The sequence below is a fragment of the Leifsonia sp. 22587 genome, from assembly GCF_052044215.1.
GTDB classification, from domain to species: domain Bacteria; phylum Actinomycetota; class Actinomycetes; order Actinomycetales; family Microbacteriaceae; genus Leifsonia; species Leifsonia shinshuensis_C.
In genome coordinates, this window is the sequence record NZ_JBQENB010000003.1 from 514,886 (window position 1) to 571,664 (window position 56,779).

Here is a 56,779-nt window from a genome sequence, read left to right on the forward strand (position 1 = left end):
CATCAGCGGCGGGGGCCCGGGTGCGGATTCGTTACTTGTTGACGACCAGCTGGTCGAGCAGCTTCATGGCGTTGTCCCACGCCTGGTCGCCGTCCGCCTTGCCGGAGTCGAGCTGCTGAACGGACGGGCCGAACACCTGCGACTGGATGACCGAGTCGTCCGGTCCCTTGTACTGGGCGACGACTCCCTTCGCGCGCTCGCCGAGGATCTGGCCGACGGGGGCGTTGTTGAAGAACTTCGTCAGGTCGCTCTCACCGGTCACACCGGCGTCGGTCTGCGCTGCGGTCACCGACGGGAACGTGCCCGCGGCCTGGAAGGTCTGGACCTGCGACTTGGCGGTGGTCAGCCAGGCGGCGAGGGCCGCGGCCTCCTTCGGGTGCTTCGACTGGGTCGGGACCGTCAGGAACGATCCGCCCCAGTTGGCCGCGCCGCCAGGGAAGACGTTGGCGAAGTCCCAGCCGGTGGCGGCGTCGCCGCCGCCTGCCTTGACCTGCCCCTGCACGACGCCGAGCATCCAGCCGGGGCAGACGAACGTTGCGAAGGATCCGTCGGTGAACGCCTTGCCCTTGCCCCAGTCCCACTGGGTCTGGTTGGAGGAGAGGCCGGCGGCCGCCCCGTCGGCGAGCTTGGACCACAGGGCCTTGAGGTCGCTATTGTCCTTGATGTTGAGCTTGCCGTCCTTGGTGTAGTAGCCCTCGTCCTGCTGGTTCACCATGGCGTTCCAGATGAAGCCGGACTGGTCGTACCAGGGCTTGCCGGTGGCGGCGTGGTACTGCTCGCCGACCTTGAAGAAGTCGTCCCAGCTGGCGTTCTCGCCGCCGAACAGCTTGGCGACGGACTCGCGGTCGCTCGGCAGGCCGGCCGCGGCGAAGAGCTTGCCGTTGTAGCAGAGGCCCTCCGGTCCGATGTCGGTGCCGTAGCCGATGATGCGGCCGTTCTTGTCGGTGGCCTGCTTGAGCTTCCAGTCGACCCAGCGGTCCTTGATGTCGTTCGCGCCGTAGGACTTCAGGTCGGTGAACTGGTCGGAGACCTGCATGACCTTGCTGAGCCAGCCCTCCTCGACCGCCTGGACGTCGGGGAGGCCGCTTCCGGCCGCCTGCTTCGTCTGCCAGTCGGTGAGCGCGTTGTCGCCCGTGTCGATGTTGGTGGCCTTGATGGTGATGTTCGGGTGCTCTTTCTCGTACTGCGAGTAGAGCTTGTCGAAGCCCATCGTGCCGAACGTCGTGACGGTCAGCGTGATCGGGTCCGAGCTGGATCCGCCGCCGCTGCCGCTCGACGAGCATCCGGCTGCGATGAGGGCGAAGGATGCTGCGCCGGCGACGGCCGCAGCGATCCTGGTGCGTCGTGAAAGCTTCACGGGTCACTCCTTTGTGCGTGGTGTCTTGTGTGCGCCTGAGCGGTGAGAGCGCTCTCAGTGCGAACCGTGAGAGCGCTCTCACGCGTTTGAGGAGAATGTAGAACGCGGCAGCGGGTGTTGTCAAGACATTTGTGGTCGCGCTCTCATCGGCGCGTTCTCGCGACTTGGCGATCGCGGCGTCACGTTTACGGACCGTCTGTCGTCTTCGTGTGTAGACAGCCCGGCGACCGCGGAAAGGAGCCGGCGATGAGACAACCCGAGCCCGTGCTGCTGCAACTGCTCCGCTTCGGCGCCGTCGGAGCAGTCGGCGTCGTGGTGAACCTGCTCGTCTTCAACGGTCTGATGCTGATCCCGGGCGTCGAGCTGCCCGGCAAGTCGCTCTACGCGGTGGCGGCGGCGACCCTTGTCGCGATCGGCGTCAACTGGGTCGGCAACCGGTACTGGGCGTTCTCGGCGAGCCGCAGCGAGGATGCAGCGCGGGAGGGCATCCAGTTCCTCGTCGTCAGCCTGGCGGGGATGCTCATCCCGGTCGGCTGCGTGTGGTTCTCCCAGACGGTTCTTGGGCTCCACGGGCTGGTCGCCGACAACGTCGCGGGCAACGCGGTCGGGCTGGCGCTCGGGACGCTGTTCCGCTTCGTCCTCTACCGAGTCTGGGTGTTCGCCCCGCGCGCGCGGAGCGGCGAGGAAACGCGAAGGGCCGCCACCCTCGTCGGGTGACGGCCCTCGCGGTTCGCGTCAGTCGGTCGCGGGCCGCGGGCGCTGGGCCCGCGTGGACGCGGTGTCCGCGCCCGGCTCGACCAGCGCGCCGAACTCGCTCGCAGCACGGTTGGCGAGCACGCCCACGTCGTACTCCTCGTCGTCGTCCTCCGACAGCGAGACGTACGCGCCGGCGGGCTCGCGCTCGGCCGTGGCCTTCGCCTCCGCGTCGGCCTTGTCGTCCGCGGCCTCCTGCAGTGCCGACTTCGCCCGCAGCGGCGGGGTCTTGAAGAACAGCGACAGGATGAACGCGATCAGCACCACGATCATGGCCACCCAGTAGACCGTCACCGCCGAGGCGTTGAAGGCCACCAGGAACGGCTTCGACAGGCGCTTGTCGGCGTCGTTCAGGAACGACGTGTCGTTGACGTCCGCACTGCTGGAGCCGCTGTCCGCAGACTTGAGCTTGTCGGACACCGTCGGCACGACGGCGTCGACGACCTGCTTGCGCTGGTCGGCGTTCGAGAAGTCGATCGGCTCGGCCGGCACCTTCTGCTCGGCGACGGCCTGCGGGACGCCCTGAGCGACAGCCTGCTGCACGCCCGCCTCGTGCGCCTGCGCCTGCGCCTGCTTCTCGATGGGGTCGACGATCTTGTTGTAGATCTGGTCCATGATCTGCTTGTTCTCGGGCGCGCTGGCGACCGAGGGGGTGAGCGCGGCATCCAGAGCGCTGGTCAGCGTCGGGGTGTCCGTCAGCGCCGTCTTGATGTTCGTCGGGAACACCGTGAACAGCAGCGACAGCAGCACGGCCGTGCCGAGCGTTCCACCGATCTGGCGGAAGAACGTGGACGCGCTGGTCGCGACGCCCATGTCCCGCAGGCCCACCGAGTTCTGGCTGGCGATGGTCAGCGTCTGCATCAGCTGGCCGAGGCCGAGACCGATCAGCAGCATGGCGCCGGCGATGAACCAGTAGGAGTCGTCGTACTTGATGAACGTCAGGTAGAAGAATCCACCCGCCAGCATCGCGGTTCCGATGATCGGGAACTGCCGGTAGCGGCCGGTGCGGGCGATGATCTGGCCCGAGACGATCGACGAGACCATGAGGCCGAGGATCATCGGCAGCAGCTGCAGCCCCGACTCGGTCGGGGTCGAACCGAGCACCAGCTGAAGGTACAGCGGGAGGGTCAGCATGGCGCCGAACATCCCGAAACCGACGAAGACGCCGATGATGGTCGCCATCGAGAACGTGCTCGAGCGGAACAGCTTGATCGGGATGAGCGCGTCGTCCTTCATCGCGATCTCGATGAGGATGAAGGCGATGATGCCCAGACCGCCGATGACGTAGCAGGCGATGGCCGCGGGGCTGTCCCAGCCCCACGTGCGGCCCTGCTCCGCGACGAGCAGCAGCGGGACGAGCCCGACGATGACGCCCGCGGCGCCCCACCAGTCGATGCGGGCGGAGCCGCGCTCGCGCTTGGGCAGGTGCAGGAAGCGGAGCACCATGGCGAGCGCGATCAAGCCGATCGGCACGTTGATGAGGAACACCCAGCGCCAGCCGGTGATCCAGAGGATCTGGTCCGCACCGGCGAACAGGCCGCCGATCAGCGGGCCGATGAGGCTGGAGATGCCGAAGACGGCGAGGAAGTAGCCCTGGTACTTGGCGCGCTCGCGCGGAGCCAGCATGTCGCCCATGATCGCCAGCGGCATCGACATCAGACCGCCGGCGCCGAGGCCCTGGATGGCACGGAACGCGGCGAGCTCGACCATCGACGTCGAGAACGACGCCAGGACCGAACCGACGATGAAGATGAGGATGGCGATGACGAACAGCGGGCGCCGGCCGAAGATGTCGGAGAGCTTGCCGTAGATCGGCGTCGAGATCGTCGAGACGATCAGGTAGCCGGTGGTGACCCACGCCTGCTCGCTCAGACCGTGGAGGTCGTCACCGATGGTGCGGATGGCCGTGCCGACGATGGTCTGGTCGAGGGCGGAGAGGAACATGCCGGCCATGAGGCCGAAGATCACGAGAAGGATCTCGCGATGCGACATGATCGGTTTGGGAGCGGCTGTCGCCGCGCTGGTCTGACTGGACATCTGTCTCCGTGTCGAGAGTTCGGGTGTGGGGACGCCCGGCACGCGGAGCGTCACGACGATGTGGGGCAAAGAGAATTTTGCGGAGACTGCAAAGTTACACCCCCTGCCACCCTCGCCACAACGCAGGAGGGAACGGCGCTGCGGCCGCGTTCGCCAGCGGCGAACGGCCTCGTGACAGACCGCGCTCGTCGGGCCATTGTGTGGGCTGCGAAGCGCGGAAAACGAACGACACTGGCCCCTCTTCAGGTGACGCAAAACTTGTGCGCGTACCGTGGAACCGCAGCCCCCCGACCATCCTCCGAATCCGCCCGTAAGGTCGTATGAGTTCTCTCAGCCCCCGCCGCATCCTCGCCCTCACCGCCGTGGTCGCGACCGCGGCGCTCGCGTTCACCGCGTGCGCCGGAGAGCCGTCGCCGGTCACGAAGGCCGTCGCCCAGGCCGCCGCACCGTCGCCGTCGCCGACCTCGTCGGTCGTGTCGTCCATCCAGCCGGCCGCGGGCAGCGTCTCCGGAGGCACGGTCACTCTGACCGGCACGAACCTCGAGAAGGTCGCCGCCGTGCAGATCGGTGGTCAGCCTGCCGCAGTGACCCAGGCCACGGACGACAAGGTCGTCGTGAGCGTCCCCGCCGCCGCCAACTTCCAGGCGGGCAGCGTCCCGGTGACCGTGACCGACAAGAGCGGCAAGCCGGTGACGACGTCGGCGTCGACGTACGACTACCAGGTGCAGACACCGGTGGACAAGCAGCTCGCCTACGCGCTCACGTACTGGAAGAACTACAACACGGCCCAGTACGGCGACCTGAACCCGGTCGGCGGCGACTGCGCCAACTTCGTCAGCCAGACGCTGATCGCGCGCGGCTGGCAGATGAACAGCGAGTGGTACAACCACGACGCGGCCGCCCAGTGGAGCCCGGCGTGGGGCTACGTGCCGGCCATGGACAACTACTTCCGCGAGAACGCGGCGCAGCTCGGGCTCACCGAGTACTCATTCGACCAGCGCGACAAGATCAAGGTCGGCGACATCGTCATGTTCGACTGGAACGACAACAACTCGCTCGACCACGTGCAGATCGTCTCGGCCGTGCAGAACGTCAACGGCCAGATCAAGATCAAGATGGTGGGCCACAACGAGGACAGCGACTACCGCGACCTCGACGAGGCGATCACGGTCGACCACCCGGGCGGAATCGGGCACTTCTGGAGCCTCTCCAAGTAAAAGCCGACCGCTTTCCCCGGGGCGGCATCCCCGTGGGCTAGGCTCATCGCGTGGATCTGGGGGGCGCCCGCGCACAGCGGGCTCGGTCGACGCGCGCCGTCGTCGTGGGAGCGGCGCTGCTCGCCGCCCTGGTGCTGACGGGATGCGCGAGCGGTCCGGTCGCCGCGGCGCCCGCGAGCCATCGCCCGACGCCGCACCGCTCGGCCACCCCGCGGCCCCCGCGCCCGACGCCGACCGTCACGCCGACGCTCACTCCGGTGCCTACGGTCCCTCCGGCGCCGCCGTTCGTGGCCTTCGACAAGAACGCCCGGTCGGTCGACGACCCGGCCAGCCCGTGGGTCGTCGTGAACAAGCCGCGCGCGCTGAACCCCATCAGCTTCGTGCCGCAGGACCTGACGTACCCGGACGTCGCCTACGTCAACCGCCAGCCGATGCGCCAGGAGACCGCAGCGGCCCTGGTCGCGATGTTCCAGGCGGGGAAGGCCGAGGCCGGGCTGGAGTTCTCGGTCCAGAGCGCTTATCGCTCGTTCGAGTCGCAGACGCGCGTCTACGACGACGACGTCGCGCACAACGGCCAGGCCTACGCCGACACGGACACCGCGCGCCCGGGCCACAGCGAGCACCAGACCGGGCTCGCCGTCGACATCAGCGCCCTGCCGGCGAAGTGCTCGCTCGACGCCTGCTTCGGGGAGACGCCGCACGGCCGCTGGCTGGCGGCCAACGCCTGGCGCTTCGGCTTCATCCTGCGCTACCCGGCCGACAAGGTGGCCGTCACCGGCTTCACCTACGAGCCGTGGCATTTCCGCTACGTCGGGACGCCGCTCGCGACCCAGCTCCACGCGACGGGCGTGACCACGCTCGAGGAGTTCTTCAACGTGCCCGGAGGCACGAGTTACCTGGGCTGAGCGCGGGCCGATCGTCGGAGATTCGTCGCCGTATGTCGGAGATCCGGGCCCGTGCGTCGGAGATTCGGCGCGATCCCGGCCGTAACTCCTGCTACAGCGCTCTGCGTCGGAGATTTGGGACCCGTTCTCCGACGATAGAACCGCGCGCGGCTAGCCGAACCGACCGCTCATCCCCGACCGCTCAACTCCCGAGCGCGTCGCCCACGATCCGCTTGGCCTCGTCCTGCACCTCGCGGAGGTCGTCCTCGCCGACGAACGACTCGGCGTAGATCTTGTAGACGTTCTCCGTGCCCGAGGGCCGCGCCGCGAACCACGCCTTCTCCGTCTGCACCTTCACGCCGCCGAGCGGAGCGTCGTTGCCCGGCGCGCGGCTCAGCTTCGCCGTGATCGGCTCGCCCGCCAGCTCGGTCGCCGCGATCGCGTCGCCGTCGAGCTTCGAGAGCGCCGCCTTCTGCTCGGGCGAGGCCGGCGCATCCACCCGCTGGTAGACCGGGTCGCCGAAGCGCTCGGTCAGCTCCCGGTAAAGCTCCGACGGCGACTTGCCCGTCACCGCACGGATCTCGCTGGCGAGCAGGGCGAGCAGGATGCCGTCCTTGTCCGTCGTCCACGCCGTCCCGTCGAACCGCAGGAACGACGCACCGGCGCTCTCCTCGCCGCCGAACCCGACGGTGCCGTCGATCAGACCGGGGACGAACCACTTGAAGCCGACCGGGACCTCCCAGAGGCGTCGGCCCAGCGAGTCGGCCACCCGGTCGATGATCGATGACGAGACCAGCGTCTTGCCGACCGCCGCATCCTTCCGCCACTCCGTGCGGGTGCGGAACAGGTAGTCGATCGCGACCGCGAGGTAGTGGTTCGGGTTCATCAGACCGGCGTCGGGCGTGACGATGCCGTGGCGGTCGGCGTCCGCGTCGTTGCCGGTGAGGATGTCGAAGTCCGCCCGGCGCGCCACCACCGACGCCATCGCCGAGGGGCTGGACGGGTCCATGCGGATCTTGCCGTCCCAGTCGAGCGTCATGAAGCTCCAGGTCGGGTCGACGTCCGGATTCACGACGGTCAGGTCGAGACCGTAGCGCTCGGCGATGGCCTCCCAGTAGTGCACGCTGGCGCCGCCCAGAGGGTCCGCGCCGATCCGGATGCCGCTGTCCTTGATCGCCTTCACGTCGATGATGTTCTCGAGGTCGTCGACGTAGTGCCCGCGGAAGTCGTACGTCTCGACGCCGGACGGCTCCGCCATCCGCACCTCGGTCATCCCGTTCGCGATGATCTCGTTGGCGCGCTTCGCGATCCAGCTGGTCGCATCCGTATCGGCCGGTCCGCCGTGCGGCGGGTTGTACTTGAAGCCGCCGTCGGACGGCGGGTTGTGGCTCGGGGTGACGACGATGCCGTCCGCCTGGTCGTCGTGGCCGGCACGGTTGTAGCGGATGATCGCGTGCGAGACCGCGGGCGTGGGCACCCAGTCGTCGAACTCGTCGACGAGCACGCGCACCTCGTTGCCGACCAGCACCGCGAGGGCGGTGGTGGTGGCGAACTCGCTGAGCAGGTGCGTGTCCGCGCCGATGAAGAGCGGACCGGTGATGCCCTGGCTGTTGCGGTACTCGACGATCGCCTGGGTGGTCGCGGCGATGTGGTCCTCGTTGAACGCCGTGTTCAGCGACGACCCCCGGTGGCCGGAGGTGCCGAACACCACGCGCTGGTCCGGGATGCTGACATCCGGCTTCAGCTCGTAGTACGCGCGGCGCAAGGCGTCGACGTCGATCAGGTCGGAAGGCTGGGCGGGGGTGCCGGCTCGTTCGTCCATGTCCCTACTCTTCCACGGCGGAGGGGCTGGGCCAACGGCTCGGTAAGCTGAGCGGCATGTCCACCGCCCCCGACGGAAGCGCCGCAGCCAGCACAAACGGCGGCGCTGACGGAAGCACCGACGGCGCCACGGCCGAGCTGCCCGCCTCCCTCGACGACGTCTACAGCTTCCTCGGGCCGTCGGGCACCTTCACGGAGGCCGCGCTCAAGCAGGTCCCGGAGGCCCGTGGCAAGCACTGGCGGGCGGTGAACAACCTCGGCGAGGCGCTCGCCGACGTGGTGGAGGGCCGCAGCGTGGCCGCCATGATCGCGATCGAGAACTCGATCGATGGCGGGGTGTCGGTCGCTCAGGATGCGCTGGCCACCATCCCGGGTCTGCGCATCATCGGCGAGTACCTCGTTCCGGTCAACTTCGTGCTCGTGGCCCGGCCCGGCACGACGCTCGCCGACGTGCGCACCGTGAACGCGCATCCCGTCGCCTACGCCCAGTGCCACCAGTGGCTGGACCGCCACCTTCCCGACCACGGGCACCTCCCGGCGTCGAGCAACGTGGCCGCCGCGGCGTCGCTGTTCGAGGGCAGCGCGGCGGACGCGGCCGTGGCGCCGCCCGGGATCGTCGACCACCACGACGTGGTCGTGCTCGCCGAGAACATCGGTGACAACGCGAACGCGGTGACCCGGTTCGTGCTGGTCAGCACCACCCGCAGCGTCCCCGAACCGACCGGCGCCGACAAGACCAGCCTGATCGCCGAGCTGCCGGACGACCGGCCGGGAAGCCTCCTCGACCTGCTCGAGCAGTTCTCGACGCGTGGCGTCAACCTCAGTCTCATCGAGTCGCGGCCGGTCGGGGATGCGCTCGGCCGGTACCGCTTCGTCATCGACGCCGACGGGCACATCCGGGACGAGCGGGTGGCCGACGCGCTCCTCGGTCTCCGCCGGTTCAGCCCGTCGGTGATGTTCCTCGGTTCGTACCCGCGGGCGGACGGCGCGCCGGTCGAGTACGACCAGCGCTACCGCGACGAGGTGTTCACGGAGGCGCGCGAGTGGCTGGCGTCGCTGACCGACGAGACGGCCGCCGCGACGACCGACGAGACCACCGCCGAGCGGACGGGCCAGAACGCCGGCGGCGCGGCGTAGGCTGCGGAAGCAGGACGTCGGGAGGTCATCATGGTCGCCGAGGAGCGTGACGGCAGCGGTCGCGACAGCGGATTCGATCCGCGCTACGACCCCTCTTTCCAGCGCGGCTACCAGCCCCAGCCGGGCGAGCGGCCGCGGGTGCGGGTGCGGGCGGACGCCCCGCAGTCCGCCTACCGCCGGCCGACGTCAGTGCTCGGCTCCGAGAGCGCGCCGGCCGAGACGGCGTGGCCGGAACGCGAGGCCGAGCCGGCGTATCTGCCGGACAGCATCCCCGGCTCGCTCACTCCAGCTCCTCTCACCGTCGCCTCACAGTCGGGCGCCGTGGAGCCGTCAATCGTGGTCGCGTCTCCGGGCGTGCTCGCGGGGCTCGAACTGAATCCGCGCCGCAACCCGTACATGCTGGCGCTGTGGATCGTCGGCGCCGGGTTCGTCGTGCTCGGGATCGTGCTCTACGCGATCTCGGTGACATCGTCGTACAACGGGCCGACTCCGACCAGCGACGTCGGCTCGCTCGTCTTCGCGCAGATCGGGTGGATGCTCGCCGGCCCGCTCATCACGGTGGGCCTGCTGACCCTGGTGGCGCTCCTGTTCCTGACCGCGCTCGGCGCGCGGCGCACCCGCACCCGCGAGCGCGAGCTGCTGGAGGACGACGAACTGTAGGCGTGCGCGGGCCGCCTGAGGTACGTTTGCCCTCTTTGCGAAGTGGGCGTCACGATGCCGGGCGCAGACCCATCTGTCTAGGTAGAAGCATCACCGAGACAGTAGGGAGTCGTCGATGCGCGAACAGAAGAGGTCCAGACGACCAGGCAGGCGCCGGGTGGACCGGATCGGCACGGGGATGGGCCTGGCGATGGCCGTAGCCGCGGCGGCAGCCGTTTTTGCGCCGGTGCCGGCATCCGCCGTCGCCGGTCAGCAGCAATATGTGGCTCTGGGCGATTCGTACGCCGCGGGCCAGGAGATCGGCGGTTCCGGCGGCGGAGCGGCGGGCTGCCTGCAATCCGCGCAGAACTACCCGCGGTCCGCTGCGGCGCGCGCCGGCCTGCAGCTCACCGACGTGAGCTGCAGTGGAGCGACGATCGCCGACCTGTTCACCCCCGCCAATGGGCGTCCGGCCCAGGTGGATGCCGTGAGCGCCTCGACGGACCTCGTCACGCTCACGATCGGCGGTAACGACCTCGGCTTCAGGTCAGTGCTTTCGGCGTGCATCGCCAGTGGCCCGCAGGGCCCGCTGCTCTTCCGTTTCAAGACATCATGTCGCGACGACTTCGTGACCGGAGGCGTGGACACCCTCGCGAAGAAGGCGGCGGAGCAGGTGGCGCCCTCGCTGGGCACGGCCGTGTCCAAGATCCGAGCGAAAGCGCCCAACGCCCGTGTGGTCGTCGTCGGCTATCCGGCCCTGATGCCGGACTCCGCCCACATCCCGCCGACCGGGTGCTTCTCGCCCTTCGATGCCGACGGCGGACCGAGCGTGCCCTTCACCGCCATCGACCTGAACTACATCAACAGCGTCCAGGCGGTGCTCGACGCCCAGTCGCAGAAGGCCGTCGAGGCCGTCGGCGGCGAGTACGTGTCTCTTCTGGCCAACACCTTCGACCATGCGGTGTGCGGTTCCGACTCGTACATCAACCCGCTGCAGTTCACCGAAAGCGGTCTGAGCCCGAGCGCGATGCACCCGAATCAGAAGGGGCTCGCTTTCGAGGGCGCCGCGGTCGGGAACGTCCTGGCTGCTCCGCGAGCTTTCCAGGGCGTGACCGGCGCGCTCGCCCCGCTCGGCGGCGACCAGTACGAGCTGCGGATCACCGTGCCGACCGCGACGCTGTTCAGCACGCCTGAAATCACCGCAGAACGCAATGGGTCGTATCTCGCCCACGTCGCGGGAGAGCACGGCTGGTACGTCGGCGTCCGCGGCACTGCCGACAGCCGCGTGTACTACCAGGCCGTGACCGTCAAGCCAGGGGATGTCGTGCGGTTGCGCACTGCGTCCGGGGCGGTCCAGGTGCTGACCGGATCGACCTTCAAGGGTGTCACCGGTGCCCTGGTCGCCCGAGGCGGCGGCCAGTACGAGCTGCAGATCCGCGTGCCGATCGCCACGCTGTACAGCACCCCCGAGGTCACGGCGCGGCTCAACGGCTCCTACCTCGGGCATGTCGCCGGCGAGTTCGCCTGGTATCTGTCTGTACGCGTCGAGGGGGATCAGCGCGTGTACTCGCGGATCATCGCCGTCAATCCGGGCGACACGGTCGACCTCCGCACCGCGGCGGGCGAGACGTCGATGCTCCGCGTTCCGGCGAGCTGATCGCGGCGAGTCCGGCGGCGGCGGACGACAACGACTCGGCCGCCGCCGGCAGGCTCCGCAGCACACTCCCCGCGCGGCATCGGTCGATAAGCTGGTCGGGTGATCGATCCCGTGCTCCTCCGCGAGAACCCAGACGTCGTACGCCGCTCGCAGGAGGCGCGCGGCGACTCCGTGCAGCTGGTCGACGAGGCCATCCAGGCGGACATCGAGCGCCGCGCCGCCATCACGGCGTTCGAGGAGCTGCGGGCGGAGCAGAACGCGTTCGGCAAGACCGTCGCGAAGGCTCCGAAGGAGCAGAAGAAGGAGCTGGTCGCGCAGGCCCAGCAGCTGGCCGGCCGCGTCAAGGAGGCCCAGCAGGCCGCCAATGACGCGGACGCACGCTTCACCCAGCTCATCCGCAGCATCGGCAACCCGATCGTGGACGGCGTCCCGGCCGGTGGCGAGGACGACTTCGTCGTGCTCAAGACGGTGGGCGACATCCCCGAGTTCGACTTCGAGGCGCGCGACCACCTGGAGCTCGGCGAGCTCCTCGGTGCGATCGACATGGCCCGTGGCGCGAAGGTCGCCGGAGCCCGCTTCTCGTACCTGCGCGGCATCGGCGCCCGTCTCGAGCTCGCCCTGATGAACATGGCGCTCGACAAGGCGATCCAGAACGACTTCATCCCGATGATCACGCCGACGCTCGTGAAGCCCGAGATCATGCAGGGCACGGGCTTCCTCGGCGCGCACGCCGACGAGGTCTACCACCTCGAGAACGACGACCTCTACCTGACCGGTACGAGTGAAGTCGCCCTGGCCGGGTACCACGCCGACGAGATCATCGAGGTGGATGCGCCGCTCCGCTACGCCGGATGGTCGACCTGCTACCGGCGCGAGGCCGGGTCCGCAGGCAAGGACACGCGCGGCATCATCCGCGTGCACCAGTTCGACAAGCTCGAGATGTTCGTCTACACCCGGCCCGAAGAGGCCGAGGCCGAGCACGAGCGGCTGCTCGGCTGGCAGGAGGAGATGATGCAGTCGCTGGGACTCAGCTACCGCGTCATCGACACCGCCGCGGGCGACCTCGGGTCGAGCGCCGCGCGCAAGTACGACGTCGAGGCGTGGATCCCCACCCAGGGCCGCTACCGCGAGCTCACCTCGACCTCCAACTGCACCACGTTCCAGGCCCGCCGGCTCGACATCCGCTACCGCACCGAGAGCGGCAAGACCGCGCCGGTGGCGACGCTGAACGGCACGCTCGCGACCACCCGCTGGCTGGTCGCGATCCTGGAGACGCACCAGCAGGAGGACGGGTCGGTGCGCGTGCCCGAGGCGCTGCGTCCCTACCTCGGCGGCCTGGAACTGCTGGAGCCGATCGCCCGGTGAGCGACGCATCCCGGCTGCTGATCGCGCTCGACGTCGACGGCACCCTGATCCACGAGGACGAGACCGTCGGCGACGCCGTGCGGGATGCGGTCTCGCGCGTGCGCGACGCCGGTCACGAGGTCATGCTCGCCACCGGGCGCAGCTGGGAGACTGCGCGCCCGATCCACGAGGAGTTCGGCCTGACCAGCCAGTTCGTGGTCTGCGCCAACGGCGCGCTGACGATGAAGCGCGATGGCACCTTGCCGGGCGGATACCGCCGGGAGTTCATCGAGATGTTCGACCCGACCGACGTCCTCGAGACGATCCGCCCGCACCTGCCGGGCGGCAGCTTCATGGTCGAAGACCCGAGCGGCTTCCGGCGGTACACCGAGGGCATGACCGACTGGGAGCTCGTCAACGCCGAGCAGGTGCCGTTCGAGGAGCTGCTGCAGCATCCCGCAACGCGTGTGGTCGTCGTCTCGCCCGAGCACGACACCGAGGAGTTCCTGGCGATCGTCGATCGGATGGGACTCCAGCGCGTCAGCTACTCGATCGGCTGGACGGCGTGGCTCGACATCTCCCCGGACGGCGTCAGCAAGGCCACCGCGATGGAGCGGGTGCGGCACGCCCTCGACATCCCGCGATCCAACGTCGTCGCCGTCGGCGACGGGCGCAACGACCTCGAACTGCTCCAGTGGGCGGGCGCGGAAGGCCTCAGCGTGGCGATGGGACAGGCGCCGGACGAGGTGAAGGCGGCGGCCACACGCACCACCGGTCCGGTCGTCGAGGACGGCCTCGCCGAGGTGCTCGCCGCGCTCTGAACACCCCCCTTTGAGAGCATTGCCAGCCTCCCGTGGCATGCTCTACGGTGGCGTGCGCCCGTTTTCTGTGCGCGCCTGTGAACGTGAACACGTCCCAGCCGGAAGGAAGTGAATGAGCGAGATGCACACCCGCGCGCAAGCGCGAGCGCAGGAGAAGGCGGCAGGACCAGCGGTCCGCCACGGTCGACTGAAGCAGCACCATCCGCTCAAGGCACTCCTCAAGATCGTCGTCGCGGTCATCGCCGTCGTCGGCGTCACCGGCGTCTCGCTCGCGGCGTACGCGGCGGTGGATGTGGTGTCCAGCGTCAAGAAGTCGGTCAAGCTGGTCGACGCCAAGGGCAACGAGGTGACGCCCAGCGTCGGCGCCATGAACGGCGCGTTCAACGTGCTGCTCGCCGGAAGCGACTCGGGCGGCGGCAACACCGCCTACGGCGACCGCGACGAGAACCTCAACGACGTCACGATGCTGCTGCACGTGTCCGCGGACCACAAGAACGCGACCGTCGTCAGCTTCCCCCGCGACATGTACGTGTCCATCCCGTCGTGCCCCGACCCCAAGGGCGGCAGCTTCGACGCGATGAGCCGGCAGAAGATCAACAACTCGCTGAGCTACGGCGGTCTCGCGTGCACCGTCCTGACGGTCGAGAAGCTGACCGGCCTCGACATCCCGTACGCCGGTGTGATCCAGTTCGACGGCGTGATCGAGATGTCGAACGCGGTCGGCGGCGTGCCCGTCTGCGTCGCGGGCGACATCGAGGACCCGTACACGGGCCTGAACGTGAAGGCGGGCCAGAACACTCTGCAGGGTTCGCAGGCGCTCGCGTTCCTCCGCACGCGTCACGGTGTCGGCGACGGCTCCGACCTCGGCCGCATCAGCAACCAGCAGGTGTTCCTGTCCTCCCTGGTCCGCACGATCAAGAGCGCCGACGTGCTGAGCAATCCGGTCAAGCTGTACGGCATCGCTAAGGCGGCCACCAGCAACATCACGCTCTCCGACAGCCTCAACAACCCGACCACCATCGTGTCGATGGCCATGGCGCTGAAGAACATCGACATCAGCAAGGTCGTCTTCGTGCAGTACCCGAACCACTACGACGGCGATGGGGTCTCCCCGACGAAGGATGCCGCCGACCAGCTGATGGGCGCCCTGCAGAACGATCAGCCCGTCTCCCTCACCGGCGACACGGGCGTCGGCTCCGAGGCGGACCCGAATGCCCCGGCCCCGCAGGCTCCCGCGGCGCAGCCGCCGGCGACGCAGGCTCCGGCCACGCAGGCGCCGGCGACGCAGGCCCCGGCCACGCAGGCTCCCGCGACCGGCGACGGCGCGTCCACACCGGCCGCGGATGGCTCGGTACAGCTGCCGTCGGACGTCCACGGTCAGACCGCCGCCCAGTACACCTGCTCGAAGCCCTTCCAGGACTGACGTTAGAATCGGGCGACGCCGGGTTCGCCCGGCGCCGGGAGGGCTGTCCGAGCGGCCGATGGAGCCAGTCTTGAAAACTGGTGGGCAGAAATGTCTCGTGGGTTCGAATCCCACGCCCTCCGCAGTTCGACGTCAGACCGTGGGGACGGTGCCGCCGCTACGGGTTCAGCTGGTCGTCGATCGCGTCCTTGAAGGCGCGGAGTTCGAGGGTGTCGCCCTCGTAGACCTTGCCCTGGTCGCTCCAGCTGAGCGCCAACGTGCCGATCTCGTCGTCACCGGTCACTTCGGCGCCCTGGAAGCGGATGTGATCGATGATGTCGTCGTGGCTCCCGCCGCCCTGCTCGTCGTCGAAGAAGTAGATCCTGTCTGCCGTGAGAACGAGACGGCCCTCGTGCCGGCCGTCCTCATCCAATCGGTCCACAGTCACTTGCGCGATCGCCTGCTCGCCCGCGGGGAGCCTGTCCGGGTGGCCTTTTCCGTGTTCAACCATGACGGCACCTTAGACCCGAGAGAGCGCTAGAGGTGAGGGGCCCTGCGGTAACGAGATTGCGCCTCGCCGCGCGTCGAACACTCGAACGCGTCCTGCCCTGCGCGCGAGGGTGCCGAGGTGTTCAGCCGGTGACGGCAATGGTCACCGCATGCGCCTGACCGGCGACCAGCGGCTGAAGGGGAGCGATCGGGGTGGCGAATTCGGTGTTCACGGTGATCCAGCGCTGCAGTCGCGGCCCGACCCAGAACAGGTAGATGCCGAACGTGATCACGGAAAGCAGGAACCACTTGATCCAGTGCCCGAACAAGCCGACCGCCGATCCGGTGAAGACCAACTGCTGGCCGTCGATGAAGGTGTGCTTCGCCTTCCACCGCTGCATCAGGACCAGCGCGAACGGGTAGCAGATCCCGAGCGTCAGGGCGGTCACGAAGAACCCAAGGATCGCGGTTCCCAGGTAGGTGCCGGCGCCGCCGTCGAAGCTGAATCGGGTCTCTCTTGCCATTGCGAGGGGTCTTCCTGTTGGACTGGTCCCGTCGGTCGAGCGGGCACCCCACTGACGCTAGGGGAGCACCGCGATTCAACTCGGCTCCCAATTCGGGGCACAGATCTCCCAGTAGTCTCCGTAGGCGGCGGGAACATTCGGCTCGCCGCCGACATTCAGCGCTGGATGCGACGCCAGAACACGTAGAGCGGCTCGCTTGGAGCGCTCTGACTGGTACTGACGAGCACCCACTCTCGACTCATTCGCCGAATCTCGGACCTTAGCGAGGACTCCGTTGGGTTTCTCACCGCTGTGACGGTCTGCTCCATGCGCGAACTGTACTTCCGGGCGAAACCATGTGCCATCCCCGCCTACAGCTGCTAGAGGGCGTCACGACGAGCGAGCCGGAGGACCCGCATGCGGGTTTACTGGACGCATGCGAAGCGTCCTCGTTCTCGGTGGAACCGGCTGGCTCGGGCGCGCGATCGTCCGCGAACTGCTCGCGGAGGGCGCCGAGGTGACGTGCCTGGCCCGCGGCGAGTCCGGGTCGGTGCCGGACGGGGCGCGGCTGGTGCGCGCCGACCGGCGGTCGCCCGGCGCCTACGGCCAGGTGCTGCGCGACTGGGACGAGGTGATCGAGCTGGCCTGGGATCCCGGGCTCGTCACGTCGGCCCTCGACGCGCTCGCCGACCGAGCCGACCACTGGACCCTGGTCTCCACCGTGTCCGTCTACGCCCGCAACGACCAGCCCGGAGCCGACGAGTCCGCGGCGCTCGTCGAACCCGCCGACCTGTCGCAGTATCCCGACGCGAAGGTCGCCGCGGAACGCGCGACGGCCGCTCGCCTCGACTCGCGCCTCCTGATCGCACGGCCGGGACTGATCGTCGGGCCGGGCGACCCGAGCGATCGGTTCGGGTACTGGCCGGCGCGCTTCAGCCGTACTGGACCGGCCCTCTTTCCGACGACTGAAGGCCGCTTCGTGCAGGTGATCGACGTGGCCGACCTGGCGGGCTGGATCCAACGGGCGGGAAAGGCGAGGCACGTCGGCGTCGTGAACGCCGTCGGTGCAGCCATCCCGATGCAGGAGTTCTTCGAGGCGGCGGTCGATGTCAGCGGGTACGACGGAGACTCGGTGACCGTCGACGACGATGCGCTCCTCGCCGCCGACGTGCACTATTGGGCCGGCCCGCGGTCGCTTCCGCTGTGGCTGCCGCTGTCCGACTCGGGGTTCGCGCAGCGCTCTGGCCGCGCGTACCTGGATGCGGGCGGGACGCTGCGACCGTTGCGGGACACACTGGCGGATGTACTCGCCGACGAACAGGCGCGCGGCGCGGATCGTCCGCGGCGATCCGGGCTCACCGCAGCCGAGGAGGCCGCGATCGTGTCCGGCGTGACGTAGAAGCGCGTGACCGCTCGGCGAAGGGTCGTAAGAATAGGGACATGACCGCCGCCGATGCCCTCCTGACCCGTTTCGTCCGAACCGTCGACCGGGAGGGGCTGGGCGTCTACGGCGCCCACGCGCTCGTCGGGGATGAGGAGGCTCAGCACCGCTGGCGCAGCGACGACCGGGTCAACCTGTACTCGGTATCCAAGGGCGTGAGCGCCCTGGCCGCCGGGATCGCCGTGGACGAAGGCATCCTGTCCCTCGACACGACCGTCGCCGAGGCCCTCCCGCAGCTGGAGCTCGGCGAGGGTGTCGAGCGGGTGACGCTCCGCCACCTGCTGACCATGACGAGCGGCATCCCATTCCAGTGGTTCGGCGACCAGCCGGTCCCCGGAGCGGATCTCGCGCAGGAGATGCTGCGGCACCCCACCCGCGGCCCCGGCGAGCACTTCCTCTACACCGACTCCAGCACCTACGTCGCGATGCGGATGCTCGGCGCCGCCGTCGGCGACGTGCGCGACTGGCTGCTCCCGCGGCTCTTCGAACCCCTCGGCATCGACAACCCGCAGTGGATGCGCTGCCCGCTCGGCTGGATCGTGGCCGGCACCGGGCTCGAGCTGCGCACCGAGGAGCTGGCCCGCATCGGCCGGGTGCTGCGCGACCGCGGCGAGTGGAACGGCACCCGGATCGTCAGCGCCGCGTGGATCGACGGGATGCACACCGACTGGACGGAGACCGGCGAGACCGGATCGTCCGAGCACTACGGGATCGGAACGTGGGAAGGACCCTCGGACCTGTGGCGCTTCGACGGACGCTACGGCCAGTACGTCGTCGTGGACGACTCCCACGGCGCCGTCCTCACGGTCACCGCGCACGAGGAGTTCCGGACGGGCCGCCTGCTGCAGGTCGCGCACGAGGCGCTGCTCGGCTGAGGCGGCTACCGCAGGGCGCGCCCGGCGAGTTCCTCCAGCANTGCCGAGGAGCTCGCCGGGCGCCGGGCCGAAACGGGCGAGCGCCTCCCGGTGGAGGTCCGCGGATGCGTCGAGCACCGGCGACGGGGTCGCGCTCGCACGCGCCAGCGCGGCGACCGCATCCAGCTCCTCCACGACCCGATCGACGCCGAACGTCTCCAGGTAGTCGCCGCGGAACACCTCCGGCACATGACGGCTGAGGGCTATGCTGCTGCCCGCGCTCTGTGCCAGGAGCGCCTGGAGGTGCTGCGGCTCGAGGCCGTGGGCCTCGCCGATGAGCAGGGCTTCGCCGGCCGCGACCGCGTTCGCGAACCACAGCGCGTTCGCCAGCAGTTTCACGATGTGCCCGTCACGTGGATGCGGCCCGCAGACGCGCATTCCGTCTCCCGTTGCCAGACGGCTCAGGACGGGCCGCGCCCGCTCGACGGCGTCCGGTGCGCCGCCGATGTAGAACGTGAGCGTACCGGCGGCGGCGTCGGCCGGACCGCCGCCCATCGGCGCTGCGACGGCATCCATGCCTCGCTCTGCCGCGTCGTCGGCCAGGGCGGAGGCTCGGGCCGGGTCGCCGGAGGTGAGGTCCAGCCAGAGCGCTCCCTCGGGCAGAGCGGGGAGCGCCTGGCGCACGGCCGCATCCAGTTCGTCCGGTCCCGGCAGCACGGTCACGAGCACGTCGCTCGACGCGGCGAGGGCCGTCACCGAGTCCATCCAGGTCGCACCGCTGGCCTCCACGGCCTCGCGGCGGGAGGCGTCGAGGTCGAAGGCGGCGGCGCCGAGGGGTGCGAGCCGGGCGAGCACTCCCGAGCCCATCCGGCCGACACCGACGACACCGATACGGACGCGGGGCGACGACGACGAGGGATGCACCGTTTCACACTGGCACAGCGGATCGTCGCGATCCAGGCGGCCAGATGTGCCGAACGGGCGGTCAGTTCAACCGCGCCAGGAACGGGTCGATGACCGCCCACGTCGCCGCGGGGTTCTCGAGATGCGGCAGGTGGCCGGCCTCCGGAATCTCGGCGAACTCCGACGTCGGGATCGCGCCCGCGACCGCACGGCCGTAGGCGGGCGTCACGATGCCGTCGCTCTGCCCGTACACGACCAGGGTGGGCACGTCGACGCTCACCAGCCGGGCGAGCAGCGTCGGGTCGCTCATCGAGCGCCCGGCGAGGACGGCCATGGTCCGGCCGTTCGACTGCTGGATCGCGCGCTGCTCGCCGGTGAGACCGGCGGGGTCGACGAAGCCGCGCTCGGGGTCGTGCCACGCGGCCTCCGCGAGGCCGCGGGCGTCGAGGGCGAAGAAGTCAGCGATCGGTTCGCCGTCCACAACGGCTCCGACGCCGTCGATGTCGACGACGGCGCGAAGGATGCCGGCGTACCTCGTGCCGGCAGCGGCTCGGATCGCCAGCTCGAGCGCGATCCAGCCGCCGATAGACGACCCGACCACCGTCACGTCGCGCGTCCCGTCGGCGAGCAGGCGTTCCAGGTAGGCGTCGGCGAGGTCCGCCACTGACCGGAGGTCGTCGGGGAGCGGCGTCCCGTTCCAGCCGGGGTGGGTGGGGGCGAGAACGCGGTGCGTTGCGGCCAGATGCGACACCAGCGGCGCGACGGTCTGGGGACCGCCACCGCCGTGCAGCACGAGGGCGGCAGGTGCGTCGGGTTCGCCGGTGGGGAGCAGCTCGAAGTCGGGAGGAAGCGAAGGGCTCATGGGTTCATCCTAAATCAACATGTTTATATACGCGTGTTGATAAGGTAGCACTGTGAGCACCGATCTGAAAGCACTGGGGCAGGCGATCAAGCGGGCGCAGTATCGCGACCACCGCACCATGGACGCCGCCCTGCAGGAGATCGGCGTCTCCCTGGTGCAGTGGCATGCGCTGCGGGCGATCGACCGGACGCCCAACGCCTCCGGGCACGACCTCGCGGTGACGACCTTCCAGAGCGATCAGGCGTTCAGCACGCTGGCGAATCGCCTCGTCGACCGCGGCCTGATCGTGCGGGCCGCCGGCCGCGGGCGTCGCATCGAGCACGCTCTGACCGAGGAGGGGCGACGGATGCTCGCCGCCGGGCACGCGATCGCCGACGACATCCTCGCTCAGCTCTTCAGCCCGCTCGACGAGGGCGAGCGGGCGACGCTCTCCGGCCTGCTGCAGAAGTTGCTCGCCGACGCCTGATTCAGCGGCGGCCCGGGTCGACGTCCATCCCGAGCGCGGCTCGATTCTGGCGCGCGAACGCCGGGTTCACGGGACGCGCCGTCACGGCCAGAGCGCGGAGGACGGGGCGTGGCACATGGCGGAGCGAGCCGGACCAGTGCCGTTCCTGCTGCACCGACCGGGCGAGCTCGTTCATCGTGATCGGCTCGCCGGCGATCTCGATCGTCTGACCGCGGGATGCGGGGTCCCGCGTCGCGCTCACCACCGTGTCGGCGACCTCGGCGGCCGAGACGAACCGGATCGGCCGGTCGCCCCGGCCGAAGACGAGAGGGCGACCGGTGGTTCCGGCGGTCTCGGCGAGGATGGCGCGCCAGGTCTCGAGGTAGGCGGGCGCTCGCACGATCGTCCCGGGGACGGTGCTCGCGAGCAGGTACTGCTCGGCGGCGTACTTGGCGCGGAAGAGGTCGAGGGGATGGTCCGGAGCGGCGCCGCTCACCGACATCAGGACGAACTGCGCTCCGGTCGCTGCTGCCGCGTCGATCAGGTTCGCGTTCCCGCGCTCGTCGATCTCTGCCGGACCGGCCCCGCGGCCGCCCAGGAATCCGTGCACGGCCGAGACGACCACGTCGGCTCCCGCCACGGCCGCATCCAACCCCTCCGGTCGGCGCACATCGGCGCCGGTCACTTCCACGGCCGGGTCGAGCAGCGCCCGGGCGCGGTCCGCATCCCGCACGAGGACAGCGACACGCTCGCCGAGGTCGAGGAGGCGGGTGACGATCAGGCGCCCCAGCAGTCCGCTTCCTCCGGCCACGACGATCATGACGCGCTCTCGTGCACCTGCGTCGCGACCGCCTGATCGACGGTGGACGGCGTCTCGTCGACGGGTTCCAGGTAGAAGCGCGCGGAGACCGCGCGATCTCCGTCCAGCGTGAAGACGATCACGCCCCGCATGAGGTGCGTCGTGCCGTCGAGACGCGTGCCCGACATCTCCCACTCGGACCACACGTCGTCCCCGTCGGCCGCCTGCCGGAGGATCGTGGCCCGGATATCGGGCACGAAGGCGAAGATCCGGCCCCAATTGCTGCGCACCTGTGCGGTGCCGTCGAAGCCGCGGCCGGGATGCGCGGGCGTCTCGTTCCGGTAGCCCGGCGCGAAGCAGCCGACGAGCGCGTCGAGGTCGTGGCGGTTCGTCGCATCCCGAAGGCGGTCGAGGAACCCGGTGGTGTCTCTGGACATTGCTGCCTCGATTTCGTTACAGTCATCTGTAACTATTTCGAGTATGGGGCGTGGCATGGCGGGCGTCAAGCGGCAATACGACAGCGGGGCCCGGCGCGCGCGAGCGGAGCAGGTGCGAGCGCGCATCCTGGACCACGCTCGCGACATCCTCCTCGCGGACGGGTACGCCGGGCTCTCGATCCCGGCGGTCGCTCGCGCCTGCGAGATCTCGGCCGAGTCGGTCTACAAGCGGTTCCCCGGGCGGGCGGCCCTCACCCGCGCGGTCGTCGAGGAGGCGCTGCGCGGGCTGGGGCCGGTGGATGCGGAGAGCCGATCGGACACCCTCCCTGCGGACGACCTGCCCGCCCTGCTCGACGGGTGGGGACGCCTCACCGCCGAAGTCTCTCCCCGGGTGGCGCCCGTCCTGCTCCTGGTCGACGCGGCCGCGGCCCACGACCCCGAGCTGGCGGAGCTCGCCCGGGCGCTCGCCGATGACCGGCGCACGCGGATGGCGCACAACGCAGGCCGCCTGCTGGAGGCGGGGCACCTGCCCGCGGAACTCTCCCTCGAGCGTGCGACGGACATCCTGCTGGTCTACAGCTCGCCGCAGCTGTACGACATGCTCGTCGTGCGGGGCGGCTGGGGGCTCGACGAGTACGCGCGATTCGTGAGCGCGGGGATCGCAGCGCAGTTGTCGGCGGCTGCCTGATCGCATTTCGCGGCCCACCCGCGCGTCATCAAGCGGCGTCGACCGGAGTCTTAGTACATGAAGGGTTGATCGGGAACCTTTCGCTCACGGCGTCCCGCCTGGTGCACCCCCCTGCGCCGGGCGGGACTAGCCGAGGGTAGACGCGTCAGTACGATAGGCGCATGGCAGTCGATACCGAGTCGAGGCAGCAGACGGAGGTTCGGCGCCAGCGGGCGCTGACCGGCCTGGGGATCCTCGACACCGCACCGGAGGCCCGGTTCGACCGGGTGACGCGTCTCGCCCAGCAGTTGTTCGGCGTGCCGATGGTGAGCATCACCCTGCTCGACGGCGACCGGCAGTGGCGCAAGTCGCAACTCGGCCTCACACAGGAGGCTCCCCGCGAGGGGGCGTTCTGCGACGCCACGGTGCAGCAGGATGCGGCCCTGATCGTGCAGGACGCGTCGGAGGATGCGCGGTTCAGCGACAACCCGTTCGTGCTCGGCGACCCGCACCTCCGCTTCTACGCGGGGGAGCCGCTGCACGTCGCCGGCGGGGAGGCGGTCGGGACGCTGTGCGTGCTCGACACCGTGCCCCGCGAGCTGACGCCGGAACAGAAGCGGGTGCTGCGCGACCTCGCGGACTGGGTGCAGTCCGAGCTGGAGCGGGACGACGAGCTCGACCGCGCGGCCATCGCGCAGAAGGGCCTGCTGCCTCGGCGGAAGCCCGCGGCGCCCGGATACGAGGTCGCGGCGGCGTGCGAGCCGTCGCGCGGCGTCTCGGGCGACTTCTACGACTGGTACGACGTGGGCGACGACTTCTGCGTGACCGTCGCCGACGTGATGGGCAAGGGGATGGCGGCGGCCATCGTCGCGGCGTCGGTGCGCACTGCGCTGCGGAGCGCCATGGACCTCGCGGACCTCGAGGCCTCCGTCGAGACGGCCTCGCGCGTGGTCGAGGAGGACCTCGACCAGCTGTCCACGTTCGTCACGCTGTTCCACGCGCGCGTGCACCCCGACGGCGCCGTCGACTACGTGGATGCCGGCCACGGCCTGGCGCTCATCGTCCGCGACTCCGGCGGCTTCGACCGGCTGGACAGCGGGGCGATCCCACTCGGGATCCCGTCCTTCGGACCGCGCGCGCCGCAACGCGCGCAGCTGGGCCCGCGCGACGCGCTCCTGTGTGTCAGCGACGGCATCCTGGACGCCCTGGGCGGGGACCACGCGCTGACCCGGTTGGAGGCGATCGTCCGCGGCTCCGCGACGGCGGCCGGCGCGGTCTCGCGCATCGTCGGCGCCGCGCGGAACGGCGTCCCCATCGACGACATGACGGCCGTGCTGGTGCGGAGGAGCGCCTGATGCGGCCGGTGCTGCTGCGGGTGATCGGTCTCCTGGCCGTGCTCGCCGGCCTCAACTACGTCGTCTGGCGCTGGCTGGCCTCCGTCAACTGGGAGGCGTGGTGGATCGCCGTGCCGCTGGTGATCGCGGAGACGTACAGCCTGGTGGACACCTTCTTCTTCGCGCTCACGATGTGGCGCGTCCGCATCCGCAAAGGGCCGGAGGCGCCGGCGGCCGGGACCGCCGACGTCTTCATCACGACCTACGACGAACCCGTCGACCTGGTGATGACGACGGCCTCCGCCGCTCAGCGCATCCGCTACCCGCACACCACGTGGGTGCTCGACGACGGCGCGCGCCCGGAGATGCGGGCGGCCGCCGAACGGCAGGGTCTCGGCTACATCACCCGCACGGACGACTGGACGGACAAGCCGCGCCACGCGAAGGCGGGCAACCTCAACAACGCGCTGTTCCAGACCGAGGGCGAGTTCCTGCTCATCCTCGACGCCGACCAGATCCCGAAGCCGGAGATCCTGGATCACACGCTCGGCTACTTCGCCGACCCCGAGGTCGCGCTCGTGCAGACCCCGCAGTTCTTCTCCAACGTCGACGAGGCCGATGTGCTCGGCAACCAGGCGCCCCTGTTCTACGGGCCGATCCAGCAGGGCAAGGACGGCTGGAACGCGGCCTTCTTCTGCGGCTCGAACGCCGTGCTGCGGCGGGATGCGCTGATGCAGCTGGGCATCTCCGGCTACGTCCGCGACGTGGAGAACACCGTCCGCACCTCCCTGCGGGCGGCCGACCGGATGCTGGCGAAGGCCGCGCGCTCGGCGCGGACCGACCCGGAGGCGGCAGGCCTGGTGGCGCAGCTGCGCGACCATGTGCGCGCCGCATCCGAGAGCCTGCGCGCCGGAGACAGCGTCGGCGAGGTCACCTTCCGCCTGCGGGAGGAGGTGGATGCGGTGTCCCGCGCGGCCGTGCGCAGCCATCTGACCTCGGTCGAGGAGGACCTCGCCGCCATCGCCGAGCTTCCGCTGCAGGCCGACTCCGAGCTGCCCGCGTTCGTCGTCGACGAGGCCGCGTTCGAGCGGCTCGCGGAGCGGGACTGGTCTCCGCTCGGGGCGATCGAGTCCGTGCAGAGCATCACCGAGGCGCTCGCCGTCGACCGTCCCGACGAGGCCCAGCCCGTCATGCCGATGGCCACGATCTCCGTGACCGAGGACATGGCGACCGCCATGCAGCTGCACGCGAACGGGTGGCGCAGCGTCTACCACCACGAGCTCCTCGCCACGGGCCTCGCCCCGGAGGACCTCGGCACGATGCTGAAGCAGCGGCTGCGCTGGGCCCAGGGCACCCTGCAGGTGATGCTCAAGGACAACCCGCTCCTGAAGCGCGGCCTCGACGCGGGCCAGCGGCTCATGTACTTCGCGACCATGTGGAGCTACCTGGCGGGCTTCGCGGCGGTCGTCTACCTCGCCGCGCCGGCCATCTACCTGCTCGCGGGCGTCATGCCGGTGACGGCGTGGAGCGTCGACTTCTTCGCCCGGTTCATCCCCTACTTCGTGCTGAGTCAGCTGATGTTCCTGGTCGGCGCTCACGGCATCCGCACCTGGCGGGGTCAGCAGTATGCGCTCGCGCTGTTCCCACTGTGGATCAAGGCGTGCTGGACCTCCGCCGCCAACGTGTGGTTCAAGCGTCCGCTCGGCTTCGTCGTCACGCCCAAGGAGCGCCGGGGGCGCGCGCCCATCCCGTGGCGGGAGATCTGGCCGCAGCTGACGGCGATGGTCGTCCTGGTCGTCGCCGCGATCGTCGGAGTGCTGCGGGTCATCGCCGGGACCGCGGACGGCGTCGGTACGCTCGTCAACACGGTCTGGGTCGTCTACGACCTCGTCGTGCTCAGCATCATCCCGCGCGCCGCCCTGTACCGGGGTCCGGCGGCCCCCGCCCTCGAGAAGGAGAGCCCCCTGCCATGAAGATCACGTCGAGCGTCCGCCCGGACGGTGTGGCCGTGCTGGTCGCGGAGGGACGCATCAACATGGTCACCGCGCCGGAGCTGAAGCGCGAGGTCCAGGATGCGGTGAACGGCGGAAACGCGCGCGTGGCGGTGGACCTGTCCGGCGTCGAGTTCATCGACTCCTCGGGGCTCGGCGCCCTGGTCAGCGGCCTGAAGACAGCGCGCACCGCGGGCGGCGACCTGCGCCTCGCATCCGCCTCGGAGCAGGTGTCGAGCGTCCTCCGCCTCACCAACCTGGACCGCATCCTGCGCATCCACTCCTCCGTCGACGACGCCTACCGTGACTGAGCCGTTCCGCGACTCCTTCCGGGCCCCGGCCGACGAGGAGACGATCGGGCGGGTGCACGAGATGTTCGAACGGCTCGCCGAGCGCCGTCCGGACCTCCCGGAGCAGGTGCGCGGCGGCTTCGAGCTGGCCGTGGTCGAGGTGGTCACCAACGTGGTGATGCACAGCAGCGACGACCGGCCGGTCCGCGTCGAGCTTGCAGTGCGCAGCACCGAGGACGGGTTGGAGGCGGTGGTCACCGACGACGCGCCGCCCGCCGCCGTCGACATCGACGGCGCCGCCATGCCCGACCCCGAGGACCTGGGGGAGTCGGGCCGCGGTCTCGCCCTGGTGACGCTGCTCGTCGACCGTTTCGAGCACGCCGCCCTCCCCGACGGCAACCGCTGGCTGCTCACCGTCGGCTGACCCGTCGGTGCGCCGGGCCCGGTCCGCTCGCCGAGATGCGAGCGCTTCGGCGATAGGATCGGCGCCAGCGCGACTGCCCGGACGGCGCCCACCTGGCGCCTCCATCCGCCTGCTGAGAGGACTCCGCATGACCGACACCCCCGTAGCCTCGTTCGAACTACTGGCCGCCCAGCTGCTGGAGGACCCGGACCTGGACGTCTCGGTCACCGCGACCGGCCTGCACGTGCACGGCCGCCTGTTCGCCTACCTCGACGGAACCGAGCTGGCGCTCGACCTGCCCGAGGACCGCGCGGCCGACCTGGTCGAGCGCGAGGTCGCGACGCCGGTCCCCGCGGGCCGCAGCGAGGCCAAGGGCGCCTGGGTGCGCATCGCGGACGCCGAGGACTGGCCCGAGCTCGCCTCCGAGTCGCACCAGTTCGTCGGGGAGCCCGCCGTCGGCCGGGAGTCCTGACCCCGTGACGAACGCGCCGTCCCCCGCGCCCGGCTGGTACCCCGACCCGCAGCGGCCGGGAGCCCTGCGCTGGTGGGACGGCGTGCGCTGGACCGAGCACGTCTCCGCGGCGCCGTCCGGCTACGCGGCGCCGTCCGGCTACGGGCCGACGCCGTACGCGCCCGCGCGGCGCCGGCCGCTCCCCGCCGAGACCCCGGTGTACACGGTGTGGATCTGGCTGGTCGCCGTCCTGCCGCTCGTCAACACGCTGCTCCTCTTCCTGCTGCGCCCGCAGCCGGCGTTCCGGCTGGATGAGACCGGCTCGCGCATCCAGCTGTCCGACCCGATGGCGCTGCTCGGCGGCCCGATGTACTTCGTGGTCGTCGGCATCGGCTGGCTCGTGACCGCAACGACGATCGTGTTCGCCTGGCTCGACTATCGCGAGCTGGTCGGTCGCGGCGTCGAGCGCCCGTTCCATTGGGCCTGGTCGTTCCTCGGCATCGTCTACCCGATCGGCCGCAGCGTCATCGTCCGCGGCGTCGCCGGCGGCCGCGGAATGGCGCCCCTGTGGGTGTCGATCGCGGTGTACGTGGTCAGCTTCGCGGTCGCGCTGACCTGGTCCGTGCTGCTCTTCGCCCAGATCCTCGGAACCGCCGCCAACAACGTCCCGCTCGGCACCTGAGAGACCCGTGTCGGACCGGCACCGCCGCGTCCGTTATGATGGTCGTCGTGCGTCCGCTCGCGGTCGCGCTGGAGACGTCGCATAGTCAGGCCTAGTGCACCACCCTGCTAAGGTGGAGTCCCCGTAAGGGGACCGAGGGTTCAAATCCCTCCGTCTCCGCAACAAAAGTGCTGATAAGCGACAGTTTATGAAGCTGTGTGGGCGCACTAGTCGAGGCCGTTCAAACTTTCAAGAACTGCGCCCCAGGACAGCGCTGGGACAGCAGGTGTGTCCAGAAGGGCGAGAGCTGCCCGGTTGGCATCAATGCCGAGGACATGAGCGTAGGTGGACAGCAGCACTGTCGGGTTCTTGTGCCCAGACCACTCGGCGGCAGTCTTGACGTCTACGCCGCGAAGCAGCCAGTACGAAATTGCGAAGTGTCGCAGCGCGTGGATCGTGAGTCCGCGGCACGTAGTCGCATTCCACTGCACTTGACGGCGGAACAAGTTTCCTCGCAACTGCTTTCCCGTTTTCGAACGAAACAGGTGTGCTCCGGGAGGAACGCCCTCAACTCGAGGGGCCACGATCTCTAAGGCCCGCGGACGCAGAGGAATCGTTCGGGACCGTACCTCGCCAGAGTTGCTCTTCAGCGTCTTTTCTGCGTAGCCGTCTGATTGTGCGCGCCATACATGTAACGCTGGCATCGGAATCTGCGCCACATCTTCAACGCGTAGCGCCCTCAGTTCCGACCACCGCAGGCCGGTGAGCCCGAGAAATTCAGTCACCTCGGCCATTGCAGGGGCAACTAGACGCTGCGCCGCGATGGTTCTCGACATCTCTTCGGGCGTCCATGTATCCGCTTTGGGTCGCGAAGGAAGGCCGACGACCACAGGCATACGAGCACCCCGGACTGGGTTCGCCGGTGCGAAATGTTCTGAGACGGCGTACTCGAATAGAGCGGAGAGGGTGACTCTCATCCGAGTAACAGTTGAACGCGCGAATCCGTCGGCCAGCAGACCCGCTAGCAGGTCGTGTACGTCGGATGCGGTGATCGTGGATACCGGTCGACGCAGCCACGTCGAAGGCACGTGGCGGAGGTTGTCCGAGTCGGTACGCCACGTGTGCGGAGACACGCGCGTCTGCCGGGCGTTGAGAAACCGAGATATCAACCCCGCGACAGGCAGCAGTGACAAGGAAGGAGAGGGAATTCCTCCCAGCGAGAGAACGCGGTACTGCTCCTTCTCCCACGCCTGGGCGTCCGCCTTTCGCTCGAATGATCGCGTTCCCACCACTACGTGGTCCAGAAAGACGCGCACACGATATTTGCCTGAAGGGCGCTTGTCGATTGCCATTACGGCATCACCACATGGGAACCCGTTAGCTCCTCGACGTCAGCTAGCCGGTACCGACGTATCCGTGGCGTGAGGTTCACGGGGCTCAGCGGACAGGTCCCTTGATCGACCAGGCGCGCGAGTGTGGTCCGGTCGATTCGGAGTATCGCTGCCGTCTCTGCCTCGGTCAGAAGTAATGGCGCAACGGTATTCGCGTTGCTCCGGTCCTGGCCCTTTCTACTGTTCATGTCGCCTCCATCTGCTCTTACTTTGGTCTGCGCTCGTGTCGTTGGCGATCAATCACTGACTGCGACTCGAGTCTTCGACATCTGGGGACGGCAGCGCTTCCAACTCGAAGCGCGCGGCTTCGAGGAACTGCGCGATCTGTTGCGCTTGCTCTGCGGCCCTTCGCACGAGGCAAGCAATGAGTCGTTCGCGAACCGATGTAAGGGAGGTCTCGTCTTCACGAAGCGATCGCTCGAAGCCTCTTGCCAATCGGCTCAGCACCTCGCCGAAGTTGTAGCCGCCGGCAGCCTCGAGATTCGCAAGGATGTCGCACAGCTCGTGCGCCGGGATTGGCCTCCCAGTAACTGTCACGCTCAAGTGGTGCATCCCGTCGAACAAGTCAATGCTGATCTCTTTTGTACTGCGCATCGTCACTCCCGGTTTCCGGAGCTGAACGCGCGGAATAGCGCTTCGTCGATGTTGCTCAGACGCATGTCCTAGTTCCTCCGTCTAGTTGCAGATGACAGTGCCGGTTGGTGCGCACAACAGTCAGTGCACACGGCCGAATCTGACAGTGGAAGGCCAGACGAGTGTCAGAATGTGTCAGAGGTTGCAGGCAAGATCTGGTTTGGGGAGCCTCATGACTGTGAATCAAAGAGCGGCTGGCGTCGGAACTGGGCGCCTCTTGGCCGAGCAGATGGATAAGCAGCGGACAAGCATCCGTGACCTCGCTTCTCGCGCGGGATGCGACGAGCGCACCGTTCAACGCGCGATCCGGGGCGAGACCACGCCCAAGACTCGGATCGCCGAAGAGATTGCTGCGGCCCTCGGCGTCACCGCTGAGGATCTATGGCCACGGTTCGGCATTCGACACGCCATTCACGACGCGACCATCGAAGTCCGATTGTTCCCGTCGCGGGCCCACGTGCCGATCGACCTATGGCGCGAGATGTTCGAAGCCGCCACCGAGCGCATCGATATCTGCGTCTACGGCGGCACATTCCTCTGGGACGCGCTTCACGGATTCACCCGCATAATCAAAGACGCGGCCTCCCGCGGCACGAAGATCCGATTTGCGATCGGTGCGCCTGATTCAGTCGGAGTCCTGCAACGCGGCTCCGAAGAGAGAATCGGCGACGCACTCGCCGCGCGCTGCAAAATGACGCTGGTGCACCTCGAACCGCTGAACGACGTCGATGGGGTTGAGATTCGCACGCACGGCACGCCGCTCTACACGTCGATGTTCTTCATCGACGACATGCTCTACGCCAATCACCACATCTTCGGCTCCCCAGCCGGCGAAAACCCCGTGATCGAGCTCCCCAGAGAGGCCGAGCCCGAGTTGTGGGACACGTACGCGGTCGCGTTTGATGCTGTGTGGAGCAGTGCAACGCCAGCCGAGTTCCCGATCGAAAGCTGAGGCAGTGGCGCGACTCGACTACTACAACGACCCTGACGCGCCGAAGGCGAACAGTGTCGTCCCATCGACCACGGCTGTAGTAATTGACGAGTGGGGGCGCATCGCGCTCGTGCATCGAAAAGACAACGGGCTCTGGGCATTGCCCGGCGGCGGCATGGAACTCGGCGAAAGCATTGAGGACTGCGCTGTGCGCGAAGTCAAGGAAGAGACCGGCCTCGACGTGGAGCTCACCGGCCTCGTCGGCATCTACACGAACCCCCATCACGTAATGAAGTACGACGATGGAGAAGTCCGGCAGCAATTCTCAATCTGCTACACGACCAAGCTGATCGGCGGCGAGCTTGCGTTCGACTCCGAGTCGACGGAAATCGCGTGGGTCGAACCCATGGAGATCGCTGCTCTGCCGATGCACCCTTCGATGAGGCTACGGATCGACCACTACCTCGAGCGACGTGATGGGCCCTACCTCGGCTGAATAGCCCCAGCGGGAGCCAACCGAAGCTGGTCCTTGATTCGGGCAACCGCGGCAAGTAACTCGTCAGACGATCGCGAGACCGCCGCATGCACCGGATCATCGCGCGAATAGCGAGAAAGGATCTCCGACACTCGCCTGTTGGCCTCGATTGGCGTCCCATCAGGCGCCGTGGTCATGTCCGCGTACGTCACCACGTCTAGGACGTCACGGGGTGGACGATCGAACTCCGCGAGCTCGGCATCAAGCCCGCGCTCGATTGCTTCGGCACTGGCTCCCGAGTGGTGGGCAATGAGTGAGACAACCAGAGCGGGCATACCCGCAGACTTGGCGAATCTCGCACCATCCACGGGATGAAAACCTGTCATAGCGATACTCGGTGCGTAGCCGACGTCATGCAGCCAAGCGGCGGCGACGATCGCATCGGCGTCTTTTGCGAGGAGCCTTGGGGCGATATTGGACGCAGTTCTCGCGACGCCAACGACGTGTGCCCAGCGCTGGGGCATAGCAACCGCCAAACGCTCGCTCGCGAGTGTTCGAGCTCGGTCGACAAGGTCCGTGTTCATCGCTACTTAGCGTAGGCGCATCGCGTGGACACGAGACCCGCAGTTACCCGAAGTCTTTATTGCCTCCTCGCGCGCATGATCCGCGCCGGGCGGCGCTTCAATTGATCGAGTGGCGAGGCTGAAGTTCTACCATTGAACTACACTCGCGCGGCCCGGAATCCCAGTAAAACACTGGGAAGTAGGGCTGCGGCCCAGACTACCCGCTCAATGGTTTTTGGCCAAACTCACCGTTTACTCACCGCTTTGGGAATTGGGGCGCATGTGTGCCGAGTTAGCGCGCCTCGTCCAGGACCTCATCAACTCGCCAGAGCTGCAACCGTACGGTCTCGTCGATGAGGTCAAGGGCAGCTTCCCGGCCTGGTCCGTCTGCAGCCCGATACAGGCGAACGAGCAAGCCCACTAGATTTCCTTCCACAGCTAAGCGGCCGCGGGCTCGCGTCCCCGCCGTTTGATTTGAAACATCGCGAACGACCACCCTGCAGAGTTCCCACGTCGCATCCGGAAGAGCTCCTGGCAACTGCTCGAGTGCGTGAAGCAGCTCATACGTTGATTCTTCGAACGCTTTGCTATGCATCAAATCGGAGACCAAGGCACTCATTGACGCCACATCCATGTCCGCAAGAAAATGGACAGCGCGAGCGGCCTGTTGGCGAACGTCGGGGCTGGGATCGTCGAACAAGATGGTTAGCAATTGTCGACCGAGCGCTGGAACTGGAGATAGCGCTTCTGCAACGCCGAGGCGCCCGCCCTGGGGCAGCGCGGTCACATCAGAGGTAACCGAGCCCAGCGCATCGTTGACAGCGCAATTGGCCCAGACCGTTCCAGCTCCCTTAGCGTTATCAGAATTCAGCGCACGGGAAAGAAGCGGAGCGAATCGCGGCGCATCCCAGAGCATTGCCCAGCGGAGTGACCGCAGGGCTGGCTCTGTCGTCAAGAGGAGGTCATTGCTGAGCAGGCCTTCGAGAAGATCTAAACCGTCGCTACGAGCGAATGAGGCAAACGCGAGGACTGCTTCCACCGCCAAGGATCGGACCGCGACAATCGGATCGTTTGCGAGACTCTCGAGCGCCGGTATGGACGCTCGCGCGCGATCATGATTGGCGAATAGGACACGCGAAAGCGTGCTTGCAGCTAGCCCGCGAGTGCTATTGATACCCGCGGAGACGAAGTCGCCGTTGAAATAGAAGCTGCCGTTGGCAGGCTTCCTAGCAAGCTCTTCGACTGGATCGAGGTCGTTGGCCAGCTTAAGCAATTGCTCAAAGAGTCCGTCGCCGAGCTCATTTGCGTAAGCATCAATCGCGGACGCGACTGCCCGGCCCGAATCCAGAGGGTGATCCAGCCGAAACTTCTCAACCAGAGGCAGGAGGGTGGACTGATCCACCTCACCCGCGACATTACGAAGGATATGTTCGGAGTAAGCGGGCGGGGCGGACGGCGGGATGTTCATCGCCAGCTCGATGAAGCGGTCTGGGTCGGCCTTTGCAAGGGCGCCCAGCAACGACGCGAGCTCATGCAGCCCGCCGAACGCATCACCATCCCTGAATGATGGTGATTCCGGCGAATTGTACTTCTCGATTGCCCGCAACCAATTCGCATCTGTCATGCGCTCGGCCGCTTGGCGATCAATGGGTGGGCGGACGAATCCGCCCGAGATCCCTGTCGGCTCTTCGGCGACCCATAACGGGAACTTCCGCTGGAGTTCATCGAGCCGCCGCGTTGCGACGCAGCTGAGCCGATTCCGGGGCAAAGCGCTGAGCATCTCAAGCTCACTAAGTCCATTCCGAAGGAGCCAATAATTCGGATCCTCAGTCGGCTCATTCAAGAAGAGGAAGGCCTCCTCGAGTGCTTCAAATCGGTCGCTTGAACACTCGCGGCTCGCCGTTTCGACCAATCGCCGCGATTCCCATCGAAAGTCCGAGATCCAACCAACCTCGCGGTGGCCTTGCGACTCTAGGATCCAATCGACCGCGCGGTCAGGCGGAGCTTCGGTCATCGCCCTGCAAACTAAGAAGTCGAGAGCACCGTTCGCATGCTTGGTCAGCCGCTCCAAGATTGGGGCGGCGCGTGCGAAATCCGCCCGGCTGAGCTCGCGCAGCGCGTCGTCGAACGCAAAATAGAGATCGTCGGCGAAGTCTCGATGGACTGATTTCGTCCGATACAGCCAGACTTGAGAACCTCCGCCGGGCGGCTGGTAGGTCGCGATTCCTTCAACTATCGGTAGCAACGTGTCCACGAACTCCGGCCCGACCCGCATCGCGAGTCCACCGATCTCCCTTGCGTCGGCTGATCGGTGCCCGCGTCGGCTTAACACGTCTTGCAGCGCCGCTCCCGCCTTGATGCCCGACTCGACTTCGTGGCCGAGCGTTGCTGCCAGTATCCGAAGCGCCCGATTCGGATCGGTTTCCACAAGTGCGTGGAAGAGGGACGTTTCGAGGACATCGAACGGCTGATTTGGCAGGTCGAGATCTCCTGCTATTGCGTGCTCCAGGACGAAGTCCCCCCACGTAGCGGAATCTGCGATGTCGGCGGCCGTCCGCAGCGCTCTTACCCAGAACTCTCCATCCGAGAGGTGAGGAGAAAGAAGCTCAAGAACTCGCTCTGGGATATCGCCCGCCAACCGTGCGATGAGGCGGGAAACGTCTTCGTTCCACGCGGGATCGGCGAGGAGCAACTCGACACCGCCGACGGAGTCTGCTGCCGCGAACCAGCTCGGGCTACCCAACAGTGACACCACTCGGCCAGCGAACGGATTGTCGATCCGGACGAGCCGACTAATCGCGTCCCAATCCGAAGGTGTCGGCGTGACGTCGGCTAGACCGGAGTACGCGATCGAAACGAGATGGGGTCGCAGATCACTGTCAGCGATTGCCAATACTTGTTCGATGAACCTGTCCCGCTCATCAGCTGCGATAAATGCCAGAAGCTGACGCAGCTGGGACCTGCGAAATAAACTCTGCCCGGTGTTCGCGAACCAACCAACTAGTTCATTGCCGCGTTCACGGAACGATTTCGCAAAGAGATAGTCGAAGAACGTCTCGTGAAAGAGAGATACTCGGCCCTCGTCCTGAACGAGAACGTTCGCCGAAACTAATGCGTCAACGTAACCGGGCGGGAACTGTTCGAGAGTGGAGATAGGAACTGCAAGCGCTTGTTCGGAGTTCATGCGCTTGATTAGCGCTGAGGAGACACCAGTCCAGTCGTCGATGTACCCGGCGAGATCGAGCCGCTTCCGAAATGTCCGTGTGAACGCATCGAAAAGGGTTGCGAGAGTCCGAAACGAAGCATCACGCTCCTGAGCCTCGAGCTCCCCGAAAACGTAGAGGTGTATCGGAAGGCGAAGGAGCTCCAGCGTGGTTGGATCGACGCTGTAGGCGTTTGTGCCGATGCGGGTAAGAAACGAGCGCACTTCCTCAACTTCAAGTTCGCCCACGGTCAACGTCGTCGACTTGTCCCCGGCAAGTTTTCGCAATCGAGGATCCTCAGCTAGATCGACTGATCGCGCCGAGAGAACTACACGCACGTTCCCGAACAATCGCGACTGGTTGAGCGCGTCGTCAACGGCGTCGTAAACGTCCGGCATACGGCCGCTGTAGCTACTCACAGCGTCGAGTTGGTCGATTATGAGAACACCGTCAAAGCCCTTAGCCGAGACCTCCGAGAGAGCTACAACCGGCGACACTCCAAGCTCGAGTGATTCCCCCAACTGTTCAGCGTTGGATGCCATCGGATTGATACGGTCGAGTCGGAGTACCGCTACGTGCCGGCCAGAAGCTGCAAGTCTTTCCGCAACTTCCGCAATTACGACTGACTTCCCTGATCCCGCTTTGCCGGCGACTATGACGAACGACGATGCGCCGTCAGTTACGGCCCTGACAGTGTCTTCGACTACCTGGCGGCGAATCACCCCGCCGCTGGGCGTAGAGCGCTGCACCGAACGCACGTGGCGCTCGAGAGAGCTACGCAGACGAGCTATCGTCGGCCCTGTCTCTAGTCCGGGACGCGGCTCTAGACCCTCTGATTTCAGAGCAGCCCACACCATTGGGGCGGTGAACGTCGTACTTCGACGTGATTCGAGGAAGTTGCGCAATGCAGCAATAGCAAGCGTGTGGCCGCGACTGATCAGAATGTCTGCGGCGAGTTCGACATACTCACGAAGACCGGCAGGGCCGTCATGGCGAACGTGAGTTTGAGTTAAGTACGAGCGAGTTTCATCTTTGTCCGCTCCCCACGCGTCTGCGAAAAGCTCCAGCGCTTCGTTGTCCCCTAGCTCCCAGAGCTCGGCTCCGGAAGACGTTGCCCTAGCCAAGTCGATGTTCCGTTCGAGTTCGGTCGATGGCTGGTTGAAGAGCAGCAGCACATCGGATCCTCCGGCATAATGTCTTCGCAGCTTCGCCAATACTCCCTCAGCGTTTAACCGCTTAGGTGTCCACTGCCCTGAAGAGCGAAACTTCACCTGATCGAAGGTGCGGCTACCGTGAACCTCCACCCAGAGTTCGGCACCATCTGCGCCGAGTGGTTCGACCGCCATCGATTGAATCTCGCCCCGCAGAAGCTGAACCATGCGGCGCAGCGTCCACCACAATTCGTACTCGTTGCCAACTTTGTCGGCAGCCCCTCCTGCAAACGCCACGACCCCGAGCGTAACTCCTGCGACCGCTTTGGGGGCGCCGAGAAGCATCCGTGACGTTAAGCCAGCTAGGCTCCCGGCATGACTGCAGCCGCAGCGGCCGACGAGGCTGACTTCGAGTCTGAAGAACTCCGCGCATTCTCGATGCTCCTCGAGAGCTTGAGAAAGGTCGACGAACTCCGCTCGACTATGAGGAGGTTCAGAGTAAGCGCGTCGTCCGCGCTAGCGGGTGATGACTTCGCAACACCGTACGAAACGCTGTCCTCCCAGGTCGAGACCAACCTCCAGGGCGCATTCGATAACGTCGGCGCGCTATCCGCACTTGTCAACGACGCGTCTCTCCTGCCTGCATTCGCACATTTCGGTCTGCTTAGAAACGCCCTAGAGATGATCGGGACTGGATTCTGGCTTCTAGGACCTCCCTCGCGCGACACTCGCATTCTTCGGTCGCTCCAGATAGCGCTCGAAGGACGACGAGACTCGACGCATGCATCCAAGGAGCTTGCGAGACAGCCTTCAAAGTTCCCGTCTGACGATCCCGTTTTATTGATTCTCGAGCAGCAGCGTGATGCGCGTCCTGGTATCGCCGGTCGAAGTCTCAACCCTCCTTCGATCTCGTCGAGACTAGGCGCTGCACAGGACTTCTGTACTGATCAGCCGTGCACCATCCTGGCTTTCTGGAGACTAACCAGTGGAGCAATGCACGGGAGGAGATCTGTGCTCAAGGAGATACTCGAGCACGAGATTCTGGAATCGAGCGACCTCGAGGTACGCACGTCGATGACCTCTGGGATAGTCGTTGTGGCCAATGTCCTCCGTCACATTGAGGTCTACCTATTCGAATTGGTCTTCTTGCTTCTTCGGAGAGCAGGGCAAGGATAGGCGGGCCCTCTATAAGGCGCGCTCGCCCGTATCAGCAGCCAGGTGGAGACTGGGAGTCGTGGAAGCCGATGAACCGTCGCCGCGGCCTTTCGGAGTTTCGGCGGAAGAAGCGATTGAACTCTGTCGCGAGTGGATGGTGTACCTCGGCGCGATTGACACAGTCGCATCGACCGGGCAGGCGAGAAGTCTCTGCGATCTCTTCAGCGCGCGCTACGTGGTGTGGGTAATTAACGATCGAGGCAACCTCGACGTCGGTCCGATCGAAACCGCGGCGACGCTTGCTGCATCCGACGGACGCAGTCCATTGATATTCCTGCAAGGCGGAGTTCGGCCCGTCGCTCAGCAACGGGCCGATGCGCTCGGTGTCGCTTTGCTCAACTATCACGCGCGCGACGGTTCTCTCGCTGGTCGTAGCAAACTCGGGCGCGAAGTGGTGAGGTCAGGCCTTGCTGACGGCCGACTTCGGGCTGAAGGTCAACGTGAAAGCGGCGACGCAATTTCCTGATCAACCCCGATCGTCTGCATCGGATCCACTTGCGCTGCGCGGATCATTTCCTGACGCGCGGCTGCACGAGACTTTTGGAGCGTCTCCTCGGCCGGCCGCCGCTGCATTGTGGCGGCGAGTTCCGACGAGGCACCCTGCGGCGTGCCGGCTACAACGACGGCCTCGTTTTTCGTCCTACCGCGGGTGAGGCCGACATAGAGACCTGCCGCATCGACACCCGGGCCGACAACGGATCGGTCCGTAGTTTCTCCCTGGACACCGTAGACGGTCGACGCATAGCCGAGGTGCATATGTGAGTGCGCGTACTCTGTCGTGACCCTCCGCAGATTCGATGAGTCCGAGGTCGAGACCAGGGTCAGGTGTGTCTCGGAGATATCGCGGACGACCCACCCCTGTCGGTTCTCGACTCCCGACGCATGGTCGTTTCGTCGTGTCTGAACCACGTCGCCGACGAAAACTCGCTGACCGGATTGGCCGGTCGCGGAGCGATCCACGCCCAATTCACCAGATGCGATTCTCCGAGCCTGTATTGCCTCGCAAATCGCCTGCGCTTCCGAATGCGTAGCGGTCACAAGCGCAATCGACTCGCCTCGATGAGACGCGTCAAACCATTCATCAACCATTATCCGTTGCGCCTCGACTTCGCTATTGGCTGCGCGAACGTGTCCAGCCCGGACCAGTTCTCCAGCGAGGTCTTGAGTCTCAATGGCACCGTTAGCGAATCGAATTCGTGCGGACAGGTCGGCCCATTCGGGGTCACGGAACCGGTGGATCTCGGTGAGCTCGATCTTCTCGAACGCGGACCGGCGGAAAAGGGCCATAGCCCCGGAGTGCCCGACGGGAAGGGCCTGGTAGTCATCGCCGACGACGGCGACAGTCGCGCCAGTGCGGTGGATGACGTCGATGAGCGCGTTGGCGGCTTCGAGGTCGAGCATGCCGCCCTCGTCAACAACGATCCGATCGCCAGGGCGGATCCGGGTTCGTGGGCCCTGGTAGTGCTGGCCGGTGGTGGGATCGGTGTCACCTGGGTGCAGCAATTTCCATTCCGTGTTACCGGCGATGCCGGTGCTCCATCGCCAGCCGTGGTCGTGAAGGAGCTGGTGGAGGCTGGAGGCGGCGCTGCTTGTTTCGCGTCCGGCGACGGTCGAGGCCTTCTTGGTGGGGGCGACGATGATCATGTTCCGCCCGTGGCGTCGCAGGGTGGCGCCGGCGACCTTGAGCATCGTGGTCTTTCCGGTGCCAGCCGCTCCTGTGATGGCCACAACGGATGCGGTCCCGGCAATAGCGGATGCGCCATCGGTCTGATCGTTATCTAGGGCTCGCGCGGGGTCGAGCGCGTGAGCCATCGCGGTGATCTCCTCGACGGTGGCCGCGGCGCCGGGCGCGGACAGCGCCTCGATTCGGTTGGCAATCGTGGCCTTCAGCGCTGCGGTAGAGGTGGCCATCCTGCACTTGATGTGTGCAGGAACATTGGGTTCGTCGAGCAGTGTGACGGTGTGGGCTCGTGCGGCGGCGATGACCTGCTCGGCGACGGTCGCGAGTTGTGTGCGCTCGGCGATAACGCCGCTCGCGGCGAGGGCGCGGAGCGCGCCGGCGCGAACGTCCATCAAGCTGAACCGGCCTCCGGTGCCGGTCGAGCGAACGTCAGCATCGACGATGGCTCTGGCAGCGAGCAGCTCGATGTCGAGATCTTCAATCGAAGTTGACGAGGTGCTGATGGCCGAGCGCTCCAGGCGGAGAGCGGGGTCGGCGGTGGCAAGCTCTTCGCGGACAAGCGCGGCCCAGTCGTCTTCGTTCAGGTCGCCGGGCTTGTTCGGTCGAGCGGCGGCCCAGGCCCATCGGTCGATCTGGTTCAACACGTCGTGGGAGGGTTCTTGTCCGGGATGCTGCTCCTTCCACCACGCTGTGCGGGCGATCTTGTTGGCTTCGATCTGCGCGGACCGCTTCGACAACGGCCGCACGAGATGCTGCAACTGGACGATCTCCCCGTCCGCGCTGAGGGTGAACCCTTTGGCGGCGAGGGCGGTGATCCAGGCGGGGTCGGTGCGGGCGGCGAGGTCGCCTTCGGCGTTGATGACGTTCTGGAACCGCAACGCAACCCGGGTGTCCACGTTGGACCATCGCCCGTCGATGCCTTGGACTTTGACGTTCAACCACAGGTGCCGGTGCTTGTGCGGGTCCAGCGACCGTGAGCGTTCATGCTTGAGCTCGACCACCTCGACTCGAGCGAGGTCTTCCCTGATGCAGCCGCCCTTCCCGCGCCGGGCGTTGAGTTCCTCCTGCCAGAGGTGGATGATGCGATCCCTCAGTCGGTCCTGGAGGTCCTCGTAAGCCGCGTTCAACTCCGGGTCCAGCATCGCCGCGATGCTGAACGACTTCGGCGCGTTGATCGTCGCGTCCAAGACGAGATCCGCATTGGGGGAGGACATCTCGAACCCGCGATGCTCACCGGTGAGTGGGTCGCCGCCATCGACCCAGGTGCGCACCTGCTTTCGTGTGAGCAGATCGTCGCGGATGGACCCGTTTTCCACGATGTAGCGGGTAATCACCGCGCCCGCGTAATCCGCGGCCGCGAGCACACCTTGCGTGGTCTTCGCAGTCAGATGGGAGTCGCAGACACCGCCGAACGCGTACGCGATCGCTTGCCTCACCCCCTGCGAGGCACCCCCTCGTTTCCACCGCGCCACACCCCCGCGCATGCCGCCCAGCATACTCGCATTCCACAGAAAGTGCCTGCGTGCACTCGCTCTTTCTCTTAGCTTGTCTTACCCTTCCTTTCTTTTCCTCCCTCTCTGCTCGCTTGTCTCTTTCGGTCTCTTTCGGTCTCTCTCTTCACTTCTCGTCTTCCTCTTTCATTCCACATGTACAACCCGTCTGTCGTCGACACCCCTACAAGGTGCGCGGCTCTTCTCATCTCGGATCGTCCCATAACGGTGTGGTCGCGATAGCCGGGCGCTTTAGGCGCCATTTCACGGTCAAGCAGCGTGCCGCGGATTTCGGTATCAGCGTTGCGACATTGCAGAAGCGGTTGGATTGACCCGATGTCCAGAGCCGCGCCCGGTCGGATTAGGTCGATGGCTTGCGAGCCCCCGAGTCGCGAGACAGGGGTCGCACCTACACGGCACCCTCCCTGGTGGACCTCCTTCGCCGCTCGACGGGGAAACCTGCCGCCTACATGCCAGGCATAAGTGGTGCCGCCTGCGGCGCAGATTTGTAATATTATCGGAAGAAAAAGGAGGTGGGGATGGAGATCTTGGCGAGCGGATTACGTGTGCCCGAAGGTCCCGCGCTCACTCGCGACGGATTGATTCTGTTTACGGAACAGACCGCGGGTCGGGTGAGTGCTCTCACTCCTGCTGGAGTCGAGGAATTCGCGTATGTTGGCGGTGCCCCGAACTCCTGCACGCCAGGTGCCCGCGACGAGGTGTACGTGTGCCAGAATGGCGGCGTAGTGGGGGCATGGCGGTCGTCGGACCCTCGTACTCCTAGTATGCAGGTCATCAAAGCTGATGGCGTGGAGACGGTGGCCGCGAGCGTTTCGGGTAACCCCCTGTGGGCGCCGAATGATCTCGCGTTCGGTCCTGACGGCCGCCTCTACTTCACCGATCCGGCGCAGCCTTTCGACCCCGAGCGCCGGCTGGACCGCGGTTACCTGTATGCCCTCGGTGCAGTCAACGAGCGCGTCGCGGAGGTCGGGGGTGTGTATTGCAATGGCATCGGTTTCAGCCCGCAGGGCGAGTTAATTTGGGTGGAGTCATACACTCGTGCTGTCCGCGCAATTCGCGACGGTCGACCTGTCACACTGTGCATCCTCCCGGACGGGCATGTTCCGGACGGGTTCGCAGTGGCCGCCGACGGACGGATTTTCGTCGCCAGCTGCGGATCGCATGGAATCAGCGTGGTGAGCCCTGAGGGCGAGTATCTCGGGTTGATCCTCCTGGATAGGCAAGCGAATCCGACGAATTGCTGTTTTCTCGGCGACACGCTGATCGTGACGGATTTTGGTATGACGTTCGAGACGGATCCTGTTGCAGGACGGTTGTGGCAGGTGGCGGTGGATGCGACAGCCGGCCCGATGTGGACTGGTTCGGTGGCCTAAACGCTGTCCTTCTTGGCCAGCCATCCGCCGTCAACGACCAATTCGGCAGCAGTGATGAAGGAGGCGTCTGGGCTCGCCAGAAAGCCTATGGCCGCGGCGACCTCGTCCGGCCGTCCCAGCCGGAGTAACGCGGTGGCGTGTGCCGAACGCTCCCGGTCCTCCGCTGTGGAGTGGTCCCACGCTGCGGTGAGAATGGGGCCTGGTACAACCGCGTTGACGCGGATTTCAGGGGCGAGTTCGACAGCCAGTTGACGAGTGAGAGCAAGGACCCCACCTTTGCTTGCCGCGTACGCCGAGTAGCCGGGAATGCCGATGTGCCCATGTACGGAGGCCACGTTGACGACCGAGCCGTGCCGGCGGCGCAGCGAGGCCTGAAGTGCTTGGATGGCCAGGAACTGGCCGACGAGGTTCACATCCAGCTGTTCGCGCCACTCCTGCGGAGTCTGGTCAGCCACGGGGGCTACCCGGGCGCGATACGCGTTGTTCACCAGGACATCGAGCTCCGGAATACGTGCGGCGAGCGTCGTCCATGAGCTCTCGTCCTCCACGCCGAATCGGTGGGCCGTGACGGTAGCCCCTGCATTCTCAACCTCCTCCGCGACCGCAATCAGTGGGTCGCCGTCGACATCGACGAGATGCAGGTGGCTATCGGGCTGCTGGGCGAAGTAACGGGCGGTTGCCGCGCCGATTCCATGCGCTGCCCCGGTGATGACGATCGTGGTGGTCACCTGTTCTCCGTTTCCGCCAACATCAACGCCACCGGCCCCTGCCCCCAAGGCACAACGAACCCGGTAGGGACATTGTCGTAATGCGTATTGGTGGTGCACGCCATTACGGCGGCAGACACGCCGAGGGTCCTATTCGGGCTTAGCGAGTCGACCACCGCGGTCTCGGCTCGATCGGCCGCTTCGAGGACTCTTTTCCACTCCCGGTTGTCGATGATTCCCGAGCGCACTGCTCTCCGGAAGCCAACGGCCATGAATGCGGCTGTGGAGTTCTCGATGCCCGTATGTGGGTCGCGGACATTGGTGGCCCAGTGCCCGCCATCCAGCTGGAGGGAGACCATGCCGTCGACCAGATTCCGTACCGCTGTCTCAAGTTCGTTGCGATGATGGTAGAACATGGCCATTTCGGAGATCTCGCTGAGAGTGTCGAGGAGGCCGAGGAGTGCCCATCCTTGCCCGCGGCCCCAGCCGTAACCGTACGTGCGGGATTCGCCGCGTAGTTCGAAATGGTCGAACAGGCCGTCGGGCTGCTGCAGCCGACCGACGTAACGCCGCGCTTGTTCCGCGCCGGCGATGCTGAAGCGCGTCTCGCCCGTCGTCGCGCCGAGTGCGGTCAGGAACGGTGGATCGAAGTGGAGACAGTCAATGAACGCGCCTGGGGGTGGGTCGGCGATCAAGTACGCGCCATGGGCATCGAGGTCGTCGGGTCCATACGGGTGGCGCAGGGGTGAATGCTCCCAGGTGGCAAACAGGCCGCTTTCCAAGACTGGACGGCCGAGTAGGTAGTCAGCAAGACCGACAAGCGCCTCGATGAGCCGGGCGTCGCCGGTTCGCCGGTGGATTTCGACCATGGCGGACCCGGGGGCGGTGCAATCCAGGCGGCGGTAGGGTGTGGCACGCGTGGCCCAGGCGCGCGCCCACCCGTGGGCGAACGCGAGATAGCGATCGTCGCTGAGGGCGTCGCTTGCAGCGACCAATCCTTCGAATGCGACCGAGTCGCCGAAGTCCCAGGTTTGGTAGTCAAGGGTGAGCAGGGTGTCCGCAACTTCGCGGAGGAGGTCTGGTCCTGTCATCGACCGCGGAACTCCGGTGTGCGCTTCTCGGCGAAGGCGCGCTGTCCTTCGGTAGAGTCCTCGGTGGTCATCAAATAGGCGAATGAATCGTTCTCGATGAGTAATCCTGCTTCGAGCGGCACGTTCTGCGCCACCCGAACCATATATTTGGTGCGCTCAGCGGCGATCGGGGACAACTCGGCGATGTGCTTGGCGATTTCGCGCGCTCGGGGAAGAACATTCCCTTCCACGAGCTCCTGCAGAAGTCCATATCGGTCGGCGGTGGCGGCGTCGATGCGATCTCCTGTGAGCAGAAGTTTCGCGGCGTTGCCCGGGCCGATGGCGTGGGTGAGTAGTTGGGTCGCGCCGGAGCCGCCGTGCCAGCCCCACTTGATCTCGCCTGCGGCGAAGCTGGATCGGGAGGTAGCCAGACGGATGTCGGAGGCGAGAGCCATTTCCAGCCCGCCACCGATGCAGTAGCCGTCGATCGCGGCGATAACGGGCTTGCGGATCAGCCAGATCGCGCGGGCATAGTCGCGGCGTGCGTCGAAGCGGTTGCGGTACTCCCAGTTGCTCCCGTACCCGTCGAGGTCGGTGATGTCGCTTCCGGCGCTGAAGGCGCGCCCACCGGCGCCGGTGAGGACGACGACACGGACATCCGGATCGTTGTTCAGCTCGTGGACGATCTGATTGAGCTGCTCGTCCATTGCCACACTCATCGCGTTGAGCTTGTCCGGCCGGTTCAACGTGATGGTGGTCACGCCCTCATGGTTGTCGACGAGGATGTGAGCCCCGCTCATGATGCGGCCTCCATCGCACGTGCATCGGCGTCCACGACGGAGCCGACGGCAAGCATTCTTTCGACGGCGGCCTTGGAGTATCCGAGTTCGAGGAGCAGGTCGTGGGTGTCGGCGCCGAGCGCGGGCGCCCCGCGGCGGATGCTAGGGGGGGTCTCGGAGAGCTGGATCGGTACCCGGGTCGTTCGGATCGTTGATCCGTCGCGGTGCGGCTGCTCGACGATCATCCCGGCGGCTTGAATGTGTGGGTCGTCGGCGACGCCTTGGTAGTCCAGAACGGGGCCCGACCACACACCATGCTGGTCGCAGAGTTCGATCCACTCTGCGGTGCTCCGTTCCTCGAAGGCGTGCCGGATCCGCGCGTAGACGGCGTCCTTGTGCACCGCGCCGTCGTTGTACTCAGTCAGAGTGCGCAGCCAGTCGTCGTCAAGAACGTTGCCCAGCCTGGGCAAGGTGGTCATCGCCAACGCCAGCCAACCATCGCTGGTGCGGTACACCCCATACGGTGCCGGGATGAAGGAGTGCGCGCTCCATTCGGCGGTCCGCTCCGGCTGCCGGCCGGTGTTGAGGTAGGTGACATACTCCTGCAATTGGGTATCTAGGACCACGGAGAGCATGTCGACCTCCACGTGTTGACCGCGGCCGGTGGTCTGCCTGTGGTGCAGTGCTGCCAGTATGCCGATCACGGCCTGGTACCCGGTCATGGTGTCGGCGGCCCAGAGAGCGCCGGGTAGAGGGACGTCATCGACTTTGCCGACGGAGAACATGGAGCCGCTATAACCCTGGATAACCAGGTCCTGGCCGGGTCGGTCGCGATACGGTCCGATCGAGCCGTAGCCGGAAATGGAGCAGTAGATGAGCGCGGGGTTCAGTGTAGAGAGTGCTTCGTACCCGATTCCCAACCGGCCGGCCGTACCGTGCCGGAAGTTCTGCAGCACCACGTCGGCGGTCTTGGCCAACTCCAGGAATGCGGCCAGCCCATCCGGATCCTTCAAGTCCACGCAGAAGCTGCGCTTGTTGCGGTTCACCGCGAGGAAAGTCGACATCTCTCCGGCGACTTTGATGTCCTCAAATCCGTGGGTGCGGTTGAACTCGCCGGAGGGCGGTTCGATTTTGATGACATCGGCGCCGAGGTCACCGAGTCGGGTGGCGGCCAGAGGGCCGGCGAGCATTTGGGTCGCGTCCAGCACGCGCAGCCCTGCGAGTGCGCCGTCCGTGGAAGTGGTCATCAGCAAACTCCAATCGCACTAATACTATTATACGATCGAAACGCCAGTCAACTCTAACGAGCAGCGGAAATTCGAGAGAGCAATCCGTGGATCCGGGTGGACATCTCCGCTTGGCTTCCTCGGCAGAGCGCTGAACCTAGGCCGACAGCCACGCTCCCGGCACGTATGTAGTCGGCCGCATCCTCGAGAGTGACTCCACCGGTAGGAACAAAGGGAACTTGCTTCAGAGCTGCGAGCATGTCTGCGATCGCCTTGGGTCCGTAGCCGCTGGCCGGGAAGAGCTTCGCGAAATCGGCCCCGTATTCCATGGCCTGGACTGCCTCTGTCGGGGTGGCAACGCCGGGCAACGTGACGGCGCCATGCCTTAAGCCGGTGCGAATGACGGCCCGTTTCAGAGTAGGTGCGACAAGGAACTGAGCACCGGCCCTGATCGCGGCGGTCGCGGAAGACTCATCCAGAACAGTCCCCGCGCCCACATAGCCAAGCTCGAGCCGTCGAGCGGCGGTGATCGCTTCCAGCGCTCCGGGTGTCGTCAGAGAGATCTCCACCGCCCTGAGACCCCCCCGAAGCAGTCCCGTGGCGGCTTGAAGCGCGGATTCCGAGTCTGTGGCGCGCACGATTGCGACGACGCCATCTCGGACGATGGCGCTGCGGATGTCGTCTCGGTTGCTCATGGCGGGTCTCCTACCTGTCCACGTCGCCCTTGACGACGGTCCTCATCTGCGTGGGGAGTCCGGCAGTATCGCCACGGAATTGGACGACGGAAGCGCCGGCGAAGGCACCCGCGTTCAGGGCGTCGAGGATCGCGTCGCCGCGAAGCCAGCGGGCTAGAAAGCCGGCATTGAATGCATCGCCCGCTCCAACTGGGTCGGCGACCGAGGCCGGGTCGGGCGGGGCGACATGCCAACGCGAACCGTCCCATGCCCGCGCCCCGGCTGCGCCGTTCTTAACGACAACGAGTCGGCTTCGCTCGTGCCAGACCGCGTCGACCGCTTGATCGGTGTCGTCCCGTTGGGTTAGAGCCCTCAGTTCATCGGCTCCCGTGAAAATCACATGGGCGCGGGATAGGAGCGGGGCGAGGGTGGCACGCCATGCCGAAATCGGGGCCATCTTCAAACGAAGGTTCGGGTCGAAAGCGATCACGAGACCGTGACGTTCGCCGAGCTTCATCAAGCGATGCGACGTCGCCTCGGCGGCCGCGGAGAGCATGGGCGTGATCCCCGTGAGGTGGACCGCCTGGGCGTCGGCGACCACCTGCTGGGGGATGTCGTCGGGCGAGAGCCCGGATCCCGCCGATCCCTGGCGCGCGTAAATCACTTCGAGCCCTTCGGTTCCTGATGCGCTGCGAATGAGAACTCCGGTGGCACCGGGGACCGTCGCCAGAAAACTGGTGTCGACGCCCTCTCCACGCAAGAATCTGATGGCTGCGCGCCCCAACGCGTCATCGCCCACTCGACCAATGAAGGTCGCATCTATGCCCAGCCGCGCCAATCCCACGGCAGTGTTGCTCTCTGCTCCGACAAAAGTGCGCTGGTACTCCGTAGCGGCGTCTAAGGGGACGCCAGCGCTGGCAAGAAAACCAGCCAGCACCTCGCCCGCGAGGACGACACGGACGGATTTCATGCCGGGGTCTGTTGGTTGACCAGCTGAGTGAGATCATCGGCTGCCTCGCTCAACAACTGCAACATCGCCAGCTCGGCTTCGTCGGCGTCCTGTGCCTTGACGGCTACAAGGACCGCACGGTGTGCGTCCAGGAACTGCTCGCTTTGCTGGCCTTCGGGGATCAACGAATCACGGAAGTTCAAAATCGGGCGCAGTGACATGTCCATATGCGCTACGAGTTCGTTCGCGGTTGCTCGTAGCAGTGCGGTATGGAAATCAATGTCGGCCTGCACGTGCTCAGCCAGCCCATTGGAGTGAAGATTGCGGTGTTCGGCATACACGCGGGCCATTCGCTCAAGCGCGTTCTCGATCGCTGAAAGATCCTCCTCCGAACGGTGAAGGGCTGCCAGCCGTGCCGCAGCTGGCTCAATAATGCGCCGCAGCTGATCGAGCTCGTTGAGCAGCTTCTCGCTCAGCCCGTTCTCGGCCCGCCAAAGCATGACATCCTCGTCGAGGAGCTTCCAATTGCGTCGGGGCAAAACGAACGTGCCGGTTCTCGGTCTCGCGTCCAGTAGGCCTTTTGCGGTCAGAACGCGAAGAGCCTCTCGCACGACGGTTCTGCTGACGTTGAATTCGGACTCGAGCCCTTCGAGGTCGATTGTCTGGCCCTCGGCCAGTTCCCCCAACAGAATGCGTCGGCCGAGTGTGTCGACCAGCTGTCCTTGCAATCCCCGCTTAGAAAAAACAGTCACGGTACCTCCTTAACCATATTATAATATACTTCGGAACAGAAGGGCGAATTCCGTGAAAAACTCCTCGTTCGCGTCGGGCTTTCCTCTTGTGCTAGGTGAACCCGACGAGCATGACCAAATGGTAGACCGCCAATGAAATCCTTCTCAGTGATGATTGACGCCGATCATGGTGGGCGCTGGGAGAAGCTCAGTGATCCGTCCGGAAGACAGTGGCTCTGGTCGCGGCCGGACGCCGCGCGATACCGTGCGCGTCCAGGGGATGCGTTCGTCGATGCCGGCGGGCTCGAGGAGTGCTTTCCCACGATCGGCGACCGCCCCGACCATGGCATGCTTTGGGCGCGCCCTTGGCGGACGTGCAAAGCGGACCCGGCGGTCCAGATCCACCGCGTGGCGTACGACGAGATCGAGTTGGAGCGTGAGCTCAGATGTGAGAGCGATGGGATACAGGTCGACTACCACCTGACCGCTCCGCCGGGAACCCGATTCATCTGGGCGGCACATGCTCTCCTCGAGCTCGGCGTCGGTGCGCGCATCGACGCAGAACCGGGCCGGGCTCGGGCGTGGCCAGACCATGCGCTGGCGGTGGAGACGACCTGGCCGTATCCGCTCGGCATTGACTTCGCCGAGCTCGGCCCCGATGACGGCTCAGCAATGTTCTGCCTGCTTCCAGGCAGGGGCGCCGTACAGGTAAATGACCGCGGTGACAGTCTTCGATTCCAGCTCGCCTGCCCTAACCAGCCGGTCTCCGTGGGCGTGTGGCGGAATCTGGGAGGCTATCCCTGGCGGGCGGAAGAGAAATACCGCAACATCGGGATCGAGCCGATGCTCGGCAACGCCTTTGACTTGAACACTGCAGGTCCCTCCGACGCCGCAGTCGTCCCTGCATCGGGCCGCGTGCGCTGGAGCATGACTATCGAGAATGGCTGAGCGCGAGTCGCGTCACGACTGCGACGTTGACTCACTAATCGTATTATATGGTAAAGTGGTTGTTTGTCGGCTTCCCGAGCCGCCACCACAGCCATTTCGCTCAATGAGGAGAAGTTATGCGTAGGAAGCTACTTGCACCAATTGCCGTAGCGGCGGCATTGGCGCTCAGCGCCTGTTCGAGTTCGGCAGCCCCTTCAGGCGTGAGTTCGGATGGGGTGGAGAACGGGGCAACACTCACCGTTCTGCATTATTTGACCGAGAAGCCGAAGCTGGACGGTCTCAACCAGCTCATCAAGGGTTTCAACAAGCAGTATCCGGGCGTTAAGGTACAGGTCGAATCCACCAGCCTGGACCAGTACGGCGACACACTCAAACTTCGTGCATCGGGCCAGCAGATGCCGGATATCCTCTTCGGCTCGCCCAAGACTTACAGCGAGTTCGTGAAGGACGGCCTCATCCGCGACCTTACGAAGACCGACGTGGTTAACACGATCGATCCGAAGTATCTGGACGGTACTACGATCGACGGCAAGGTATACGGTGTGCCTCTCTCGCTGGGCGCCGGCGGCGTGTTCTATAACAAGGACATCTTCGCGAAGGCTGGAGTCGACGTTCCGAAGACGTGGACTGAATTCACGGCAGTGATGAAAAGGCTCAAGGACAACGGAATCACTCCGTTCGCTGCGGGATACAAAGATCTCGGGACATTCGGCGGCGCGCTATATGCAGATCTCTTCGGCGGCCCCTCCGCCAAAGACCCGAACTGGCGCGCCGAGGTCCAGGCCGGCAAGAAGAAGTTCAGTGATCTCGACTTTTTCAAGGAGTCCTGGCAGCGCTTTGGGGTACGAAACCAGTATGTCAACGGCGATGCCAATCAGGTTGGCCTGGACCAATCGGAGCAGATGTTCGCCAAGGGTGATACAGCAATGGTGATTCTTGGCAGTTGGGGCCTCGCGCCGATTCGCAGCTACAACCCGCAGGGTAACTTCGGCTTCTTCCTGCTGCCGACTTTCGACACACAAAAGGACAACCTCATGCAGGTGTTCACGGATGATAACTGGATGGCGTCGGCCAACTCCAAGTATCCGAAGGCACAGCTCGCGTTCCTGAAGTACATGACCAGCCAGGAAGGCGGGAAGATCTGGGCTGACGCAATCCAGGGCATTAGCACCGTGAAGGGTGCGAGCGCTACCAAGGTTGATCCGATGACGGCGGATATCCAGAAGTACATCAACGCGGGACAGGTGTGGAACTCGTCCGCAACGGACGACTTCAGCGGCCAGTACTTGGACGCCTGGTTCAAGCGCATTCAGGAGTACCCGTTCACACCTAAGTGGCAGTCGGACCTGAATGCGTATGTGGGCGCGTTCGATTCGGACTTCGATCGAATCCGCCAGTCGCAGTGAGACATGTGACTAGGTCACGCTAAGGCGCGGCGGGGCACCGCTTTCACGGTCGCCCCGCCGCCCACCGAAGGAAACGTAATGACACACACCCTGACCGGGCCGCGACGGGCTCTTCCGCAGGACGACCCTCTTCCTCGGAACACCAAACGTTTGCGCGACGCTCGTAGACACTTCTTGGACTTCTCGTTCATCCTCCCCGCTCTGGCCTTTTTCTGCTTCGTGATCCTGATCCCACTGGTTAACGGCATTCCGATCGCGTTTACCAACTGGAACGGACTCTCGCCAACTCGCGAATTCACCGGCCTGCGGAATCTCCAGTTACTTTTCACCGATCCGTCGGTTCTCGAGCCGGTCAAGAACACCTTGGTGTTTACCCTCTTGACGACCATTTTCATCAATGGCTTTGGGCTGCTCATCGCGAGCGGGTTGAACGAGAGGTTCCGTGGCTCGAAAGTGCTGCGAAGCGTGGTGTTCATGCCTACGGTGGTCTCGCTGGTCCTGGCCGCGGTGATGTGGACATACCTGTACAACACCGTCAGTTACCAGTGGTTCCACCAGCTGAGCCCGCTTGCATCTCCTGAGTGGGTAATGGTCGGCATTTCCGGGATCGCGATCTGGCGTGATACCGGCCTCGCCGTCATCATCTACCTTGCCGCCATGCAGACCATCCCGAAGGAGCTGTACGACGCAGCGGCCGTGGATGGTGCAGGAGCGGTAACCCAATGGCGCCACGTAACAATTCCGGCTCTCGCTCCCGCGTTCACCTACACAATCCCGCTGTTCTTCGCTCTGGGATTGAAAATGTTCGACTATTCATACGTAGCCACCCGCGGCGGTCCCGGCAGCTCATCCGAGACGATCGCCATGTACGTTTACGACAACCAGTTTCCGTACTTCAAAGCCGGCTATGGGCAGATGGCATCTCTCGTGCTTTTGCTGGTGTCGCTGACTTTCATGATCGCTTTCACTTCGATGCTTCGCCGGCGGGAGATCTCCGCATGATGACCTCTCTGCTTACCCGCCGGGCCGCACGCGATTCCATCGAGCCGCCTCCGCGGCGCTCATCGGCCCGCACTCTTCGCATCGCGCTGATGTACGCGGTTGGCCTTGCGTTTTTATTCCCCTTTTATGTTGCGGTGGTCTACGCCTTCAAGTCGCCGGAGGAGACGACACGTGACCCCCTTGGCCTTCCCCCCGCTTGGCGGCTGGACAACTTCGTCGCCGCGACCAAAATCCCGTACTTCTTCACCAACATCCTCAACAGCGTGATTGTCACCGTTTCCGTGGTGACGGTGACGGTTCTCATCTGTTCTATGGCGGGTTACATCGTGACTCGTCGAAAGAGCAAGGTGTACAGCGTCATCTACTACTTGTTCTTGCTGTCCATCCTGGTCCCGTTTCAGACGATCATGTTCCCGCTCTACGTCCAGCTTCGATCGCTCGGCCTTATCAATTCGCTGCTCGGGATCATCATCGTGCAGATCGGGGTGCAGGTGGGATATTTCGCTTTCCTCTACGCGGGTTTCATCAAGACGATTCCGGTCGAGTTGGAGGAGGCGGCGCGCCTCGATGGCGCATCGCGGTTCACCATCTTCTTCCGCATCGTGTTCCCGCTTCTTCGTCCCATCAACCTGACTGTGATCGTGTTGGCTGCCCTGGGGTCCTGGAACGACTTTCTCGCCCCGCTGATGCTGCTTCAGAAGGAAGACACACGAACGCTTCCTCTAGTGCAGTTCTACTTCTTCGGGCAGTATTCGCAGCAGGTAAACCTGGCGTTCGCGGCGGCGATCGTGTCGATGATCCCTATCCTCATTCTTTACTTCGTCCTTCAGCGCTACATCGTAAGTGGCATGAGCGCAGGGGCGGTCAAGGGGTGACGGGTCGAGCAAGTGGGACGCTCCCGGCAACGCTCCAGGTGCGCGACGGCACGGTGGTGGTCCTTAGCGCTTCTGGTTTGACGCTGACGATCGACGAGCCTTTTGTCGTGGAAACGATTCAGGACGCAAACATTCAGCGTTTCGCAGTGCGCTACACCGCTGGCTCCACGCCTACCAGTGCAATCGCGAGCGTTTGTATTGGCGACGCCACTATAACGACGCGGGATCGCTGGGACCTTGAGGGTTCGGTTCTGCACCTCAGCCGCGCTGTCGCGGTGTCGGGAAATGTCTCCGGCGGTTTCGCCACATCGCTCGAATTTGCGGCACCGTGGAATTCTACTGACGATGAGGTATTTGCTCCTGGTATTGCATATGGCGACTTCTCGCATATCAACCCATTCGCCCTCGGGGGCGAGGCATGGCGCCGGGCCGGCATAACGGACGTCACCATTCGGGAGGACCGTCTCACGGCTCCGGTCCTTGGCGTCAGGGATTCAATTTCAGGAGCGTACGTCGCGCTCATGCATGTCGATCCCGATGGCGCGACGAGTATGGCCGACGCAAGCGGCGCCAGTGGCAACGTTTTGGTTGATCCTCGGGTGCATGTGGGGGCTCTTGGCTGGCGAGAGTCGAGCCGTCGGACTCCGTTGCATTTCACTTATCCGGCACTAGAGGGACCGGTGACGTACCGGGGTGACACGTTCCCCGACGGGCAGATGCACCAATGGAGGCGCCGGTACCATCCGCTTAACGATGGGCATGAGCAGCGATACAAACTCAAGATTCGTTTCGGGACTCAGTCTCGGTCGGGCTTCGTTGCCGAAGTCTGGCGTTGGGCCTGGAAGTGTATGCGTCCGCAAACGCTATGGCATGACATCGAGCACGTCCGCTCGGTTGTTAGCATGCACGCGAGCTCGGTTGTTATGCGTCGATCGGGCCGAGCCGGGTTCCCGCTGATGCTTGACGCCGTGACCGGCGGTATTGTCCCCGGCCAGGAGCATCGGGCTAGTTGGGCGATGATGGGCTTCACGGGTCGCAATACTGAACTGGCAGCGCAGTTGCTGGAAATCGCTGCTCGGTCTGAGCAGGAATCTGTCGGGCTTCGCGCCGCGGGTGAGGACGTTCTGAACACATTCGTGGAACTGCCCGTCTCGCCGCCAGCTGGCGAAGGATTCGACTTGGCGACTGGCGCGCTCAGGGCCTCGGCGCCGTGGGGGCAACCGACCGACGTCGTCTTCCTGCGTTCGCTCGCAGAGGGCGGAAAAGGAATGGTGCGGGCGTGGCGAGCTGAACGCCATTACGGTCGAGATCATCCCGGGTGGATAGCCTGGGCTATGGCACTCGGCGAATGGCTCCTGACGCAGGAAGACAACGGTCGCTGGCCTCGCACCTGGGCGGCTCGGAGCGGCGCCATCGCGGACGCGAGCCCGGCGACAAGCTACACCATCGTCCCGTTCCTGGCAGAGATGTATGAAGCAACTCACGATGGTCGTTACATTGAGGCGGCGGTACGGGCCGGCCAATTCTCATGGTCAAGCGAACATCAGCATTTCGTATACCGAAGTGGCACATTGGACAACCCGGGCGTTGTGGACGGGGAAGCGGGTTCGATCGCTCTTGAGGGCTACCTTGCTCTTCATGGGCTCACAGGCGAATCGCTCTGGCTGGATCGCGCGCAATCAGCGGCCGCCTTCGCCGAAACCTGGATCTACATCTGGGATGTTCCTATGATTCCTACGATCGATTTAGAGTGGCCAATCGGTGTGCCGACTACCGGATTACAACTGATAGCCACCGGGCATTCTCTCGTTCATCAGTACATGTCGGCGGATGCAGGACGATTCGCTCAACTCTTCGAATTGACGGGCGAAAGCCACTATCGCGATGTTGCTCAAATCCTGCTGCACAATACCAAGGCTGTGCTGGATGCCTCGGTCGGTGGAGGTCTCGCAGGAGCCGGCTGGCAACAGGAGCACTGGAGCCTCGCGCCGACCCGTGGGCGCGGCCTTCACCGCTCATGGTTGCCCTGGATCGACTCAGCGCATCTCGAGGGAATTCTGAGCATGGAGTCGCGTGCCCCCCGAACCTACCGCGAGCTCACGGTCGACCGGCCGGAGATCAGATAGCGAATTTTGTATTCCCTGCTAGGGCATGCCTGCGAGGCCGGGCCCCTCGACGCGAACGTGGAAACGAAGAGATCCGTTGCTCGCGTGGTGGGCCCACCCACCCTCGCGGGGATACGAGCGATTCTCTGGCCCGCCGCGCTTACGCGACTGGCTCAACGGAGCTATTGACCAGATTATAATCGTATAATATGCTCGACAAATCTGAGCGCATCGCTCAAGGATCGAGGAGGCTCAAGATGGCGTCACAGATACAAGAACGAAGTAGGACCTTGGCGATCCTCGCGGTGGCCGCTTCAGTAGCGCTCGTAACAGCCGCTGCGCTTACCGCGGCCCCGCCCGCAAACGCCAATGACTTGGGCTCGAGCGTTTATACCAGGACGTCTAGCACTGAGTCGATGGCCTACGACAGGACCATCAGGCTGGAGCACAGCGGCACTGCGAATGGGACGCTCTTGTCGACGTTCGAGCACTGGAACACTACGACGAGTCCCGCCGCGTTGCTGATTCGGAAGAGTGCGGACAACGGGTCCACTTGGTCTACCGCGGCTTCACTGACCGACCCGTTGACAGGAACAGACCACCCATCAAACCAAATTTATCAACCGTTTCTCTTCGAGTTCCCGACATCGTTGGGGTCATATCCTGCCGGGAGCCTGATACTCATCGCGAACATTGCACCCAGTACGGACGTCCAAACCAACTTCGTCATGTGGCGAAGCTCCGACCACGGCTCTACGTGGACGTATCAACAGACTCTGCAGACGGGGGGAGGGTCCACCGGCGCGCCCAACGGTGGCAGTGGTGTGTGGGAACCGTTCGTGATGGTCAATGGTTCCGGGCAACTGGCCATGTTTTTCTCGGACGAGCGAAAGGAGCCGACGTACGCCCAAGTGGTCGCTCACACGGTGTCGAATGACGGTGGTGACACGTGGAGCGCGAAACCGGACGGATCTACTAACTTCTCTCCAGGACTTGTTGTTGATGTGGCCAGCACGTCATCAACGGACCGGCCCGGGATGCCCACGGTCGCGACGCTTCCCAGCGGTAATGAGGTGCTTGCCTACGAGATTTGCGGTACAGGGCGCAACTGCGAAGCCCACACCAAGACCTCGAGCGACGGTGGCTCCACGTGGGGCACGGGGGCCTCTGACCTTGGCACTGAGGCCGTCACTGGTGATGGCCGATATTTGGGAAGCAGTCCCTTCATCGTCTGGAGCCCTGCCGGCGGCCCTGACGGTGAACTCCTTCTGACGGGAATGCGGACCCGTTACCTTGCCACCAACGCATTCACGCAGGAGGATCGCCAGGCGATTTTTGTCAACACGGATAATGGAACGGGCAACTGGTCCTGGACGCCAGCGCCATTCCAGCCGATCTTGGTCAGTGGGATTGGATGTGCCGCCAGCTACAGCCCGGATCTTCTTCTCGGCCGCAGCGGTACGTCCGTCAGATACACAACCGCGACAGCGGTCGGGTCTACCGGGTGTATGGAAGGCACGGGTGAAGCAAACGCGGGGGTTCTTCCCTACGTCAGCACGTTCGACGGAGGTCAGGCAGGCTGGATCAACTATGGAGGGTGTTGGAGCACTTCCAGCGGAGTCCTTTCCGAAAGTTGTGGCGGCAGCAACGGAAACAAGTCCCTCGCCGGTTCCACTGGCTGGTCCGATTACACGCTGGCGGGCGATGTCCGGCTCGATAGCGGCACCCAGGCCGGATTCATAGTCCGGGCCTCGGACCCATCAGTGGGCGCGGACACCTACAACGGCTATTACGTCGCCGTTACAGCGACTCAGTTGGTCCTCGGCAAGGAGAACGGATCCTGGACGGCTCTTGCCAACGCCACCATCCCGGGGGGCCTATCAGGTGGAACTTGGTACCACGTCACCGTCCAAGCGATCGGATGCACCTTCACCGTCAGCGGCGTTCCCTCCGGTTCAACGGCCACACCGATCAGCCTGACATACACCGACACGGGTTGCTTCACCTCCGGTTCTATCGGAGTGCGAGACCAGAGCAGCACAGCCAGCTGGCGGAACATCGTCGTAACAGCTGGTGGGCTTACCACGTCAACACCCACGCCATACCTCGCGCCGTTTGACTCCGGAAGCACATCGGGTTGGACCCCCTACGGCGGGACCTGGGCGGCCAGCGGATCTCCAGGCGCGTACTCCGACTCGATCGGGGGCGCCGGAGATAAATCGGTAACGGGATCGAGCAGCTGGACGAATTACGCGGTGGCCGGAGACGTCTCCCTAGGCAACGTCACCGGGAACGCCGGCCTACTGGTGAGGGTCACCAGCCCAGCCGTAGGCGTCGACTCCCTCAACGGTTACTTTATTGGCGTGAATCAGTCCAGCATCTTCCTCGGACGCGAGACAAACAGCTGGACGATGCTGCAATCGACGAGTCTTCCTGTTCCGCTCGCCAACAACACCTGGTACCGATTGGTTGCCCAGGTATCGGGATGCACAGTCTCAGTCACGGGTGTCCCCAGCACTGGAGGGGAATCTGCCCACTTCTCGTATACCGATACCGGCTGTACCACTACTGGTGCAGGGGC

The 56,779-nt window shown here is 65.4% G+C and carries 51 protein-coding genes, 2 tRNA genes and 1 pseudogene (1 of these 54 only partly in view); 32 read left to right on the forward strand and 22 right to left on the reverse strand.

The window, feature by feature from the left end; translation table 11 throughout:
- Positions 1-31 precede the first annotated feature (31 nt).
- Positions 32-1,357, reverse strand: coding sequence for an ABC transporter substrate-binding protein (locus ACTJI1_RS14705; RefSeq protein WP_440743213.1), 1,326 nt, complete (start codon positions 1,355-1,357; stop codon positions 32-34).
- A gap of 246 nt (positions 1,358-1,603) precedes the next feature.
- On the opposite strand from ACTJI1_RS14705, the gene ACTJI1_RS14710 reads away from it, so the two are divergent.
- A complete protein-coding gene (locus tag ACTJI1_RS14710; RefSeq protein ID WP_440743214.1) occupies positions 1,604-2,074 on the forward strand; it encodes a GtrA family protein in 471 nt (156 codons plus the stop codon).
- Positions 2,075-2,092: 18 nt separating this feature from the next.
- Here ACTJI1_RS14710 and ACTJI1_RS14715 read toward each other — a convergent pair whose 3' ends face one another.
- Positions 2,093-4,102, reverse strand: coding sequence for an MDR family MFS transporter (locus ACTJI1_RS14715; RefSeq protein WP_440743215.1), 2,010 nt, complete (start codon positions 4,100-4,102; stop codon positions 2,093-2,095).
- A 365-nt stretch (positions 4,103-4,467) separates the two neighbouring features.
- Between ACTJI1_RS14715 and ACTJI1_RS14720 the strand changes: the two genes are divergently transcribed.
- Together ACTJI1_RS14720 and ACTJI1_RS14725 are read left to right on the forward strand one after the other, a co-directional pair.
- Positions 4,468-5,364 carry a DUF1287 domain-containing protein gene (locus ACTJI1_RS14720; RefSeq protein WP_310132184.1) on the forward strand — a complete coding sequence of 299 codons (897 nt, stop codon included), beginning with the start codon at positions 4,468-4,470 and terminating at the stop codon, positions 5,362-5,364.
- Positions 5,365-5,414: 50 nt separating this feature from the next.
- Positions 5,415-6,269 carry a M15 family metallopeptidase gene (locus tag ACTJI1_RS14725; protein WP_440743216.1) on the forward strand — a complete coding sequence of 285 codons (855 nt, stop codon included), beginning with the start codon at positions 5,415-5,417 and terminating at the stop codon, positions 6,267-6,269.
- A gap of 181 nt (positions 6,270-6,450) precedes the next feature.
- On the opposite strand, the gene pgm is transcribed toward ACTJI1_RS14725, so the two are convergent.
- Positions 6,451-8,070 carry a phosphoglucomutase (alpha-D-glucose-1,6-bisphosphate-dependent) gene (gene pgm, locus ACTJI1_RS14730; RefSeq protein ID WP_440743217.1) on the reverse strand — a complete coding sequence of 540 codons (1,620 nt, stop codon included), beginning with the start codon at positions 8,068-8,070 and terminating at the stop codon, positions 6,451-6,453.
- 56 nt (positions 8,071-8,126) lie between these two features.
- On the opposite strand from pgm, the gene pheA reads away from it, so the two are divergent.
- The 7 genes from pheA (at position 8,127) to ACTJI1_RS14765 (ending at position 15,212) form a co-directional block, all read left to right on the forward strand.
- Positions 8,127-9,206: a prephenate dehydratase gene (gene pheA / locus ACTJI1_RS14735; RefSeq protein WP_440743218.1), complete on the forward strand. Its 1,080-nt coding sequence runs from the start codon at positions 8,127-8,129 to the stop codon at positions 9,204-9,206.
- A 30-nt stretch (positions 9,207-9,236) separates the two neighbouring features.
- Entirely contained in the window at positions 9,237-9,866 is a 630-nt protein-coding gene (locus ACTJI1_RS14740; protein WP_440743219.1) for a hypothetical protein, read from the forward strand.
- Positions 9,867-9,981: 115 nt separating this feature from the next.
- Entirely contained in the window at positions 9,982-11,502 is a 1,521-nt protein-coding gene (locus tag ACTJI1_RS14745) for an SGNH/GDSL hydrolase family protein (protein ID WP_440743220.1), read from the forward strand.
- 99 nt (positions 11,503-11,601) lie between these two features.
- Positions 11,602-12,867, forward strand: a complete 1,266-nt coding sequence (gene serS, locus ACTJI1_RS14750; protein ID WP_310132167.1) for a serine--tRNA ligase — start codon at positions 11,602-11,604, stop codon at positions 12,865-12,867.
- Entirely contained in the window at positions 12,864-13,667 is an 804-nt protein-coding gene (locus tag ACTJI1_RS14755) for an HAD family hydrolase (protein WP_440743221.1), read from the forward strand. The genes serS and ACTJI1_RS14755 overlap by 4 nt, the downstream gene beginning before the upstream one ends.
- A 112-nt stretch (positions 13,668-13,779) precedes the next feature.
- Entirely contained in the window at positions 13,780-15,090 is a 1,311-nt protein-coding gene (locus tag ACTJI1_RS14760) for an LCP family protein (protein ID WP_440743222.1), read from the forward strand.
- Positions 15,091-15,127: 37 nt separating this feature from the next.
- A tRNA-Ser gene (locus ACTJI1_RS14765) sits at positions 15,128-15,212 on the forward strand.
- 35 nt (positions 15,213-15,247) lie between these two features.
- Here the strand turns inward: ACTJI1_RS14765 and ACTJI1_RS14770 are convergent.
- Positions 15,248-15,580, reverse strand: a complete 333-nt coding sequence (locus ACTJI1_RS14770; protein ID WP_310132129.1) for a hypothetical protein — start codon at positions 15,578-15,580, stop codon at positions 15,248-15,250.
- A 121-nt stretch (positions 15,581-15,701) separates the two neighbouring features.
- The gene (locus ACTJI1_RS14775; protein ID WP_440743223.1) at positions 15,702-16,082 is read right to left on the reverse strand and encodes a DUF898 family protein; all 381 of its coding nucleotides are present in this window, start codon (positions 16,080-16,082) and stop codon (positions 15,702-15,704) included.
- Positions 16,083-16,497: 415 nt separating this feature from the next.
- Between ACTJI1_RS14775 and ACTJI1_RS14780 the strand changes: the two genes are divergently transcribed.
- Positions 16,498-17,460: an NAD-dependent epimerase/dehydratase family protein gene (locus ACTJI1_RS14780; RefSeq protein ID WP_440743224.1), complete on the forward strand. Its 963-nt coding sequence runs from the start codon at positions 16,498-16,500 to the stop codon at positions 17,458-17,460.
- Between the two features lie 41 nt (positions 17,461-17,501).
- Positions 17,502-18,377: a serine hydrolase domain-containing protein gene (locus ACTJI1_RS14785; RefSeq protein WP_440743225.1), complete on the forward strand. Its 876-nt coding sequence runs from the start codon at positions 17,502-17,504 to the stop codon at positions 18,375-18,377.
- Between the two features lie 126 nt (positions 18,378-18,503).
- On the opposite strand, the pseudogene ACTJI1_RS14790 reads toward ACTJI1_RS14785, so the two are convergent.
- Both ACTJI1_RS14790 and ACTJI1_RS14795 read right to left on the reverse strand, forming a co-directional pair.
- Positions 18,504-19,223, reverse strand: a pseudogene (locus ACTJI1_RS14790) (NAD(P)-dependent oxidoreductase); the annotation flags it as partial.
- Between the two features lie 118 nt (positions 19,224-19,341).
- The gene (locus ACTJI1_RS14795) at positions 19,342-20,121 is read right to left on the reverse strand and encodes an alpha/beta fold hydrolase (RefSeq protein ID WP_440743226.1); all 780 of its coding nucleotides are present in this window, start codon (positions 20,119-20,121) and stop codon (positions 19,342-19,344) included.
- A 52-nt stretch (positions 20,122-20,173) separates the two neighbouring features.
- On the opposite strand from ACTJI1_RS14795, the gene ACTJI1_RS14800 reads away from it, so the two are divergent.
- Positions 20,174-20,587 (forward strand): MarR family winged helix-turn-helix transcriptional regulator, encoded by a 414-nt coding sequence (locus tag ACTJI1_RS14800; protein ID WP_440743227.1) that lies wholly within the window; start codon positions 20,174-20,176, stop codon positions 20,585-20,587.
- A 1-nt stretch (position 20,588) separates the two neighbouring features.
- On the opposite strand, the gene ACTJI1_RS14805 is transcribed toward ACTJI1_RS14800, so the two are convergent.
- Both ACTJI1_RS14805 and ACTJI1_RS14810 read right to left on the reverse strand, forming a co-directional pair.
- Entirely contained in the window at positions 20,589-21,386 is a 798-nt protein-coding gene (locus ACTJI1_RS14805) for an SDR family oxidoreductase (protein WP_440743228.1), read from the reverse strand.
- Positions 21,383-21,802, reverse strand: coding sequence for a nuclear transport factor 2 family protein (locus ACTJI1_RS14810; protein WP_440743229.1), 420 nt, complete (start codon positions 21,800-21,802; stop codon positions 21,383-21,385). Before ACTJI1_RS14810 ends, ACTJI1_RS14805 begins: the two co-directional genes overlap by 4 nt.
- Before the next feature lie 55 nt (positions 21,803-21,857).
- On the opposite strand from ACTJI1_RS14810, the gene ACTJI1_RS14815 reads away from it, so the two are divergent.
- From ACTJI1_RS14815 to ACTJI1_RS14850, 8 genes are all read left to right on the forward strand, one after another.
- Entirely contained in the window at positions 21,858-22,490 is a 633-nt protein-coding gene (locus tag ACTJI1_RS14815) for a TetR/AcrR family transcriptional regulator (RefSeq protein WP_440743230.1), read from the forward strand.
- Positions 22,491-22,651: 161 nt separating this feature from the next.
- The gene (locus ACTJI1_RS14820) at positions 22,652-23,824 is read left to right on the forward strand and encodes a PP2C family protein-serine/threonine phosphatase (RefSeq protein ID WP_310132092.1); all 1,173 of its coding nucleotides are present in this window, start codon (positions 22,652-22,654) and stop codon (positions 23,822-23,824) included.
- Positions 23,824-25,776: a glycosyltransferase family 2 protein gene (locus tag ACTJI1_RS14825; protein WP_440743231.1), complete on the forward strand. Its 1,953-nt coding sequence runs from the start codon at positions 23,824-23,826 to the stop codon at positions 25,774-25,776. The genes ACTJI1_RS14820 and ACTJI1_RS14825 overlap by 1 nt, the downstream gene beginning before the upstream one ends.
- Positions 25,773-26,105 carry an STAS domain-containing protein gene (locus tag ACTJI1_RS14830; protein ID WP_310132089.1) on the forward strand — a complete coding sequence of 111 codons (333 nt, stop codon included), beginning with the start codon at positions 25,773-25,775 and terminating at the stop codon, positions 26,103-26,105. Before ACTJI1_RS14825 ends, ACTJI1_RS14830 begins: the two co-directional genes overlap by 4 nt.
- A complete protein-coding gene (locus ACTJI1_RS14835) occupies positions 26,098-26,508 on the forward strand; it encodes an ATP-binding protein (protein WP_310132088.1) in 411 nt (136 codons plus the stop codon). The genes ACTJI1_RS14830 and ACTJI1_RS14835 overlap by 8 nt, the downstream gene beginning before the upstream one ends.
- A 127-nt stretch (positions 26,509-26,635) precedes the next feature.
- Positions 26,636-26,959, forward strand: a complete 324-nt coding sequence (locus ACTJI1_RS14840) for a hypothetical protein (RefSeq protein WP_310132085.1) — start codon at positions 26,636-26,638, stop codon at positions 26,957-26,959.
- 4 nt (positions 26,960-26,963) lie between these two features.
- On the forward strand, positions 26,964-27,620 hold the full coding sequence (locus ACTJI1_RS14845) for a DUF2510 domain-containing protein (protein WP_440743232.1): 657 nt from the start codon (positions 26,964-26,966) through the stop codon (positions 27,618-27,620).
- Between the two features lie 70 nt (positions 27,621-27,690).
- Positions 27,691-27,779: transfer RNA gene (locus ACTJI1_RS14850), tRNA-Ser, on the forward strand.
- A gap of 47 nt (positions 27,780-27,826) precedes the next feature.
- On the opposite strand, the gene ACTJI1_RS14855 is transcribed toward ACTJI1_RS14850, so the two are convergent.
- From ACTJI1_RS14855 to ACTJI1_RS14865, 3 genes are read right to left on the reverse strand one after another with little or no spacing between them, the layout of a single operon-like run.
- Positions 27,827-28,951 (reverse strand): tyrosine-type recombinase/integrase, encoded by a 1,125-nt coding sequence (locus ACTJI1_RS14855; protein ID WP_440743233.1) that lies wholly within the window; start codon positions 28,949-28,951, stop codon positions 27,827-27,829.
- A complete protein-coding gene (locus ACTJI1_RS14860; RefSeq protein ID WP_363316228.1) occupies positions 28,951-29,178 on the reverse strand; it encodes a helix-turn-helix transcriptional regulator in 228 nt (75 codons plus the stop codon). Before ACTJI1_RS14860 ends, ACTJI1_RS14855 begins: the two co-directional genes overlap by 1 nt.
- 52 nt (positions 29,179-29,230) lie before the next feature.
- Entirely contained in the window at positions 29,231-29,590 is a 360-nt protein-coding gene (locus ACTJI1_RS14865) for a hypothetical protein (RefSeq protein WP_440743234.1), read from the reverse strand.
- Between the two features lie 250 nt (positions 29,591-29,840).
- Between ACTJI1_RS14865 and ACTJI1_RS14870 the strand changes: the two genes are divergently transcribed.
- Together ACTJI1_RS14870 and ACTJI1_RS14875 are read left to right on the forward strand one after the other, a co-directional pair.
- Complete coding sequence (locus ACTJI1_RS14870; RefSeq protein ID WP_295118291.1) at positions 29,841-30,575, forward strand: helix-turn-helix domain-containing protein; 735 nt, start codon at positions 29,841-29,843, stop codon at positions 30,573-30,575.
- Positions 30,576-30,579: 4 nt separating this feature from the next.
- On the forward strand, positions 30,580-31,050 hold the full coding sequence (locus ACTJI1_RS14875) for an NUDIX hydrolase (protein WP_440743235.1): 471 nt from the start codon (positions 30,580-30,582) through the stop codon (positions 31,048-31,050).
- Here ACTJI1_RS14875 and ACTJI1_RS14880 read toward each other — a convergent pair.
- Positions 31,038-31,613: an HD domain-containing protein gene (locus ACTJI1_RS14880; RefSeq protein WP_440743236.1), complete on the reverse strand. Its 576-nt coding sequence runs from the start codon at positions 31,611-31,613 to the stop codon at positions 31,038-31,040. The two genes, ACTJI1_RS14875 and ACTJI1_RS14880, sit on opposite strands and share 13 nt — an antisense overlap.
- Before the next feature lie 271 nt (positions 31,614-31,884).
- On the reverse strand, positions 31,885-36,243 hold the full coding sequence (locus ACTJI1_RS14885) for an nSTAND1 domain-containing NTPase (protein WP_440743237.1): 4,359 nt from the start codon (positions 36,241-36,243) through the stop codon (positions 31,885-31,887).
- Between the two features lie 78 nt (positions 36,244-36,321).
- On the opposite strand from ACTJI1_RS14885, the gene ACTJI1_RS14890 reads away from it, so the two are divergent.
- Together ACTJI1_RS14890 and ACTJI1_RS14895 are read left to right on the forward strand one after the other, a co-directional pair.
- Complete coding sequence (locus ACTJI1_RS14890; protein ID WP_440743238.1) at positions 36,322-37,122, forward strand: hypothetical protein; 801 nt, start codon at positions 36,322-36,324, stop codon at positions 37,120-37,122.
- 58 nt (positions 37,123-37,180) lie between these two features.
- Positions 37,181-37,627, forward strand: coding sequence for a hypothetical protein (locus tag ACTJI1_RS14895; protein ID WP_440743239.1), 447 nt, complete (start codon positions 37,181-37,183; stop codon positions 37,625-37,627).
- Here the strand turns inward: ACTJI1_RS14895 and ACTJI1_RS14900 are convergent.
- On the reverse strand, positions 37,597-40,278 hold the full coding sequence (locus ACTJI1_RS14900; RefSeq protein WP_440743240.1) for an AAA family ATPase: 2,682 nt from the start codon (positions 40,276-40,278) through the stop codon (positions 37,597-37,599). The two genes, ACTJI1_RS14895 and ACTJI1_RS14900, sit on opposite strands and share 31 nt — an antisense overlap.
- Positions 40,279-40,871: 593 nt before the next feature.
- Between ACTJI1_RS14900 and ACTJI1_RS14905 the strand changes: the two genes are divergently transcribed.
- Positions 40,872-41,726: an SMP-30/gluconolactonase/LRE family protein gene (locus ACTJI1_RS14905; RefSeq protein ID WP_440743241.1), complete on the forward strand. Its 855-nt coding sequence runs from the start codon at positions 40,872-40,874 to the stop codon at positions 41,724-41,726.
- Here the strand turns inward: ACTJI1_RS14905 and ACTJI1_RS14910 are convergent.
- Genes ACTJI1_RS14910 through ACTJI1_RS14940 form a run of 7 tightly spaced genes read right to left on the reverse strand, consistent with a single transcriptional unit; the run spans position 41,723 to position 47,883 of the window.
- Positions 41,723-42,454, reverse strand: coding sequence for an SDR family NAD(P)-dependent oxidoreductase (locus ACTJI1_RS14910; protein ID WP_440743242.1), 732 nt, complete (start codon positions 42,452-42,454; stop codon positions 41,723-41,725). The two genes, ACTJI1_RS14905 and ACTJI1_RS14910, sit on opposite strands and share 4 nt — an antisense overlap.
- On the reverse strand, positions 42,451-43,524 hold the full coding sequence (locus tag ACTJI1_RS14915; RefSeq protein ID WP_440743243.1) for a glycoside hydrolase family 88 protein: 1,074 nt from the start codon (positions 43,522-43,524) through the stop codon (positions 42,451-42,453). The genes ACTJI1_RS14910 and ACTJI1_RS14915 overlap by 4 nt, the downstream gene beginning before the upstream one ends.
- Positions 43,521-44,264: an enoyl-CoA hydratase/isomerase family protein gene (locus tag ACTJI1_RS14920; protein ID WP_440743244.1), complete on the reverse strand. Its 744-nt coding sequence runs from the start codon at positions 44,262-44,264 to the stop codon at positions 43,521-43,523. The genes ACTJI1_RS14915 and ACTJI1_RS14920 overlap by 4 nt, the downstream gene beginning before the upstream one ends.
- A gap of 35 nt (positions 44,265-44,299) precedes the next feature.
- A complete protein-coding gene (locus tag ACTJI1_RS14925) occupies positions 44,300-45,529 on the reverse strand; it encodes a CaiB/BaiF CoA transferase family protein (RefSeq protein WP_440743245.1) in 1,230 nt (409 codons plus the stop codon).
- 53 nt (positions 45,530-45,582) lie between these two features.
- Positions 45,583-46,203 carry a bifunctional 4-hydroxy-2-oxoglutarate aldolase/2-dehydro-3-deoxy-phosphogluconate aldolase gene (locus ACTJI1_RS14930; RefSeq protein WP_440743246.1) on the reverse strand — a complete coding sequence of 207 codons (621 nt, stop codon included), beginning with the start codon at positions 46,201-46,203 and terminating at the stop codon, positions 45,583-45,585.
- A 10-nt stretch (positions 46,204-46,213) separates the two neighbouring features.
- Positions 46,214-47,152, reverse strand: coding sequence for a sugar kinase (locus ACTJI1_RS14935; protein ID WP_440743247.1), 939 nt, complete (start codon positions 47,150-47,152; stop codon positions 46,214-46,216).
- Entirely contained in the window at positions 47,149-47,883 is a 735-nt protein-coding gene (locus ACTJI1_RS14940) for a FadR/GntR family transcriptional regulator (RefSeq protein ID WP_440743248.1), read from the reverse strand. Before ACTJI1_RS14940 ends, ACTJI1_RS14935 begins: the two co-directional genes overlap by 4 nt.
- A gap of 150 nt (positions 47,884-48,033) precedes the next feature.
- Here ACTJI1_RS14940 and ACTJI1_RS14945 point away from each other — a divergent pair, with 150 nt between their 5' ends.
- The 6 genes from ACTJI1_RS14945 to ACTJI1_RS14970 form a co-directional block, all read left to right on the forward strand.
- Positions 48,034-48,810, forward strand: a complete 777-nt coding sequence (locus ACTJI1_RS14945) for a hypothetical protein (RefSeq protein ID WP_440743249.1) — start codon at positions 48,034-48,036, stop codon at positions 48,808-48,810.
- Positions 48,811-48,926: 116 nt separating this feature from the next.
- The gene (locus tag ACTJI1_RS14950) at positions 48,927-50,216 is read left to right on the forward strand and encodes an ABC transporter substrate-binding protein (RefSeq protein WP_440743250.1); all 1,290 of its coding nucleotides are present in this window, start codon (positions 48,927-48,929) and stop codon (positions 50,214-50,216) included.
- Between the two features lie 78 nt (positions 50,217-50,294).
- Complete coding sequence (locus ACTJI1_RS14955; RefSeq protein WP_440743251.1) at positions 50,295-51,218, forward strand: carbohydrate ABC transporter permease; 924 nt, start codon at positions 50,295-50,297, stop codon at positions 51,216-51,218.
- The gene (locus tag ACTJI1_RS14960) at positions 51,215-52,093 is read left to right on the forward strand and encodes a carbohydrate ABC transporter permease (protein WP_440743252.1); all 879 of its coding nucleotides are present in this window, start codon (positions 51,215-51,217) and stop codon (positions 52,091-52,093) included. Before ACTJI1_RS14955 ends, ACTJI1_RS14960 begins: the two co-directional genes overlap by 4 nt.
- A 38-nt stretch (positions 52,094-52,131) precedes the next feature.
- Positions 52,132-54,219 (forward strand): hypothetical protein, encoded by a 2,088-nt coding sequence (locus ACTJI1_RS14965; RefSeq protein ID WP_440743253.1) that lies wholly within the window; start codon positions 52,132-52,134, stop codon positions 54,217-54,219.
- Positions 54,220-54,407: 188 nt separating this feature from the next.
- Positions 54,408-56,779 carry the 5' portion of a family 16 glycoside hydrolase gene (locus ACTJI1_RS14970; RefSeq protein WP_440743254.1) on the forward strand. The gene runs 64 nt beyond the window's last position, so only the first 2,372 of its 2,436 coding nucleotides appear in the window; it begins with the start codon at positions 54,408-54,410; its stop codon lies off the right edge, out of view.

What these genes read in the sequence shown, in the direction of transcription:
- ACTJI1_RS14710 (WP_440743214.1), top strand. Translation starts at nt 1,604, where the DNA reads ATGAGACAACCCGAGCCCGTGCTGCTGCAACTGCTCCGCTTCGGCGCC.
- ACTJI1_RS14715 (WP_440743215.1), bottom strand. Translation starts at nt 4,102, where the DNA reads ATGTCGCATCGCGAGATCCTTCTCGTGATCTTCGGCCTCATGGCCGGC.
- ACTJI1_RS14720 (WP_310132184.1), top strand. Translation starts at nt 4,468, where the DNA reads ATGAGTTCTCTCAGCCCCCGCCGCATCCTCGCCCTCACCGCCGTGGTC.
- pgm (WP_440743217.1), bottom strand. Translation starts at nt 8,070, where the DNA reads ATGGACGAACGAGCCGGCACCCCCGCCCAGCCTTCCGACCTGATCGAC.
- pheA (WP_440743218.1), top strand. Translation starts at nt 8,127, where the DNA reads ATGTCCACCGCCCCCGACGGAAGCGCCGCAGCCAGCACAAACGGCGGC.
- ACTJI1_RS14740 (WP_440743219.1), top strand. Translation starts at nt 9,237, where the DNA reads ATGGTCGCCGAGGAGCGTGACGGCAGCGGTCGCGACAGCGGATTCGAT.
- ACTJI1_RS14745 (WP_440743220.1), top strand. Translation starts at nt 9,982, where the DNA reads ATGCGCGAACAGAAGAGGTCCAGACGACCAGGCAGGCGCCGGGTGGAC.
- ACTJI1_RS14760 (WP_440743222.1), top strand. Translation starts at nt 13,780, where the DNA reads ATGAGCGAGATGCACACCCGCGCGCAAGCGCGAGCGCAGGAGAAGGCG.
- ACTJI1_RS14770 (WP_310132129.1), bottom strand. Translation starts at nt 15,580, where the DNA reads ATGGTTGAACACGGAAAAGGCCACCCGGACAGGCTCCCCGCGGGCGAG.
- ACTJI1_RS14775 (WP_440743223.1), bottom strand. Translation starts at nt 16,082, where the DNA reads ATGGCAAGAGAGACCCGATTCAGCTTCGACGGCGGCGCCGGCACCTAC.
- ACTJI1_RS14780 (WP_440743224.1), top strand. Translation starts at nt 16,498, where the DNA reads ATGCGAAGCGTCCTCGTTCTCGGTGGAACCGGCTGGCTCGGGCGCGCG.
- ACTJI1_RS14785 (WP_440743225.1), top strand. Translation starts at nt 17,502, where the DNA reads ATGACCGCCGCCGATGCCCTCCTGACCCGTTTCGTCCGAACCGTCGAC.
- ACTJI1_RS14795 (WP_440743226.1), bottom strand. Translation starts at nt 20,121, where the DNA reads ATGAGCCCTTCGCTTCCTCCCGACTTCGAGCTGCTCCCCACCGGCGAA.
- ACTJI1_RS14805 (WP_440743228.1), bottom strand. Translation starts at nt 21,386, where the DNA reads ATGATCGTCGTGGCCGGAGGAAGCGGACTGCTGGGGCGCCTGATCGTC.
- ACTJI1_RS14810 (WP_440743229.1), bottom strand. Translation starts at nt 21,802, where the DNA reads ATGTCCAGAGACACCACCGGGTTCCTCGACCGCCTTCGGGATGCGACG.
- ACTJI1_RS14815 (WP_440743230.1), top strand. Translation starts at nt 21,858, where the DNA reads ATGGCGGGCGTCAAGCGGCAATACGACAGCGGGGCCCGGCGCGCGCGA.
- ACTJI1_RS14820 (WP_310132092.1), top strand. Translation starts at nt 22,652, where the DNA reads ATGGCAGTCGATACCGAGTCGAGGCAGCAGACGGAGGTTCGGCGCCAG.
- ACTJI1_RS14825 (WP_440743231.1), top strand. Translation starts at nt 23,824, where the DNA reads ATGCGGCCGGTGCTGCTGCGGGTGATCGGTCTCCTGGCCGTGCTCGCC.
- ACTJI1_RS14830 (WP_310132089.1), top strand. Translation starts at nt 25,773, where the DNA reads ATGAAGATCACGTCGAGCGTCCGCCCGGACGGTGTGGCCGTGCTGGTC.
- ACTJI1_RS14840 (WP_310132085.1), top strand. Translation starts at nt 26,636, where the DNA reads ATGACCGACACCCCCGTAGCCTCGTTCGAACTACTGGCCGCCCAGCTG.
- ACTJI1_RS14855 (WP_440743233.1), bottom strand. Translation starts at nt 28,951, where the DNA reads ATGGCAATCGACAAGCGCCCTTCAGGCAAATATCGTGTGCGCGTCTTT.
- ACTJI1_RS14860 (WP_363316228.1), bottom strand. Translation starts at nt 29,178, where the DNA reads ATGAACAGTAGAAAGGGCCAGGACCGGAGCAACGCGAATACCGTTGCG.
- ACTJI1_RS14880 (WP_440743236.1), bottom strand. Translation starts at nt 31,613, where the DNA reads ATGAACACGGACCTTGTCGACCGAGCTCGAACACTCGCGAGCGAGCGT.
- ACTJI1_RS14890 (WP_440743238.1), top strand. Translation starts at nt 36,322, where the DNA reads ATGACTGCAGCCGCAGCGGCCGACGAGGCTGACTTCGAGTCTGAAGAA.
- ACTJI1_RS14905 (WP_440743241.1), top strand. Translation starts at nt 40,872, where the DNA reads ATGGAGATCTTGGCGAGCGGATTACGTGTGCCCGAAGGTCCCGCGCTC.
- ACTJI1_RS14915 (WP_440743243.1), bottom strand. Translation starts at nt 43,524, where the DNA reads ATGACAGGACCAGACCTCCTCCGCGAAGTTGCGGACACCCTGCTCACC.
- ACTJI1_RS14925 (WP_440743245.1), bottom strand. Translation starts at nt 45,529, where the DNA reads ATGACCACTTCCACGGACGGCGCACTCGCAGGGCTGCGCGTGCTGGAC.
- ACTJI1_RS14930 (WP_440743246.1), bottom strand. Translation starts at nt 46,203, where the DNA reads ATGAGCAACCGAGACGACATCCGCAGCGCCATCGTCCGAGATGGCGTC.
- ACTJI1_RS14935 (WP_440743247.1), bottom strand. Translation starts at nt 47,152, where the DNA reads ATGAAATCCGTCCGTGTCGTCCTCGCGGGCGAGGTGCTGGCTGGTTTT.
- ACTJI1_RS14945 (WP_440743249.1), top strand. Translation starts at nt 48,034, where the DNA reads ATGATTGACGCCGATCATGGTGGGCGCTGGGAGAAGCTCAGTGATCCG.
- ACTJI1_RS14950 (WP_440743250.1), top strand. Translation starts at nt 48,927, where the DNA reads ATGCGTAGGAAGCTACTTGCACCAATTGCCGTAGCGGCGGCATTGGCG.
- ACTJI1_RS14955 (WP_440743251.1), top strand. Translation starts at nt 50,295, where the DNA reads ATGACACACACCCTGACCGGGCCGCGACGGGCTCTTCCGCAGGACGAC.
- ACTJI1_RS14960 (WP_440743252.1), top strand. Translation starts at nt 51,215, where the DNA reads ATGATGACCTCTCTGCTTACCCGCCGGGCCGCACGCGATTCCATCGAG.